Raw genomic sequence first — 57,671 nt, 5'->3', positions numbered from 1 at the left:
CCGATTGTTGTGCTGGAGATTTACTCATGACTTCCTCTAACGCGGATTTCCGATATAGTGGAGGGATAGTAGCAAAGGAGGAGCCCCAAGATGCAACACAATCCCCTGCCTGAGCCGTTGCAGCAGTTTGTGGACAACGTGACCGCACTGCTGGACAGCGAACACAATGGACATGTCGTACACCTCAAAACCGGCGACGCCATGCGCGCCCTGATCGCGGAAGACAGCTGGCTAGACCCCGCCTACGCCCAACCGCACCCGCAGTATTACCAGCAATACCTGTTGTACGCCGACCCGCAAGACCGCTTTTCGGTGGTCAGTTTCGTCTGGGGGCCGGGGCAGCAGACGCCCATCCACGACCACACCGTGTGGGGCGTGATCGGCATGCTGCGCGGGGCGGAAGTCGCGCAAAATTACGAAATTGCCGCCAATGGCGTCCCCCGCCCATTGGATGAAGAAGTCCGGCTTGAACCCGGCGCAGTCGAATTCGTTTCCCCCACGATCGGCGATGTGCATCAGGTCAGGAATGCGCTGGATGATCAGGTTTCCATCAGCATTCACGCCTATGGGGCCAATATCGGCAAGGTGAACCGGCATGTGTTTCCGCACGAAGGCGGCCCGGCCAAGGAATTCATCTCAGGGTATTCCAACGGTGCGCAATGAACAGGAGGCGGGAACCGCCATGCAAGCTGCCAGCCACGCCACACGGGACTACGCTTACGTCCGCGCAAAGTTATTGGATCGTGAGGAAATCGCCCTCCTTGATGTGCGCGAAGAAGCGCCCCATGCGGAAGGCCACCCGCTGTTTGCGGCCAACTTCCCGCTAGCCCGCCTTGAGCTGGACGCCTGGGCGAAACTGCCGCGCCGCGATGCGCCCATCGTCACCTTCGACAACGGCGAAGGGCTGGCGGAACAGGCTGCCGAACGTTTGTTGGCGCTGGGTTACAGCGATGTCGCCGTCTTCGCGGGCGGGTTGGCGGCGTGGAAAGCAGCGGGCGGCGAAACCTTTATCGATGTCAACGTGCCCAGCAAGGCGTTCGGCGAGCTGATGGAGGCCGCATGCCATACGCCGTCGTTTTCCGCGCAGGAAGTCAAGGCCATGATCGATGCGGGGGCCGACATGGTGGTTGTGGATGTGCGCCGTTTCGATGAGTTCCAGACCATGAGCATTCCCACCGGCGTCAGCGTGCCCGGCGCGGAAGTGGTGCTGCGCACGCCTGACCTGGCGCCAAACCCATCCACCCGGATCATTGTCAATTGCGCAGGCCGCACCCGCAGCCTGATTGGCGCGCAATCGCTCATCAACGCCGGGTTGCCGAACCCCGTCGCCGCCTTGCGCAATGGCGCGATCGGCTGGTTACTGGCGCAACAACAACTGGAACACGGCCAGTCGCGCAGTTTCGGCACAACGTCTGCGCCATCCGCCGAACTCGCTGGCCGTCGGGCGCGCGCCGTGGCTGACCGTGCGGGTGTTGGGCGCGCCAGGAAGGGGGATTTGTCCGCCTGGGCGGAGCAACAAGCGCGCACCACCTACTGTTTCGACGTGCGCAGTTTCGCCGAATACGAACGCAGCCACTTGCCGGGGTTCCTGCCTGTTCCCGGCGGGCAACTGGTGCAGGAAACCGAAATGTACGCCCCGGTGCGCGGTGCACGCATCGTGCTGGTGGATGACGACGGCGCACGCGCCAATATGACCGCCTCCTGGTTGGCGCAGATGGCGTGGGAAACGTATGTGGTGGATGGGTTGACGGCTGCGGATTTTTCCGCAGCCGGTTATCCGCCGGAATACGTCCGGGCGCGCCAGACAGTCACGCCCATCCGGCGCTACCAGCGCCCTTATGAAGGCGTCGACGCCTCGCCGGAAACCATGCAGGCCTACTTGGATTGGGAGTTCGGCCTGGTCGGGCAGTTGCGCCGGGATGGGACGCACCATTTCCGGCCAATGCCGCCGCCCTAAGCGCAACCGCCCAACCGGCGCTTATTCCTGGGGTTTGAAGCGGCGGTGGCTTTCCTTGGCTTGCTTGTAGAAACGTCCCAGCGCCCGTTCCTGCTGGCGTTTCTCCGCCACCGAACCGCTGTTGTGCGCCTGTTCCGCCAGCAGCTTGCGGTAATTGTCGAGCCGCCGCTGTTCCAACCTACCGCTTTCCAGCGCCCCCCGGACGGCACAGCCGGGTTCGGTCACATGCTGGCAATCATGAAACCGGCATTGCGCCGCCAGTTGCGCGACATCGGCGAAAACCGACTGGACGCCTGCTTCGCAATCAACCATCTGCAATTCCCGCATCCCCGGCGTATCCAGCAGGACGCCGCCGCCCGGCAGCGGATGCAGGCTTCTGGAGGTGGTGGTGTGGCGGCCTTTGCTGTCTTTGGCGCGGATGGGGGCGGTTTCCTGCCCATATTCGCCCGTCAGGCTGTTGGTGAGGGTGGATTTGCCCACGCCGGATGAACCCAGCAAGGCGATGGTCTGGCCGCTGGCGCACCACATCGCCAGCCGCGCAACGTCTTGCGCAGCGGTCGCATTGACCGTCTCCACCGGCAGGCCAGGGTGGTTGTGGTGCAACGCCTCCAGATAGGGCGAGGTGTCCGGGCACAAATCCTTTTTGGTCAATGCGACGACAGCGCCGATGCCCGCTTCAGCGGCCAGGGCCAGGTAGCGTTCGATGCGGTTGAGGTTGAATTCCTCATTGCAGGAACTCACCACCAGCAAGGTGTCGATATTGGCGGCAATCAGTTGCAAGCCGGATTCGCGGCCTGCACTACGGCGCTGGATGAGCGTTTTCCGTTCCAGCAGTTGCAGCGGTTCCAGGTTTTTGTCCAGCAGCAGCCAGTCACCGACGGTTGGATGCTGTTCGGGGGCAACCTGCCGCCACGGATACGTGGCAAGCGCAAGGCGCTGTAGTTGGCCTTGCGTGTCAAAGCCGAGGCATTCGAGCAGGTTGCGCTGCACCGACGCCACCCGGAAAGGCAAGGTCGATTCAAACGTTTCCAGGGTCAGTTGTGCTTGAAAAAAGTGGCTCCATCCCAAAGCGTGGAGGGAAGTGATAGACATGATGGTGATTCCCAATAAGCAATACGGAAGCGCTTGCGTCCGGATTCAGGCGCAAGCCATTGGGATTCGGCGGAATCCCGGCGCAGGCCGGGACAAAAGGTCAAAGGCGGGTGCGGATTCCAGCAGGAATGTCGGGCAAGCCTTTAAACTGGCTTTTGTGCGGCCTGTGAAGGGTGGGAAACAATCATTGAAATACCTCCTGCATCGCTGGAATGGGAATGGAGCCAGTATACCACTGCCGAGGCGGGCCAGAAGCGTTCCGGCGGAATTTTTCCCGTCTGGTTGGCGGAGGTCACGCCAGCAGCTCCAGGTGGAAGGTTTGGCCCTGCATCTCGGCCTGCTCCAGTTGTTCGAGGATTTCGTCAAGCTCCTCCGCCAACATTTCCAGGTCGTCAGCATCCAGTTCGAAGCTTTCGGGGTTTTCATCCAGTTGGGCTTGCAAACTGCGGAATGTCTCCAAGCCCGTTTTGGCGTCGCACCAGCGCATCTCGTCCAGCGGATAGGGGCGCTTGCCTTCCGCGTAAAGCGCTTCATCGGCATCGGTGAAATCCGGCTCGTCCTCGTACTCCAGGCCCATTTCGGTGCCGTCGACGAATTCACTGACCGCCAGCACACCAAGCTCAACACATAACCTGTCCAGCGTATCCGTCGCCTTGCAGGTATAGGAAAGGTCCCGTTCTTCGCTTTCAATCACATCGCCATCACGCACATTGAGCCAGTAAGTCATCCCCATGATCGATCCCCAATAAAAGTTGAATTGTTGGTCATTACTGCAAAAAACTGCATCACATTGCAGCACGGGGAATGTTGGCACGCTAGTTCCCGAATGACAATTGCAGTTGGGTTAAACCAAACTGGAAACTCGCGCGCACACCCAGGCCACGACGCGGAACCTACCCACTCCTGAGCGCCCCTTCGGGAATGCCATAGGTTATGAACGTGAATGTGAAGTGGGCAGGCGCAACAAAAATGCTATACTGAGGCTAAATAAAACAACGTGGTTGCGAAAGTATTATGCAAGTAGAACCGTTACCCTCACCAGCAAAGCAGCAGATTGCTGACCATTTGCTTCATCGCCTGCATGAATTGCAGAACTGTCACCAACACATTCCTCCTGAGCTAATCGCCCCACTGGCCGCCGAGCTGGGCTTCCCCATCAGCAAGGTGGAGGAGGTCATTGATTTCTACAGCTTTTTCCACCGCGCCCCGCGTGGGCAATTCAATATATTGTTCAGCAATTGCACCAGCTGCGGTGATTTGTCACTCATGGAACAGCTGTGCGGCTTGCTGAACGTCACACCGGGCATTACCCGTGCAGATGGCATGGTCAGCATTGACCAGACTTCGTGCGTGGGCATGTGTGACCATGGTGCATCTGCGCTAGTGAATGGCATCCCATTGGTCAGCCTGAGCGCCGCACAGTTGCCCGCCTTGGCGCAAGCCATCAATGCAGGCGCGCCACTCGCTTCCTGGCCTGCGGATTGGTTTGCGGTGCAAGACCATATCCGTCAGGCAGGCTTGCTGCTGAACGACGACTTGCCCGCAGGCGCTGGGTTACGTGCCGCCCTGCAAACAGGCGAAGCGCCCTTTCTGGCTGAAATCAAGCAATCCGGTTTGCGTGGGCGGGGCGGTGCCGGTTTCCCCACCGCGCTGAAATGGCAGTTGTGCCGCGACGCCGCCGCACCGGAGCATTACGTGGTGTGCAATGCCGACGAAGGCGAACCCGGCACCTTCAAAGACCGCGTGCTGCTGACCCGCTATGCACAACAAGTGTTTGAAGGCATGGCCTTGTGCGCCTGGGTCATCAAGGCGCGGCAGGGATTCCTCTACCTGCGTGGCGAATACCGTTACCTCGTGCCGCAGTTGGAAGCCACTTTGGCCGAGATGCGAGCCGCCAATCAGTTGGGTGAAAACATCCTCAACCAGCCCGGTTTCAACTTCGACATCAGCATTGTGCTGGGGGCTGGCGCGTATATCTGCGGCGAAGAATCCGCCCTGCTGGAATCGCTGGAAGAAAAACGCGGCGTCACACGGGTGCGCCCGCCGTTCCCCGTCACCCACGGCTATCAAGGGCAACCAACGGTGGTGGACAATGTGGAAACCCTGCTGGTCGCCACCCACCTTGCGGTACAGGGCGGGCAATGGTTCCGCGACCACGGCACGGAGCCGTCCGCTGGCACCAAAATCCTCAGCGTCAGTGGCGATTGCACCGCCCCCGGCATCTACGAATTCCCATTTGGCATCACCTTGCAAACCCTGCTGGAAGCTTGTGGCGGGCAGGATGCGCACGCCGTGCAAGTCGGCGGGCCTTCCGGCACGCTGGTGAACCGGGCAGAATTCGGGCGCAAGCTGGCGTTTGAAGACCTGGCAACCGGCGGCTCCATCATGATCTACGGTGCCGAGCGCGATTTGCTGGCGGTGGTGCGCAATTTCACCCATTTCTTCGCCCATGAAAGCTGCGGCTTCTGCACCCCTTGCCGGGTGGGCACGCCCTTGTTGCGCACCTACCTCGACAAGATCGCCTCCGTGCATGGCACGCCTTACGACCGTGAGGAAATGGTGCGGCTGGGCAAACTGGTGAAACGGCGTTCGCATTGCGGCTTGGGGCAAACCGCCGCCAACCCGCTGCTGGATTTGCTGGCGAAATTCCCGGAAGTCTGCGAGGAACGCTTGCTGCATCAGGATTATGAGCCGTTCTTCAATCTGGACGCCGCCCTAGCCACTACCCGCAAGTTGACCCACCGCGACGATGCGGAGGCGCATTTGTCATGAACAACACTTTCTTGATTGACGGGCAGGAAATCAGTTTCACGCCCGGCCAAACCATCATGGACGCCGCGCTCGCCGCCGGCATCTACATTCCGCACCTGTGCCACAAACCAGGCTTGACCCCGCATGGCAGTTGCAAGCTGTGTTCGGTGGAAGTGGACGGGCGCAATGCATCCGCCTGCACCCTGCCCGCCGCTGCTGGCATGAAAGTCGACAACAATACCCCCGCCTTACAGGAAGTGCGCAAGACGCTGCTGCAAATGCTGTTTGTGGAAGGCAACCACCTGTGCCCCACCTGTAGCAAAACCGGCGACTGCACCTTGCAGGCCCTCGGCTACCATTTCGGGATGCTGGATGGGCATTTCCCACCGTTTTACCCCCGGCGCGAAGTGGATGCCTCCCACCCGGACATCCTGCTGGACCGTGACCGTTGCGTGCTGTGTGAATTGTGTGTGCGTGCCAGCCGCGACCTGGATGGCAAAAACGTCTTTGCCGTCGGTGGGCGTGGCGTCAATACCCAGATCATTGTCAACACCCCCAGCGGCAAACTGGGTGACAGCACGCTGACGCTGGATGACGCAGCGGCGCATATCTGCCCGGTTGGGGCGATCCTGCCGAAAAACCACGGTTACGAAGTGCCGATTGGGCGGCGCAGGTTTGACCTGCATTCGGCTGCCGAATCCGATGTCGCCCACGTTGGCCTGCAAAAAACGGAGCATCACGATGAGTAAGATCCGTATCGCCACCACCTCGCTGGCAGGCTGTTTCGGTTGCCACATGTCATTCCTGGACATGGATGAGCGGCTGGTCGGCTTGCTGGAACACGTCGAGTTTGACCGCTCCCCGCTCACCGACATCAAGCACTGCCACCCGTGCGACATTGGCCTGGTGGAAGGCGGGCTGTGCAATGCCGAAAATGTGCATGTCCTGCGGGAATTCCGCCAGCAATGCAAAATCCTGATTGCGGTCGGGGCTTGCGCCATCAACGGCGGCGTCCCCGCCATGCGCAACCATTACACCGTGCAGGAATGCCTGGAAGAAGCCTACCTGGACGGGATGGGCGTGGATAACCCGATGATCCCGTCTGACCCCGAATTGCCGCTGTTGCTGTCCAAGGTGCACCCCTTGCACGAAGTGGTGCGGGTGGATTATTACCTGCCGGGTTGCCCGCCACCGGGCGATGCGTTTTTTGCCATCCTGAGCGACTTGTTGGCGGGGAAAGAGCCAGCCTTGCCGAAAGCCATGTTGCATTACGATTGAGGGTCTGGAGATGGAAGCACAAACCAACAACCTGCGCCGCATTGCCATTGACCCGGTTTCACGGGTGGAAGGGCACGGCAAGATCACCCTGCTGCTGGACGCGGACAACCACGTCCAGGAAGCGCGCTTGCACATTGTCGAATTTCGCGGCTTTGAGAAATTCATCCAGGGCCGCCCCTACACCGAAGTGCCGTATTTTGTGCAACGCTTGTGCGGCATCTGCCCGGTTTCACACCATCTGGCAGCGGCGAAAGCGGTTGACCAGATCGTCGGCGTGGATGAACTGACCCCGACCGCCACCAAGCTGCGCCGCCTGCTGCATTTCGGTCAGGTGTTGCAATCGCACGCGCTGCACTTTTTCCACCTGTCGTCCCCTGATTTCCTGTTCGGTTTCGGCTCTGACCTCGCTCACCGCAATATCGTCGGCGTGCTGGAAGATTACCCCGACATCGGCCTGAAAGGGGTGAAACTGCGCAAATACGGCCAGCAGGTGATTGCCGCCATTGCAGGCAAGCGTATCCACGGTGCGGCCGCCATTCCCGGCGGCATGAACAAAGCCCTGGACGAGGACGAACGCCAAGCCCTGCTGGTGGATATTGCCGACATTATTGCCTGGTCGCAGGATGCGGTGACGCTGAATGAGTCCATCCACCTGCAACACCCGGAAAACCACGCGTTCGCCACCCTACAGACCAACTACTTGGGCATGATCGGGGCACAAGGCGAGCTGGAGCTGTATCACGGTGGCCTGCGCGCCCGACGGGCGGACGGCAGCGACATCTTCGACCAGTTTGATTACCGCAACTACGGCTTGATGATCCGCGAAGAAGTGCGCAACTGGTCATACATGAAATTCCCCTACTTCACCGCCATCGACAAGGAAAACGGCTGGTACCGGGTAGGGCCGCTGGCGCGGGTCAACCTGTGCGACAGCATTGCAACCCCATTGGCGGAAGCCGCCCGGGTGCGTTTCCGTGCGTTTGGCGGCGGCGCGTATGTGCATGACACGCTGGCGTTCCACTGGGCGCGGATGATCGAAATGCTGCACTGCGCCGAAGCGATCCAGGAACTGCTCAATGACCCGGACATTACCGGCACAGATTTGCTGGTGACGGGTGAAAAACGCCCGCAAGGCATCGGCGTCATCGAAGCCCCACGCGGCACCTTGTTCCACCATTATCAGGTCAACGAGCAAGGCTTGATCGAAAAGGCCAACCTGATTGTGTCCACCACCAGCAATAACCAGGCCATGAATGAATCGGTGCGCTCGGTGGCCGACCACTACCTCGACGGGCAGGAAGAAATCACCGAAGGCTTGCTCAACCATCTGGAAGTGGCGGTGCGGGCGTATGACCCGTGCCTGTCGTGCGCCACCCATGCCCTCGGCAAGATGCCATTGCAGGTGGAGCTGTACGGCCACGACGGGCAATTGCTCAGTCACTTGACGAAAAACAGCGACGGCAGCTACGGGTGCGGGCTTGACTGAAGTTGCGCCGCTCCTGCTGTTCGGTTACGGCAATCCGGGGCGGGGCGATGATGCGCTGGGCATATTGGCGGCAGAAGCGGTTGCCGCCCTGCAATTGCCTGGGGTGGAATGCCTCACCGACATGCAGTTGCAGGTGGAGCACATCACCGATTTGCTAGGGCGCAGGCGCATCCTGTTCGTAGATGCGGATGTCAGTTGCGCCGCCCCGTATGCGCTGGAAGACCTCAACGCGCAACAGGATGGCAGTTACACCAGCCATGCACAGACACCCGCCGCCTTGCTGCATACCTTCCGGCAGGTGTATGGCAGGGATGCCCCGCCCGCCCAGGTATTGCGGATTCGCGGCTACCACTTTGCATTAGGCGAAGGCTTAAGCGCACAGGCGGCGCAAAACCTGGAAGCCGCCATTGCGTTGGCGGGGCAATGGCTCCGGGAAGCTGATCTGCCCATCACCCTACGCCAAAACAATGGGGCATCAGCGCCCATTATTTAGCCGTCGCCTCAATTTGTAAGGTTTCCGTCGTTTTGGCGGTGACTTTACTAATGCTCCAAACGCCTGCATTGAATGTCCCCGCGCTGGGCGTGGCTTTGACGAAGGTCAGGTTAGACGGCAGGTTGTCGGCGACCTCCACATTGGTTGCGTCCACATCGCTTTCATTCTCCAGGGTCAGGGTGTACACCACCGTATCGCCAGGGCGCACCGTGGTTTTGTCGACGGTCTTGCCCAGCTTCAGGTCGGTGCTTGGCTCAATGAAACCAAAGTCCACCGCATGGAAATTCCCGCCCGCATCCAATGTCGTGACACTCGAAACCGCATTGTTGCCCGCAAGGCTGCCGTCCGAGTTGCGTTCGGCGTCACTGCCCTGCGATGAGGCGGTGAGCGACAAGCTGGCCAAGGCGGACTGTTTGCTGGCACCCGCCACCTGGCGGATAGCGACTTGGTATTGCGTGTTGGGCAACAGGCTTTTCAAGCCGTACTTGTGGCTGGCGCTGCTGGCGCGCCCACCCTGCATGTCGGTGCTGATGAAGCCCCCTGTGGCACCGCCGGTGTCGTTCACCGCGTTGTTGCCGCTAGTTGGGTAGCCACGCGGGTCGCTGGAAAAGACGTAATAGCCTTCCGCATCGGTCACAGTGGTCGCCAATGGGGTGGCCGTGTTGACATCCGCGCCCTGGGCGAACAGCTCCACCTTGACTCCGGCAACCGGCGGCTCGCCCGGGTCTTGGACGCCATTGGCATTGGTGTCCTTCCAGACGCGGTTGCCAATCTCAATCGGGGGCGCATCGCACAGCACTTCCAAATCCCCCAACGCGGCATTCTTGCCACTTACTGGACGGTCATCAGTATTGCCCCCGTCAATACTCCCAACACCATGATAAAAACCATAGGCACGGCTGCGTCGCCCGGCAGTCGCGGTGCTCGCCCCCAGGCCGACATCCAGCCAGGCAACACCCGCTTCGTACAAATTAAAAGGGTCAGCCACCGTGTGGGCAGCATCCAAAAAGCCCGGCACTTGCGCCGCGCCGCCAAAACTGGCTCCGTAAGCATTGCCGTCAGCGGTGGATTCCTGATAGAAGTAGCGCCCCGTGCTCCCTTGGAAGCCCTTGCCATCATTGGCACCCGCCGTGGTGACCCCGCCACACGAACCATTGTTTTCCCGCACCCAGGTATGGGTGGCGGCATTCTGCAAACAGGCCCGATAGACGATCCCGTATCCGGGGGTTTTTTGCGTATCCACATTATGTGCAATGTCACGCTCAAAAATCGCACGGGTGGCCAGGGTCATATTGCCCTTGGCGTCAAACACGATGTCGGTGATGGCGAAAATGTTGGAGCCGTAGCCATCCACATCGGAGCTATGCCCGGTGATTTGGTTGGGGTCGAATTGCCGCGTGGCCAAATCAAAGCGGAATACGCCATGTGCGGCATTGCCATAGCCGGTATAACAACTGCTGCCCACATACAAGCTTCCCTGATATTCGCCCAAGCCAAACACCAGATAATGGGGGGCGGGCAAATAACACCCGGCAGGCACCGGGATGTCATAACTGTTGATGGCCCCTGCATCCGCAGCGGTCAGGGGCGTGTCGCGCAGCGGCAGGATATAGAGTTTGCGGTTCGCCATATTGACCGTGAACAGGGATTTGCCATCATTGGACACATCCAGGTCGCCAAACCCCACCCTGCTAACCGCATTGGAAATTTCCCCATTTTGGTTGTCGCGGGTGGCGTCGCCCGAGGCCACATAAGTCCCCTTGGGGTGCACGCCATCGCTGCCATCAGAAATTTGCGCATACCCAGGGTTGGCGGCGGAGAAGCTGCCGGTCAGATAAGGGTTGTCCCCCGAGGTTGGGGGAGTGGCGGGGAAAATCTGGTTCAGGTCGGCATAAATGCTGGTGCTGGGGTGGGCAGGGTCGCCCATGTTGATGCGGTAAATTGCCCCTGTGCCGCCAGGGCCAAAGCCTGTCCACGCTTTCATATACGCGGCGGCAAACAGGCTTTTGGAAGCCGGATGCCAGCCCAAGCCAAAGACGCTGCCCACATCCTGCGCCAACGCCAGGTCGCTGATCACCGGGTCATTGGCATCCAAACTGGGGGAAGCGCTGCCTGTGGGGGACGTGTTTGGCAAACCAGCGGCACCGCTGTTGTAGGGGAAGGCGAATATGTTGGGCACATCGTGGTTCCCCGCATAGGGCGGGTTCAAGGTCTGCTGCCCATACGCAAAGCGGTCGGTGGCCAAGTCCGGGTTGTTTTGGCAGTAACTGGTGGTTTCCTGCACGGCAAAGTTGGCTCCGGTGGCGGTGGGGCTGACGAACTGCGTCTGCACATTGCCCGCCCCGCTTTGCGCCCCTACGCTGTAACCCGCAGGCAAAGTGACCGTCTGCAACAGGCAATTGTCCGCGCCTGCGGTGGCCCCTGCCGTGCTTAAGGTGAATTGCCCATTCGCATCGGTGGTGGCGGGGCCAAACGTGCTGGTGCCACTGCTGGTCACGCATTCAGCCCGGACTTGCGCGCCCGCAACGCCCCGGTCAACCGCCACGTCGATGTCCATCGTGTCCGCAAAATTGCGCATCTTGGCCGTGGAATCCAACTGGCCATTCAAGTTGTAATCAAGGAATACCGTACCCGAAATGTCTGCAAACGCCGCCGGACTGCTGAACAAACCTAGCCACAGAAGCCTACCCACACGCCCCGAACTTATTTTCATTGTGTAACCCAATTATGAGGAATTATGCCGCCTTATATTTATATTCAATAATGTTGGCTGAATTGGACATTAATTGGTATCGGGCAAGGTCACCTGCCATTGAAATAATACGCGGGGTTGGCTGATGCCAAAATAACGCAACGGGGACACTGTGCCGTTTGCCGTGGAGCTTATGGGCGCGGTGGTATAGCCAGCCCGGCTAGCCAAATACCCGATCTCCTTTTAACCAACGATCTTTAAGCGTCGCATCATCAAACACTAACTGAAGCGCCACAACCAACATTGGCAAATGACTTTGCAGCTGCTCCACCTCCAATCCTTTCCGCAGCCCACTGTAGACGCCATTAAAAACACCATGAACCGAACCGTTAGCGGGCACTCCCCGTTCACGGACAGGCTTATGGGCCAATTTGGCGGCACGTTCGCAACGCTTAAGGTCTAAGGAGTTATAGGCGCGGCACATCAAAGGGCGCACCTCATAGATACTGCACATACCTTGAGCATTTAACAGGGGGCAAGCAATCCTTGCTTTATAGTAAGTGTTTTGTCCCAGATTTTGGGCTTTGGCGGCGGCTGACTGGAGCCGCTTTCGCAGGGATCTTTGACGGTCGTCAGGCCAGTGGTTTTTGATATAGGTTTCGATAGTGAAAACCTCTGGTGGCGTCACATTGACTTGCTCGTAGCAGCAATAGTGACAGCCGGATTTACAAATCGGTACAGACCACCCGATTTTGTCAGGGTCTTCAAGCACGGTTGGGGATATTCCGGCAAGTGTTTTATCGCCCAACCTTATTGCTGCGGCAAACAGTTGTTCCGGCGTTTCAGGCTGTTTCCCGGCTGCCAGTATGTTTTGGGCAATTGAACGCATGGATGACAAGACCTTGGCCTGCAACATCTCCAGGGAATCGTTTCTGGTAACTTGAATCTCCATTCGGCCTCTCACTTAAGCTGGTTTTCCAGCTATAGTGAAAAAGCCAGGGTGAAAAGTAAAGAATGCGGCAAATCCGGCCTGCTTACAGCAACACTCCTGACATGATGCTGTCAGGAGGCGGAGCGTACACTACAAAAACTATCCAACAACACCCAATGAGAAACACCATGAAACCCAATCCCGTCGGCCAGTCCGAAAGCCAGGAATACGCAGGCGGCATGCAAATGCTGGTCTTCCCGATGATGCGGGTTACATGCCAAGGAGCAGCGCGATGACGACTGAAACCACCTGCGAGCGTTTGCTGATGACCTAACCGCCGTATAACCACCAAAGGACACACACCATGAAAATCAACGTAGAAACCACTGTCGCCGCACCCATCGGGGAGGTCTGGCGTGCTTACACCACCCCGGCGGACATCATGCAATGGAACGCCGCCTCCGATGACTGGCACACCACTGCCGCCAGCGTCGATTTGCGCGAAGGCGGTGAATTTTCCTCCCGCATGGAAGCCAAGGATGGCAGCTTCGGTTTCGACTTTGCCGGAACCTACACCAAAATCGTTCCCCACCAACTGATTGAATACGCTTTCGGCGACCGCACCGCCCAGGTTACATTTGCCGACAGCCCGGAAGGCGTCAACGTCAGCGTGACATTTGATGCCGAAACCACCCATTCCATCGAACAGCAACGCGAAGGCTGGCAGGCCATTCTCAATAACTTCAAGCGCCATGTAGAAGCGGAGGTATGACCGTATGAATCCCGCAAAAAACACCATTTGCCTCTGGTTCGATGGCGGCGCGGAAGCAGCAGCGCAGTTTTATGCCGAGACATTTCCCGACTCCAGTGTCGATGGGGTGTACCGCGCTCCCGGCGATTTCCCGTCAGGCAAGCAAGGCGACGTGCTGACAGTCCAGTTTACTGTGTTGGGAATTCCATGTTTGGGGCTGAATGGCGGCCCAATCTTCAAACACAGCGAAGCATTCTCGTTTCAGGTTGCCACTGAAGACCAGGCAGAAACGGATCGCTACTGGAACGCCATTGTCAGCAATGGCGGGCAGGAAAGCGCCTGCGGCTGGTGCAAGGATCAGTGGGGCATTTCCTGGCAAATTACCCCTGTCGCGCTGACACGGGCCATTGCTGATGCCGATCCCGCCATCGCCAAACGCGCTTTTGACGCGATGATGCGGATGACAAAGATCGACATCGCGGCAATCGAAGCGGCCTGCCGGGGTTAGCGCATCGGCACAAGAACATGGATAGGTAAGCTGGGCATCCGCAATCCGACAACGCTTACAGCAACACTCCTGACATGATGCTGTCAGGAGGCGGGGCGTACACTACAAAAACTATCCCACAACACCCAAGGAGAGACACCATGAAACCCAATCCCGTCGGCTGGTTCGAAATTTATGTGCAAGACATGGCGCGCGCCCAAGCATTTTACGAAAGCGTGTTCCAAACCACCCTTGACCAGCTTCCCCCATCCGCCAGTTCCGAAGGCCAGGAATACGCAGGCGGCATGCAAATGCTGCTCTTCCCTATGACGCAGGATAACTACGGCGCAGCAGGCGCTCTGGTGCAGATGGACGGCGTGCCTTCCGGCGGCAACAGCACGCTGGTGTATTTCAGCTGTGAAGACTGTGCGGTGGAAGCGGCCCGAGCAGCGGACAGCGGTGGCCGCATTTTCAAGGAAAAATTCCCGATCGGCGAACACGGCCATATCGCACTGGTGTTCGACACCGAAGGCAATATGATCGGCCTTCATTCCATGAAATAGGTATTCGATTCATGCGCCGCGCCGACCGTTTGTTTCAGCTTGTGCAAGTCCTGCGGAACAAGCGTTTCGTCACGGCGCGTGAACTGGCCGAACGGCTGGAAGTTTCCGAGCGCACCATTTACCGCGACATCCAGGACTTGAGCCTGTCCGGCGTGCCGGTGGAAGGCGAAGCGGGCGTGGGTTACCACCTGCGCTATTCGCTCGACATTCCGCCGCTGATGTTCACCGCCGCCGAAATCGAAGCATTGCTGGTGGGCGCCCGCATGCTGAAAGCCTGGGGCGGCAGCGAACTGGGCAGCAGCGCGCAATCCGTCCTCGACAAAGTCCACGCCGTGATTCCCGCCGAATTGCGCCGCCATCTGGAAGACAGCCGCCTGTTCGCCCTGCGCTTTGGCCCGCGTGAAGACATCGAAACCACGCTGGATGCCTGCCGCCACGCCATTGCCAAGCAGCGCTATTTGCGCCTGCACTACCAGCGCGCCAACCATGAAGACAGCCAGCGCGAAGTCAAACCGCTGGGCTTGTTTTTTTGGGGAAACGTATGGACGCTGACGGCGTGGTGCGAACTGCGCAACGACTTCCGCACCTTCCGCCTCGACCGCATCCGCCAGTTGGAGACGCTGGAGAAAACCTTCGAGGAATCGCCAGGGCAGACGCTGGTGGATTTCGTGACACTGATGCGTTCACAGCATGAAGCGTTCCCGGAGGGTTCCAACCCTGCCGGTTAAAGCTGGCCGAGCGGGGTTTGCCGAAACAGGATGCCGCCGATATAACGGGCACCATCCTTGGTTAAATGCCCGCCGTCAAAGGAAACCAGTTGCAGGTTGTCGGTGAATATCTGGCAACTGGAGGGGGATTCGCACACTTGCTGTTGCAGGTCGATGAAAACATTCCCATCCAGGCCGGTTTTCATGATGCCGTTGATTTTTTCCTGTTCGGCGTCCGGTTTGTTGCGCACATTGCGCAGTTCTTCCTCCGTCATGCGCAAATAATTTCTGACCGCAACCTTGCCGAAACTCTTGCGCCCGATCACAAACAGCTTTTGTTGCGGCGTCAACTTCAGGTGGCTGATGGTGGTGGGCAGTTCCTGCGCCGCCCAAGCTTTCCAGTTGGCGGCGAGGATGACGATGTCCGCTTCGGCGATTTGCGCCTGCGCTTTTTCCAGGCTGTCGGCTTCCGCACAAAAGGCCTGGTCCTGCACCGCGAGGAAGGTGGCGGCGTTTGCGCCCAACACCGGCTGGCAACGGGTGGGGATGTCCCGTGTGCTGATCTGGTAGCCTTGCCAGTGTCCGCTTTCAAACACCATGTTCACGAAATCCTGCGCGTGGCTGTCGCCCAGGATCAGCACTTTTTTCCCCGCATTCGCCTGGAACGGCTTTTTCATCAGCGACAGGAAGCGCTCACGGACATATTGGCCGCTCGCCTCATGGTCGGCAGCCTGCAACAGGGCGTTGCGCACGGTGGAATCCGCCCAGCATGGGCTGAAAACGAACGCCCCAAGCAGCAGCGGGATTGACAGGAAGGGAGGGGAAAATTGCCGGAAGCGGCGGAAACGGTGGGTAGTGTTCATCGTCCTATATTTTGTGGGCCTCCCCCTTGGCGGGGAAGGCGCATGAAGGGGTGGGTCACGCCGGATGGGAATGCATCGGCAAATGGCCGCCATCCATCAGGGTGGGGTACAAGTGCACAATTTCATCATCAATCCGCCGGATCATCAAGCCAAACAATTCCCGCGTATCGTCAACGAATGAGGAATGGTCCCTGATGCGCAGTTCCTTGCCCTTGCACCAGCGCTTCTGGTACTGGTTGATGATGCGTTTGATTTCGCTGGAGCCGGACAGGAATTTCCTGCCGATATTGCGCACATCATTGTCGCTGTCCACCAACAAGGCCTGATACAGCTCACGTTCCTCCACTTCCAAGTGCTCGCGCACCATGTTCATGTAGCGGAAAAACAGCTCACAGGACACTTCCGTATCGCAAATTGAGCGTTCGTTGATCAGGTATGTCAGGACATTGGAAAGTTCGGTGATTCTATGGTTTTGCTCGTTAAGTTCCATGTATGAAATCATGGGGCTGCCTCCTGTGGTCACTCATCCTAGCGGTCATATCTTACTAATAATAGGGACATTTAGAATAACCAAATAGAGGTGGTCACACCACTGTTATTTAAGGGTTAATGCTAGGTTGGTCGAGGGATGGCCTTGACACCGCCAAACCCAATGCTTTCACCACGGGTTTGGCGCTGGCTTGCGTGGCGGGGCATCAGGATCAGGCGCGCTGGTGACCCGCACCGATCAGCTCGATCTGGTAGCCGTCCGGGTCTTCGAGGAAGGCAATGATGGTGGTCCCCGCATTCATTGGCCCGGCTTCGCGGATGATTTTGCCGCCCGCCGCCCGCATGTTTTCGCAAGCGGCGTACACATCGGGCACTTCCAGCGCGATATGGCCAAAGGCTGTGCCCAGTTCATAGGTGTCCACGCCCCAGTTGTAGGTCAGCTCCAGCACGGTATTGTCAGATTCGTCGCCATAGCCAATGAAAGCGAGGGTGAACTCGCCCGCCGGATAGTCTTTGCGGCGCAGCAGCCGCATGCCCAGCACCTTGGTGTAGAACTCAATGGAACGTTCCAAGTCGCCGACGCGCAGCATGGTGTGAAGGATTCGCATGGTGATGCTCCTGTATGTGGGATCAGCCCATTCTGCCCGTATCCGTTGGCGGCGGCAATTTCATCCATAGCCTGCCCGGCCACAGCGGACACCCTGACTTGGCGCAACCATCCTAGCGCAGGCGGAACTTGCCGATGCGGTAACGGATTTTCTCGCGGGTGGTTTTCAGCATCCGCGCCACTTCCATGACATTGCCCTGATAACGCTGCAACATGGCGCAGATAATGGCGCTGTCCATGTCGTCCAGCCCCATGCTGCCATCCAGCGGAAACGTGAGGGTGTCCGCCGAGCCAATGGCGGGCGCGGGCGGCACAGATTGGATGGCAGGTTCTTCAGCGGCGAAAGGCGGCGGCGCAACCGTCCTCCCGCCATCCGGTGCATGAATCGCCTGCAATTGCAGCAATTCCTCCGGCAACTGGCTGCTGGAAGACAACATCACGCAGCGCTCCAGCACATTGCGCAACTCGCGCACATTGCCCGGCCACGGGTAGCTTTCCAGCATCCGCCAGCCGCTCTCCGACACCTGGGTGACATGCTTGCCCGATTTCTGGTTGAACTCGGCCATGAACGTCACCGCCAGTTCGCGCAGGTCGGCGACCCGTTCCGCCAGGGTCGGCATCCGCAGCTCGAACACGCTCAGGCGGTGGAACAGGTCGGCGCGGAAATTGCCCTGGCGGACTTCATCCTGCAACTTGCGGTTGGTGGCGGCGATCACCTGGATGTCGACGCTGATTTCATGTTCGCTCCCCAGACGGCGAATCTTGTGGTCTTCCAGCACCTTGAGCAGCTTGGCCTGCAAATCCAGCGGCATTTCGCCGATTTCATCCAGGAACAAGGTGCCACGGTGCGCCTGTTCGACCAGCCCGCGATGACGCCCTTTGGCCCCGGTGAACGCGCCCGCCTCGTGGCCGAACAACTCCGACTCCAGCAGCTCCTTGGGCAGGGCGGCGCAATTCAGCTCCACCAGCGGTTCCCTGGCGCGGGAGCCGTTGTAATGCAGGATGCGCGCCGCCAGACCTTTGCCAGTGCCGGTCGCGCCGCTGAGGATCAGGGCGCTAAACGGCACTTGGCTGAGTTTGCGCAGCATGTCGCGGGTCTGCGCCGTCACCGGGCTGTCGCCGATCAGCGTGTCCGGCGTGTAGCGCTGGCTAGCGCCCTGGGAGCCAGCCAGCAGGCGGCGTTGGGCCAGGGCGCTGCGCTGGGCGCTGTGGAGCGTCATGTCCAGCTTGCGCAGCGGGCAGGGCTTAATGAGAAAATCGAAGGCACCGAGGCGTAAAGCGCGCACCGAATCGGGCACGTCACCATAGCCGGTCAGGAACACCCATTCGCAGCCGTTAAGGCGGCCTGCGTGCTCCTCCAGCAGGTTGAGGCTGTTGCCGTCCGGCAGATTGAGGTCGGACAGCACCAGCAGCGGGTCGATGCTGCGGTTGTTCAATTGGCTGCGGGCGTCGGCGCAGGTTTTCACCCAGATGACCTCGAAACCCTGTTTGCGGTAATGGCGCTGGAGTTCGCCACCCAGCAACTGTTCGTCTTCGATGATCAATAAAGTATCAGCCATGGGAATTCACCTTGCAGCGCAGTTTGAGGGTGACGCAGGCGCCATGCGGTTCGCGGTTGCGCAGTTCAACGCTGCCGTCGTGGTTGCGGGCGAACCGCTCCACCATCGACAGGCCGAGGCCGGTGCCGTCACGGCGGTAAGTCCTGAAGGAGCGGATGCCGTCCTTAAGGATGGCGGGCGGGAAACCGGGGCCATCGTCACAGACATTCAGGGTAATGCCTGCCGCGTCCATCTTGCCGTTCAGGGCAATGCTGCCGGGGCGGTCGGCCAGCGCCTGGCGCGCATTCAGGATCAGGTTGAGCAGCGCCTGCCGCAGTTGGCTGTCCGGCAGGCGGCAAATGATGCCGGGTGGAATGTCCTGCTCCAGACGGATGTTCTCGGGCACCTGATAACGCACCAGCACCAGCAGCTCACGCACAATGTTGGCCAGATCGGTTTCCTGCAATGGCTCCGGTTCGTGATGCGCCTGCACCAGCAAGTTGTTGAGCAATTGCACGATGCGCCCGGTTTCCTTCACCACCATGCCGACGCGCCCGTGATAGGGTTCGGCGTCGCCAGCTTCCTCCATGTCTTCCTGAAGGTTAAGGCAGGCCACCTCGATTCCGGCCAGCGGATTGCGTAATTCGTGGGCAATGCGCCCCATCATTTCGCCCAACGCCGCCAGCTTCCCGGTATTGGCCAAATTGACTTGTTGCTCCATCAGGTTGCGGGTGGCGGCTTGCACCTGTTCTTCCAACCAATGGTTGCGTTGCTGGTGTTCGGCTTCGAGCTCGGCCAACCGCCCCACCATCTGGTTATAGTTGGCAATCAGCGGCTGGAACATCGGGTCAATCTGCGCCGGGCGGATAGTCCGGTATTCCTTGCGCCCCAACGCCTCCATCAGGTAGCCCATCTGTTGCAGCGGGGAATAAATGCGCCGCCGCATCAACACCAGCAGGATAATGGCGCTGGCGGGCAGCACCAGCAGCACCGCACCCACCAGTTCCAACTGGACTTTGGCGTCATGCAGGCTATTGTGGGTCAGGTTCTGCTGCACGGTTTCCTCGTCCACAAACACCGTGCGCAAGATTTGCTGGATGGCGGGCAAGCTGTCGCCTGGGTCGACGCCTTGTTCGTCCAACATCCGCTGCGCCTGCTGCACATTGCCCGGCGTGGAAGGTGCCAGATAATTGTGCTGGTTGAGCAGGCGTTGCAGGGAATCGTGCAAGTTTTTCCAGTCATCCGGGGCCAGCGGGCTGTTTTCCCCCTGCCCCAGATGGTCGGCCAGCACGGTCTCCACCCGCGTCAGGTTGCGTTGCAGGCGTTCAATGTAGGTGACGTGCTGATCCAGCGGCAGGATGCGTTCATACGCCAGCCACGCCAGCGCCAGTTGCACGGTCAGGGAAACCAGCAGCAAGCCGCCCAGCAGGGCGACCGGAATCCATAAAGGCTTGAGGTTGTGCGTCAATTTACGCCAGTTGAGCATACATGGCCCCACGAAATCAGCGACGGTTAAAATAGGCCGTTGCCCGGCAAGAATTGGTTAATATTAACCATAATAGCTCAATACAACCACCCCGCCTCCTGCCTGATTTTTTGCATCATTATTATTTCCCTTATTAAACAGTTAGTTATTCGTTTGCGATGAATTGGCTCGCCAGTTGCAAAGGCAACAGCAAACCTGTTGATTTTCAAGGAGCCATGACAATGAAAAACTTTCTGCCCAAACAACTCAGGATGATGCTGAATGCCCTGGAAGCCCAGCATTTCAGGGAATACATGAGTTTTGACGACAAACAGGCGGCGCTGGAAACACTGCTGGCGGACAACGGGCCTGATGGACAACCGCAGCCGCACAACACCGCCATTCCGCTGACCAACGCCAGCCCGGCAGGTGGCTCATGTTGAAAAGCGCCGTGAACAGACCGGCGGGCGGCGCTTCATTCCCAATGCCTGCCGCGTGGTTGCCAAACGCCCTACAATGGCTTTTCAAGATGGGCAAAAGCGATTGGCGCGCCGATTTCATCGCGGGCCTGACCGGCGCGATCATCGGCATGCCGCAGGGAGTGGCTTTCGCCATGATCGCCGGGATGCCGCCGGAATACGGCCTTTATGCAGGCATGGTCCCGGCGATTGTCGCGGCCTTCTTCGGCTCTTCCCGGCATCTGGTGTCAGGCCCGACCACCACCTCTTCCGTGGTGCTGTTTTCCGCCCTGTCCCTGCACGCCGCGCCGGGCACTCCGGCCTATGTCACCCTGGCGCTGACCCTGACTTTCATGATCGGGGTGTTGAAACTGGTGCTGGGGCTGGCGCGGCTGGGCTCATTGACCAATTTCATCTCCCAGTCCGTCATTGTCGGCTTTACCGCCGGGGCCGCCATCCTGATCGCGGTCAAGCAGATCAAACACTTTTTTGGGGTGGACATGGACAGCGCGGGCAATTTTGCGACGGTCATCTACCATTTCGCCCAACATATAAGGGAAATCAACCCATACGCCACCCTGGTCGCGGTCAGCACCATGCTGGCGGGCATTGCGGGTAAAAAGTGGCTGCCGCGTTTCCCCTACATGGTGACGGCCATCCTCGGCGGCTCACTGGTGAGCGTCGCCCTGAACGCCTGGCTGGGCGCTGAAGCCACCCACATCCAGGTGGTCGGCGCGCTGCCATCCAGTTTCCCTCCCCTGTCGCTCCCTGACCTGAGCCTGGAAAATATCCGGGCGCTGGCACCGGCTTCGCTGGCGGTCACCTTGCTGTCCCTGACGGAGGCGGTGTCCATCGGCAGGGCGATTGCAGCCCGCAGCGGCTACAACATCAACAGCAACCAGGAATTCATCGGCCAGGGCTTGTCCAACATCATCGGGTCGTTCTTTTCCGGCTATGGCTCCACCGGCTCCTTCAACCGCACGGCGGTCAACTTCGAGGCGGGTGCGCGCACCCCGATGGCGGCTGTTTTCGCTGGTGTATTGCTGATGTTCGCAACCGTGCTGGCGGCACCCGCCACCGCCTATCTGCCGAAGGCGGCGATGGGCGGCATGTTGTTCCTGGTGGCGTGGGGGCTGTTCGGCTGGCAGCAAATCCGCGAAATCCTGCACTTCTCCCGCCGTGAAACCGCCGTCATGGCCGTGTCGTTCCTGAGTGCGCTGTTCCTGGATTTGGAATTCGCCATTTTTGTCGGCCTGATCCTGGCGCTGATGCTGTACCTGGAAAGGGTGTCCAAACCCAAACTGGTCACGTTGACCCCCGATAAAAACCTGCCCAACCATTCCTTCTCCGCCAACCCCGAGCTGCCGCAGTGCCCGCAGTTACGGATGGTGCGTGTCGATGGTTCACTGTTTTTCGGCTCCGTCAATTACTTGCGGGAATCCTTCGACAAAATTCGCCGCCGCCATCCCGACCAGAAACACCTGGCGCTGTTGTGCGACGGCATCAATTTTGCCGACCTGCAAGGCGGGAAAGCATTGTACGAGGAAGCCAAACGGCGTGAGAAGAATGGCGGCAGCCTCTATCTGATCAACGTGAAAGACGGCTTGTGGGAACCGTTGCAAGCTTGCAGCTGCTTGGATGACGCTGAATCGCGCAAGGTGTTCCAGTCCAAGAAAGCCGCCATCCACGCCATTTACCAGAAACTGGACAAATCGGTGTGTGCCACCTGCAACAAGCGGATTTTCGAGGAATGCAAGGGGCAAGCGTAGGCATGTAAGCACTGGCTAATATTAACCAACCAAGGCGATGGTGGTTAATATTAGCCATGCGTTGGTTGTATAAAACTAGGGCCTATTCGGAGGGTTCACCACACCACAATATTTATCCAATGAAAACAATCATATAAAAACAACAAGCAAGTTGGCGCAGTTATTGCCTTGGCAAACGCCGTTATCAGATTTTCAAGGAGTACGGCATGAAAAATCCTTTGCCAACGCCACGCAGGCTCATGCTGAACACATTCAAAAACGGGGGGAGGTAAGGCATCCATGGGCAGTTTGTTGTTCTCCCTGCTAGATGACTGGAAAATGCGCTTCACCCCCTTCAAGGGTTGGATCGGCGAACTCAAAGACCCCGCCACCCTGCGGGCCGATGCGATGGCGGGCCTGACCGTCGCGTTGATTTCCATTCCGCAGGCCATGGCGTATGCGCAACTGGGCGGGCTGCCGCCGTATATCGGTTTGTACGCTTCGTTCCTGCCGGTTGTGCTCGCCGCGCTGTTCGGGTCTTCGCGCCAATTGAGCACCGGGCCGGTCGCCATGGCCTCGCTGATGTCAGCGACCGCCATCCAGCCCTACGCGGCACAGGGTGTGGATGCAATCATCGCCTATTCCGCCATGCTGGCCCTCATGATCGGGGTGTTCCGCTTGACCCTGGGGCTGCTGCGCCTGGGCGTGGTGGTTGATTTCCTGTCCCATCCGGTGGTGCTGGGCTTCACCAACGCCGGGGCGCTGATCATCGCCACCTCACAGACGCCGAAAATCTTCGGCCTGGATGTCAAGGCAGACCAGTTCCCGCATTATTACCAGTTCCTGTGGCATACGCTGATCTCCCTGCCGCAAGCCCATCTCCAGACCTTCGCCATGGGCGCATTCGCACTGGCGTCGCTGTTCGCCCTGAAAAAATACGCGCCGAAACTGCCTGGCATCCTGATTACCGTGGTCATCACCACGGTGGTGTCGTGGGCCGCCAATTATCCTTCCCTCGGCGGCGGCGTGGTCGGTGCCATCCCCAGCGGCCTGCCGAGGTTCGTCATCCCGCAAGTGGACCTCAGCTTCCATAACCTCAGCTCGCTGATGGTGTCAGCCGTCGTTATCGGCCTGATGGGGCTGGTGGAGGCGATTTCCATCGCCAAGGCGATCGCCTCCCAGACCCGGCAAGCTTGGTCAGTCAACCAGGAACTGGTCGGGCAAGGGTTGGCAAACATCACCTCCGGCCTGTTCCAAGGGTATGTGGTGTCCGGCTCGTTCTCGCGTTCGGCAGTGAATTTCTCCTCCGGCGCGCGCACCGGCTTCGCCTCCATCATCACCGGCGGGCTGGTGGCCATCACCTTGTTGTTCCTGACTGACCTGCTGTTTTATCTGCCGCAGGCGACGCTGGGCGCAGTCATCATCATGGCGGTGCTGAACCTGATCACGGTCGCGCCGATCAAGCGCGCCTGGCGGGTGGAGCGGCATGACGGCCTCGCCGCCATTGTCACCTTCGCCGCCACTCTCACCTTCGCTCCGCATCTGGAAGTCGGCATCCTCTCCGGCATCCTGCTGTCGCTGGGCCTGTTCCTGTACCGCACCATGCGCCCGCGTTTCGTCGAAGTGGCCCGCCATGCGGACGGCACCATGCGCGACGTCAATATGCATGGCTTAGAAATCAGCGACACTGTGGCGGTCTTCCGCTTCGACGGCGACCTGTATTTCGCCAATACCGGCTACCTGGAAGGCAAACTGCTTAACAATATCGCCAGCAAGCCCAAACTCAAGGTGTTGGTGCTGGACATGGGCGGCGTCAGTCACGTTGACGCCACCGGCGACGCCATGCTGGAAAAAATGGTTGACCGCCTGCGGGCGACCGGCGTCGAGTTCTATCTCGCCCGCACCAAGCAGACGGTTTATCAGGCGTTCCAGCGTTCCGGGCTGGCCGACCATATCGGCAGGGAGCATTTCTTCCTGGAACGCAAACATGCGGTCAAACACGCCAAGGATAAACTGGGCGACGCCGTGGACATCGATCCATTCCTGACACACAGCGCCGCCTGAACCCGTAAAAAATCCCCCCGCAGCGCCGTTGCGGGGGGATTTGCGTTTTGGTATCCACCCACAAACATTGTATTATCCTGCAACAAACTTTCCTCCCAATCATCATCTGTCAGGGGAACCATGGATCCTTTAACCTTGTTGCTGCTCCTGCCGGTGGCGGGCGCGGTGCTTGTGGCTCTGTTGCCTGACGGCAGGCCGCTGCTGATCCGTTATGCGGCGATCACAGCGGCGGCGCTGACGCTGGCGTATGCGGCGTTCCTGACCACGCGCTTTTCATTTGCCGAGGCAGGCGTCCAGTTCTATATCCAGCATGTCTGGAACAGCCAGTTGGGGACTTCCTTCGCCCTGGGGATTGACGGCTTGTCCTTCCCCCTGGTGCTGCTCACCGCCGTGCTGGTGCTGATGGCGTTGCTGGCCTCGCACATGGTGACGCACCATATCAAGGGCTATTACCTGCTGATGCTGCTGCTGGAAAGCGCGACCATGGGGGTCTTCGTGGCGCAGGACTGGGGGCTGTTCTACGTTTTCTGGGAACTGGTGCTGATCCCGCTGTTTTTCCTGATCGACCGCTGGGGCGGCAAAAACCGCCAGACCGCCGCGCTGAATTTCGTGCTGTACACCATGGGCGGCTCCATTTTCATGCTGCTGGCATTGCTGGTGCTGTTTGACGCCACCCCCGCCCACGCTTTCAACTTTACCGCCATGGCAGAAGGGGCGCGGCATATCGGCCATGCCGAGCAACTGCTGATCTTCGCCGGGCTGCTGGTCGGTTTCGGGGTGAAAATGCCGCTCTTTCCCCTGCATGGTTGGTTGCCGCTGGCGCATGTGGAGGCACCCAGCCCGGTCAGCATCCTGTTGTCCGGCATCTTGCTGAAAATGGGCTCCTACGGCCTGCTGCGGGCGATCAGCATCCTGCCGGAAGCGGCGCAGGCGCTACAGGGGACGCTGTTTGCGCTGGGCGTGACCGGCCTGCTGTACGGCGGCCTGCTGGCATGGCGGCAGAGCGACATGAAAAAAATGATCGCCTATTCCTCCGTCAGCCACATGGGGGTGGTGCTGATCGGCATTTCCACCCTGAACCTGTACGGCATGACTGGCGCGCTCTACCAAATGGTGGCGCACGGTCTGGTGGCGGGGGCAACCTTCATGCTGATCGGCCTGCTGTACGAGCGCACCCATACCCGCGACATCAATGATTACGGCTCGCTGATCAAGGTCACGCCACGTTTCGCCTTCCTCATCATCCTGGCGTTTGTCGGCGGGGTGGGGCTGCCGGGCACGGCGGGTTTTGTGGCGGAACTGCATGTGCTGATCGGCGGCTTCAACGCCTGGGGCTGGGCCATCGTGCTGCTGTCACTGGGGGTGCTGGTCAGCGCCACCTACAGCATCCGCACCGTCAAACACCTGTATACCGGCCCAATCCGGCTGGACATGCAGCAGGTGGAAGACCTGCGCCCGCTCGAAATGGCGGCGGCGGGTGGCCTGATCCTGGCCACCCTGTTGCTGGGGCTTTACCCAGCGGCGCTGCTGCACCTGATGGAAGCGTCAGTGCAGAATTTCATCCAGGCGTTCGCCCCGGATAGCGCCGCCCAACTTTCCGGAGGAATCATGCAATGAGTGACCCTGACCAGCTCCATGCCGAACAGCGCGAATGCCTGCGCCAGGCCATCGCCGGGCTGGACGCCGTCCTGCCGATACAGGCGCCGTTGCAGGATTTCGTCCATTTCAACCCGCTGATGAATTACGAACACCTGCCGTTCGCCGAAGCCCTGCGGCTGGCCCATGCGCACAGCGGCTCGCTGGGCTACCTGCCCGCCAGCGAATACCGGCGGTTTTTCCGCGCCGGGCGCATCACCCAGCATGACATTTTCACCGTGCTGGCGGACGAACCGGACAAATTCGCCGACCGCGCCCTGTACCTGACGGCGCTGGCCCATGACATCAAGGCGATCAGCTTCCAGCAGATGCGCTGGCAAGTGGAGGAAAACCACGCGCTGGAGCGCTTTCAGGCCGATGTGCCTTTCGAGCGCCGCGAACAGTTGCTGGAAGCCGCCAGACAGGACGAAGCGACCGCCATCCGCAACCTGTGGGAAACCTGCCTGGCGAAACTGGAGCTGAGTTACGACCTGCCACATCCGGAAGCCCTGCTCAACCTGCGGCTGGCCGACATCAACGAAGTCTGGGAACGCATCCGCCAGCAAGGGCAAGCGGGTCAGGAGATGGAAAACGCGGAAAGCTTCATCCAGGCCGAGAGCCGCCGCCTGCTGCACAGCCTGCTGGATCAGGTCGGCGCAACCTTGACCCTGCGCGGCCTGCTGCTGAAGCTCACCAACACCGATGTCATGGAGCAGATGCTGCCGCTGCTGGAGCGTTATCTGGCCAGCTGGCTGGATCAGGGCGTCGCTGCGCTGCATCCGCCGGTGATGGCGGAGAACGAGGGCTTCTACCATTACTGGCGCGAAGCCGTGCAGCACGACCCCACCCCGTGGCTGACCGGCATGGAGGACTGGAGCGATTACATCGGCTCCCTACAGGACGACCCGCTGGAAACCATCCACCAGGAAATGATCCGCATCGGCATCGACAAACAGCACTGGGGCGGCTACCTGCAAGCGCTGGCGCTGGAACTGCCGGGCTGGTCGGGCATGTTCAACTGGCGCGCGCGCAACCCGCATTACCTCAGCTTGCCGCGCCCGGCCAGCATGGAGGACTACCTCGCCGTGCGGCTGGTGCTGGAGCACCTGTTCTGCCGCCAGATCGCCAGCAGCCAGTGGCAGGTCAACGCCACCCTGCATACCATCCGTGGCTATTTCCACCACAATCAGGATGAATTCTTCGTCCGCTACCATGTGTGGAACGCCGCCTTGCCGGAATACCTGCAACAACTCGCCCTGCAATTCCTCGACAGCCTGGAAGATGTCCAGCCACAGGAATGGCGGCAGCTCGCCCACCAGATCCTCACCTGGAACCTGGCACCGGAAACCGTCATCCCGGTGGGGGCAGACATTTACCGCAAGGCTTGGCGGCTGTTCCACCTCGCCCAGCACCTCGGCATGGACGCCGCAGCTTTCGCCACCCTGGAACGTGCGCAAATCGACCGCCAGTTGGCGATCCTGCAAGAACTCGACGACCCCAACACCAGCGGCTACCTGTGGCTGCGGGCGTATGAACACCATTATCAGGAAGCCATCTTCAGCGCCCTGCTGAACCGCCACGCCGACAGCGACACCCGCGCCCTGTCCGCGCCCCCGGCGGCGCAACTGATCTTCTGCATGGACGACCGCGAGGAAAGCATCCGCCGCCACCTGGAAGAGCTCGCCCCCAAACTTGAAACTTTCGGCGCGGCAGGCGTGTTCGGCCTGCCCAGCAACTGGTGGGCGTTGGATGCCGACCAGCCGCTCAAGCTGGCCCAGCCGGTGGTGACCGCCGTGCATGAATTCCGCGAAACACCCGCTGATGGCCAGCAGCAGCGGATGGCTGCGCACCAGCGGCGACAGCGCCGCCTGCGTTGGCTGCAACGCCTGAAAAACCACCAGATGCGCCACAGCGTGATTGGCGCGGCGCTCGCCCTGCCGCTGCTGGCCCCTTTCGGCCTGCTGGAAATGGCCGGTCGCAGTCTGGCCCCTTCGGCCTATCAGCGCTTCCTCACCAGAATGCGCCGCACGTTCAACACGCCGCCCCAAACCCGCGTGGCTTACACCGCCGCCGAAGTCCTGCCGCATCCTGACAAGGAACACAACCAGCTTGGCCTGAGTCTGGAAGAAAAAGTCGCCAAGGTCGCCGCCTTCCTCAAACTGACCGGGTTTACCGGCGGCTTTGCGCCCCTGGTCGTGCTGATGGCGCACCGTTCCCACCACATCAACAACCCGCACATCCTCGGCTACGGCTGCGGAGCGTGCAGCGGCCGGTTCGGCGGGCCGAATGCGCGCGCGTTCGCGGGCAGCGCCAATGAGCAGGAAGTGCGCGCCCAACTGGCGGCGCAGCACGGCATCTACATTCCGGACGGCTGCTGGTTCATCGCCAGTGAACATGACACCACCAGCGACAGCATCGACTGGTTCGACCTCGACCTGTTGCCCGCCGAACATCACACGCTGTTCCAGCGGGTGCGGGAGGCGACTGAACAGGCGGCGCGGCAATCAGCGCACGAACGCTGCCGCAAATTCGCCTCCGCCCACCGCCGCCTGACGCCCAGGCAGGCCAAACAGCATGTGGAAGGACGCGCCGCCTCCCCCGACCAGGCACGGGCAGAACTGGGGCACCAAGGTTGCGCGGTGGCCTTCATCGGGCGGCGTAGCCTGAGCAAGGATCTGTTCTGGGACCGGCGCTCGTTCCTGATTTCCTACGACCCCTACGCTGACCCGGACGGCAAGCTGTTGGAGGCGCAGTTGCAAGGCAACGGCGTGGTCGGGGTCGGCATCGCCATGGATTACTACTTTTCGCGCATGCAAAGCGGCTATTTCGGCTCTGGCAGCAAGGTCACCCACAACCTGACCGGGTTGTTCGGGGTGATGGAAGGCGGCTCCAGCGACCTGCGCACCGGCCTTGCCCAGCAAATGGTGGAACTGCACGAACCGATGCGCCTGCTGGTGGTGGCGGAAGCGGAAACCGACACGCTGGCAGCGGTTTACCAGCGGCATGATTACCTGCGCCGCTTGCTGGACAATGGTTGGGTGCTGCTGGCAGCGAAGCCGCCAGACCGTAACGAAATCCATCTGTTCCAGCCTGGCCGGGGGTTCGTGCAATGGCGCGGTGCCGTGAACCCGTTGCCGTTGGCGGCGCGGTCACTCGATTGGTACGGCGGGCACCATGACCATTTGCCGCCCGCCTGGATTACGCCTGCGCCGGAGGTGAACCATGCCTGACCTGCTCCTGTTGCTGATTCCTGGCTTACCGCTGCTGGCAGCCGTTGTCATTGCCCTGCTGACACTGGCCGGGGTTATCCGGGGCGATGACGGCGAACGTTTCACCGCCCGCCTGTCACTGGCGGCGCTGCTCCTCAGCCTGGCGCTGACGCTGGCGGCGGACGCCAATTACCTGCTCCAGCACGCCGCCGCCCGGCATGTCATCCTGTTGCCCTGGCTGCAAAGCGGCGCGTACAGCGCCAACCTCAGCCTGACCCTCGATGCCTTGAGCCTGAGCATGGCCACGCTGGTGGGCGTGATCTGCCTGCTGGTGACGCGGTTTTCGGTCAACTACCTGCACCGGGAAAGCGGATTCCAGCGCTTTTTCCTGGTGCTGATGCTGTTCACCACGGCGATGCAGCTGATTGCGCTGGCGGGCAGCGCGATGCTGACGTTTACGGGTTGGGAATTGGCGGGGGTCAGCTCTTACCTGCTGATCAGTTACAACTGGCGCAACCGCACGGCGACCCTCAACGCCACCCGTGCCTTCGTCACCAACCGGATCGGCGACGCAGGCTTCCTGCTGGGCATGTTCATGGCCTTCACCCTGTTCCACAACACCGAATGGGATGTGATCCTGGCCCCGCAACCGCTGGCTTCCAGCCTGCTGGTCGGGGTGATGGCGATGGGCTTTATGGCGGCGGCGCTGGTGAAATCGGCGCAATTCCCGTTTTCCGCCTGGATCACGCGCGCACTGGAAGGGCCGACCCCCTCCAGCGCGGTGTTCTATGGCTCCATCATGGCGCATGCGGGCGTTTACCTGTTGCTGCGCATCCATCCCTTGCTGGAGCAAGCCCCAGTCCTGCAATACCTGCTGGTGGCGGCGGGGTCGCTGACCATTGTGTACGGCTGGCTGGGCGGGATGGCGCAAACCGACATCAAGACCTCGCTGATGTTTTCCACCCTGGCGCAAACCGGCCTGATGCTGCTGGAAATCGCCCTGGGCTGGTATGCGCTGGCGTTGGCCCATTTGCTGCTGCACGCCGTGTGGCGCGCTTACCAGTTCCTGTTTTCCCCTTCGTTCGCCGTACAGGTCGGCTGGCGTGCCGCCCCCGCCGCCCCCGGCTGGCTGCGCCAACAGCGCTGGCTGCATAACGCAGCCCTGCAACGTTTCTGGCTAGACCCGCTCGCCGACTGGTTGCTGGTGAAGCCGACCATGGCGCTGTCACAGGAAGCGCATGTGTTCGACGGGCAAATCCTGGACAAACTCAGCGGCACGCCTTCCCACCACAGCGACATCGCCACCTTGGCGGATATGCAGGCCCTGCAACAAGGCAGGCTGCGGCTGGAAAGCTCAATCGGGCGCGGTTCCGGCCTGCTGGGCAAGCTGATGCAGTGGGTCGCGGAACAGTTGGAATGGTTGGAAGAGCGCCTGTTGCTGCAACAAAAAGGCGGCAGGGCCGCCGCTGTGTTGGGCTTGCTTGGCCGTTATCTGGACAGGATCGAGCGCTTGTTGAACCAGCCCCGTTACCTGGTATTGCTGGTGGTGGTTACCCTGGTGGTGATTTTTTAGGAGTCCGACATGACATTCAGCGAAATTCCGGCAAGCTCGCCCCTGCTGGGGGTCTTGCAACTGCTGCCGTTGCTGACCGGGCTGGTGCTGATCCGGGTGCGCGGGGAAGCGGCTGTCGCACTGGCCAGCATCGTTTCGCTGGCGCAGCTGTTCCTGACCGTGAACCTGTACCTGCAATTCGACCTCCACCAGCCTGCCGGGGTGATGCAGTTCGCGGAAAGCTTTCCACTGTTGGGGGCTTTCCATTACCACGCGGCGGTGGATGGCGTCAGCGTCATGTTCGTGCTGCTGACGGTGGTGATCAACCTGCTGAACGTGGCCTTCACCCTGGTGCGGCGGTTGCACCAAACCTCGTTGCTGGCGGTGATGATGGTCACCCAGTCGGTCATTATCAGCATGTTCGTCACGGTGGATCTGCTGTGGTTCACTATCATGTCGCTGCTGGAAACCTTGTTGGTCGGCTACATGATCAAGTGCTGGCCCACCTCCCACGATGTGCAGCCGACGCTGGCGCGTTACCTGCAATTCATGGCGGTGGGGCTGGGGCTGACCTTGTTTGGCACGCTGCTGCTGGGCTGGAACTACGCGGATGCGCACGGCGGGCAATGGAGCTTCAGCCTCTATGAGCTGGCCGAAATGGGTTTCGGGCAACACAGCACGGTGGCGACCCTGGTGTTTTTCTCGCTGTTTTACGGGCTGGGGATACGCACGCCGTTGTTTCCGTTGCATGGCTGGCTGCCGAGTTTCATGCAGCATGGCAATGTCGCATCGGCACCGATCTACCTGCTGGGGCTGAAAGTGGGCGTTTACGGCCTGTTGCGGTTCGTGTTCCCGATCGTGCCGCATGCGGTGTGGGAATGGCATACGATCGCCACCATCTTCGCCGCCACAGGGGTGTTTTACGCCGCATTCCTGGCGATGCGCCAACAAACTTTGCGGGAGCTGCTGGCGTTCGCGGTGATCAGCCACACCGGCATCCTCACCATCGGCCTGTTCAGCCTGCATGCCATGGCCTTGCAAGGCGCTGTCCTGCTGGCGCTGAATTTCGGGCTGGCGATCACCGGCCTGCTGCTGATGACCGGCATGGTGTGGCAGCGCACCCGCACCACCCGCCTGAGCAAGCTGGGCGGCCTGCTGGATTACATCCCCATCGTGGGGCTGGCGTTTCTGGTGGCGGGCTTGGCGATTGTGGGCATGCCGGGGACGCCAGGGTTCGATGCGGTGCATTTTGTGCTGGAAGGCTCCATCAAGCGTTTCGGCGCGCTCGTCACGGTGGCGGCGGCGCTGGGCAACCTGGTGGCGGCGGGCTTCCTGTTGCGGGCGTTCCAACGGGCGTTCCTGGCGGAGCCGGGCATGGACACCAGCCGCTGGGACAAAAACCCCGCATACCCGGCGGAACAGGTGATGGCGGTCATCGTTATCCTGGTCACGGTGGTGGTGGGCTTCTATTCCGCGCCCTGGATTGAACTGATCCGTGAGCCGGTCAATGGCCTGAGCGGGTTGTTTGCGGAATATGCCGGGGACGTTGACGGAGGAGGCCACTGATGAGCAACCTGACTGGCATGGACTTCCCATGGTTGAGCCTGCTGCTGTTGATGCTGCCGCTGGGCGCGGTGCTGACGGCGTTGTTTCCGGGCAAGGAGGCGCGCTGGGCGGCGTTGACGACCGCCATCCTGGCGCTGGCGCTGGCGCTGGTGGTGACGGTCGGCTTCAATCCGCGCGACCCCGGTTTCCAGTTTGTGGAGACGACACCCTGGATGCCGGATCTGGGCGTCGCCTACCGGCTGGGGATCGATGGCCTGTCGGTGCTGTTCCTGCCGTTCACCGCCTTGCTGTTCATCGGCGTGATCCTGGCGTCGTGGAATGCGATCCGCACCTTGCCGCGCCTGTATTTCGCGCTGCTGCTGGTGCTGGAATGCGCCATGATGGGCATCTTCACCGCGCTGGACACCATCCTGTTCTTCCTGTTCTGGGAGCTGACCCTGGCGCCGCTGTTTTTCCTCATCAGCCTGTGGGGCAGCGGGGCCAACCGGCGTTACGCCGGGGTGAAATACAGCCTGTTCATGCTGGCGGGCGGGTTGCCATTGCTGGTCGGGTTTGTGGTGCTGGCGATCCACCATCCAGGCGGGCTAAGTTTTTCCTACGTTGAGCTGTTGCAGGATAGCCGGGACTACGGTGTGCAGGTGACGGTGTTTTTCCTGCTGCTGGTAGGTTTCGGGGTGAAAACGCCCCTGTTCCCGCTGCATACCTGGCTGCCGGTGGTGGCCCAGGAAGGCCCGGCGACAACGGCGGCGCTCCTGACCGGCCTGAAAGTCGGCGCTTATGGCTTGCTGCGTTTCGCCCTGCCGCTGGCACCGGAGGCGGCACAAGATTTCCGCTGGGTGCTGGTGGGGCTGGGCATGATCGGCGTGCTGTATGGCGCGGTGACGGCCCTGAGCCAGACCAGCTTGCGGCGGATGCTGGCGTTTTCCTCCCTCAGCCACGTCGGGCTGGTGGTGCTGGGGATTGCGGCGTTGAGCCAGCAGGGAATCCAGGGCGCGGTGTTCCAGTTGCTGAATTTCACACTGGTGGCGGGGGGGCTGTTCCTGATCACTGGCTTCCTGCACCAGCGCATCGGCTCGACTGAAATCCTCAGCTTGGGCGGGGTGGCGAAGTCCATGCCATTGCTGGCGGCGCTGTTCTTTTTCCTGGGGCTGGCGAGTATCGGCATGCCCACCACCAGCGGTTTCCCGGCGGAATTCCTGCTGATTGTCAGTGTGCTGGAAACCCATACCGGCGCAGGGCTGGTGGTGCTGTTCGTGGTGATTTTGAGCGCGGCGTATTTCCTCAGTTTCTACCGCAAGGCGTTTCTCGGCGAGGCGCGCCACGACATTATCCGTGACGCCCCTGACCTGAAGCGGCGGGAAATGGGCATCCTGCTGCTGATCGTGATACTGGTGCTGGCGTTCGGCTTCTATCCGCAGGGGATACTGGATATGACCGAAACCAGCAGCCAGTATTGGGTAAGCCTGATGCAGCCGGTGAAAGCGTCACCGTGAATTGCGCACCAGACGGACATACTTGCCGCCAACTTTGAGGTTCTGAAACGCACGGCCCTTGCTGAAATCCAGGCTCCAGGCCAGCGGGTCGGCTTGGTTGCCTGACCACAAACCTGCGGCGGGGGTGCGGGGGAACACCTGTAAGTTGACGCTCGGCTCCTGGCAGCTGGTTTCCACAATGCTTTCCAATTCATCAAGCGTCGGCAAACGCCAGTCGGAATAACCGGCAAACCTGCCGGTGTTGGCGTGCTGCGCATAGCTGGCGGCCAATTCCCAAGGTGCCAAGCTAGGATGGCCAAAACAATTGCCGCCTTCCTGCCCTTCCAGGCATTTTTTCCACATTAATCCAGTGTGGGTATCCGTCACGACGCCATTTGCATGATCGACGAAACGCTGGGATGGGGTCGTTAGCGCCAGATTGATATTACAGTTTTGCGCCATAGCCCAATCAGCGCAGACGAGCAGGCCACTGCTCAGGGTGAGAGCGAAAAACACCTTCTTTTTCATAGTTTTTACCACGCAAGTCATTGCAAGATTTTTTTGCCGGTTTTGACGAAAAACCAGACTTTTTTAGCTGTCAGTTTCTGAGACGCATCATCAATCAACCAGGTTCATCTTATATTAAATTAATTTATCATAATATCTGTATGCTGGAAGTAACACGAATACGTTACGCCCAAGCAGGTAAACTGCCGTATTTGCCCCCACTATTCCGCCATTTATTGAGATCCTTTGCAAAATCAATCACTGACAAGCAACCCAATTGACAGCACAGTCTTGGCTCGAAACAGCAGGCGCGGGAAGAATGCAGATAGAAATGACAAGTGCAAACCCCTTCAAATGGTCATTTATCATTCACTTTCAACTCAAAGTTAAATATAATTCAATACTTTTTAATTGATTTTTCTTCGTCATGCTTTGCATGATGTAATGATTATCATCAGCCATAATAAAGTATCAAAAGGTAACAAAGGAAATTCCCATGGGTATGATCATTTCCACACTTGCGCATTGGCTTGAGCATTCCGGAATCGGCAATGCGCAAGGCGTATTCGTTACAGGAACGGATACTGGCGTGGGCAAAACCCGGATCGGCGTCCAATTGATCCAAATCCTGCGCGTGTTGGGACGTGAGGTCATCCCGCGCAAGCCAGTGGAATCAGGCTGGGCGGAAGACATCAGCCAAACGGACGCGTGGCAACTGGCCAACGCTGCCGGATTGCCGGTAGGCGTCAGCGGCTCGATACCGGTGCTCGACAGCGTGTGCCCAAACCATTTTAAGGCAGCCCTTTCCCCACCCCGAGCCGCAGCCCTAGAGGGCAAAACCCTGAAAATGCTGGATATAGCCGCAACTTGTCCGATCAAACTGAAAGACAACCAATACCTGTATGTGGAAGGCGCTGGTGGTTTCTATTCCCCCATCACGCATGACGGGCTCAACGCAGATTTGGCGCAAACCCTAGGGTTGCCCGTCGTGGTGGTGGCGGAAGACAAACTGGGCTGCCTCAACCACACGCTGCTGGTGGCTGACGCCGTCAGGCAGAAAGGGCTGCGGCTGGCTGGGGTCATCCTCAACACACGCCATCCTACGCCGGAGGGAATGGACAATCTCAGCGACCTGCGCGCCCACCTGAATGCACCCACCCTGAGGTACCCTTTCCACTAGGCGACTTCGGGCAAAGCGGTGGCAGAAACAGCGCTGGCGTTTTGTTCGCTGGAGCCGAAATTGATCTGCCATTCGAGGTCGTTGCGTGACCCGGCATATTCCAGCGCCACCTGCTTGCTGACATGCCCATTGGTGTAAAGCTTGTAAAGCGCCTGATCGAAGGTCTGCATGCCATCAGAAGTCCCTTTGGCGATAATGTCTTTTAGCTCGCCGAACTGCCCTTTGCGGATCAGCTCCGTCACGTAAGGGGTGTTGATCAGGACTTCAGCCGCCAGATGCAGGCCATCCTCCTCATCAGGAATCAGCCGCTGGGCAACAATACCGCGCAGGTTCAATGACAAATCCATCAGCACCCGTCCCTTGTTCTCATTGGGGAACAGATACAGGATGCGCTCCAGCGCCTGGATGACATTGGTGGCGTGCAGGGTGGACAGCACCAGATGGCCGGTGTCGGCGAAACCCAGCACCGCCTCCATGGTTTCGGTGTCGCGCACCTCCCCAATCATGATCATGTCAGGCGCTTCACGCATGGCCTCCCGCATGGCGTTGGCGTAACTCAGGGTGTCAAACCCGACCTCGCGCTGGCCGATGATGGATTGCCCATGCCGGAACATGTATTCAATCGGGTCTTCAATGGTCAGGATATGCCCGCAATGGCGTTCGTTGCGATACTGGATCAGCGAAGCCATCGAGGTGGATTTGCCGGAGCCGGTGGAGCCAACAAACAGCAGTAACCCTTCCTTGCTGGACACCAGTTTTTTCAACACTTCCGGCAGCTTGAGCTCTTCTGGTGAACGGATATCGGAGCGGATGTGGCGGATGACCATGGACACCTCGCCGCGCTGGAAATAGAAATTCATCCGGAAACGGCCAATCCCCTGCAACGAAAACCCCTTGTTGAGCTCACGGTCGGCAAAGAAGGATTCGATTTCCGTTGCGGAGAGGATTTCCTCCGCCAATTGACGGATATTGCCCGGCTTCATCGGCTCACGGCTGATCCGTTTCAGCTTGCCCCGGATCTTGATGGCGGCGTGTGCCCCGGTCGTCAGATACAAGTCGGAGGCATGTTGTTTGACCATCATGTGCAGCAGCGGCGTGATGCGCAGGTCGGCTTCGGTGATTGTCACAGTCATCAGCGCCCAGTCTCCATTGGTTCAATCGCCATATTGTCCAGCCCCTTGAAGAAATCGTTTTCTTTGGCGAAACGGCTCTCCAGTTTGAGGCGCAAGCGCAGGTCATTTTGCGAGTCGGCATGGCGCAAGCCTTCCTGCACCGTGATCTGGCGAGTCTCGATCAAATCGAACAAGGCCTGGTCGAACGTCCGCATGCCCTGTTCGCGCGACTTGGAAGTCAGCACCTTCATGCCCGGCACATCCCCCTTGAGGATCAGGTCGGCCATCAGCGGCGTGTTGATCATCACTTCCACCGCAGGCAGACGCCCGTCCCCTTTGGCCTTTCGCACCAGCCGCTGGGACACCACCGCTTTCAGGTTCAGCGACAAATCCATCAACAACTGGGGACGGCGTTCTTCCGGGAAAAAGTTGATGATGCGGTCGAGCGCCTGGTTGGAGCTGTTGGCGTGCAAGGTGGAAAGGCACAGATGGCCAGTTTCGGCATAGGCGACGGCGTAATCCATGGTTTCGCGGTCACGGATTTCCCCCAGCAGGATCACGTCGGGCGCCTGCCGCAAGGTATTTTTCATGGCGACATCGTAACTGGACGTGTCCACGCCGATTTCACGCTGGGTGATCAGGCAGCCCTTGTGCTGGTGGACGAATTCGATCGGGTCTTCGATCGTGACGATATGGCCTTTTGAATTGTCGTTCCGATAATCGAGCATCGACGCCAGCGTGGTGGATTTGCCGGAGCCGGTCGCGCCCACCATGATCACCAGCCCGCGCTTGGTCATGACGATGTCGCGCAACACCGGCGGCAGCCCCAAATCCTTGAGGCCAGGAATGTGGCTGGGGATATGGCGCAGCACCATGCCGGAACAGCCACGCTGGGTGAAGGCGTTGACACGGAAACGCGCCTTGCCCGGCAGGCTGATGGAAAAGTTGCATTCCATCTCCTCCTCAAACTGCTTGAGCTGACGGTCATTCATGATGGCGCGCACCAGCATGCGGGCGCTCTGTTCATTGAGCGGCTGCCCTGCCAGCGGCGTCAGTTCGCTGTTGATCTTGGCGGAAGGGGCCGCATCCGCCGTGATATACAGGTCGGATGCATTCTTTTCCAGCATGGCGGCCAGCAGTTTGTGCACGTAGCTGACGGCGGAATCACGATCCATGGTTAGCTCCTGTCATTCCCTTCCACCCTTGCGGGGGGAGGGCTGGGGATGGGGGGTTATCATATGGCGTCAGGGTTATCGGCCTTGCGGCGGGCGGTTTCACGGTCCACCTGCCCCTTCATCACCAGGTTTTTCAGCGACTGGTCGAGGGTCTGCATGCCATCCCCCTGCCCGGTCTGGATGGAGGAACGCATTTGCGCAATCTTGTTTTCGCGGATCAGGTTGCGGATGGCGCGGGTGCCGATGAGGATTTCGTGCGCCGCCACCCGGCCACCGCCCTTCTTCTTCAGCAGGGTCTGGGAAATGACGGCTTGCAGGGATTCGGACAGCATCGCCCGCACCATTTCCTTTTCCGCCGCCGGGAACACGTCGACGATACGGTCGATGGTCTTGGGCGCGGAGGTGGTGTGCAGGGTGCCGAACACCAGATGGCCGGTTTCCGCTGCGGTCAACGCCAGCCGGATGGTTTCCAGGTCACGCATTTCCCCCACCAGGATGGTGTCCGGGTCTTCACGCAGGGCGGAGCGCAAGGCCGCCTCAAACCCTCGGGTGTCACGGTGGACTTCACGCTGGTTGACCAGGCTTTTCTTGCTTTCGTGGACGAATTCGATCGGGTCTTCGATGGTGAGGATATGCCCGTAATCGGTGTCGTTCTTATAGTCGATCATCGCCGCCAACGTGGTCGACTTGCCGGAGCCGGTCGGCCCGGTCACCAGCACCAGCCCGCGCGGATTTTCGGAAATCTTGCGGAAAATGGGCGGCGCATTCAACTGATCCAGTGTCAGCACCTTGCTGGGGATGGTGCGGAACACCGCGCCCGCGCCCCGGTTCTGGTTGAAGGCATTCACACGGAAACGCGCCACGCCGGGAATTTCAAACGAAAAATCGCATTCCCAATATTCCTCATAGGATTTGCGCTGATGGTCGTTCATGATGTCGTAGACCAGCGCATGCACCTGTTTGTGGTCCAGCACCGGCAGGTTGATCTTGCGCATTTCACCATCGACACGGATCATGGGTGGCATCCCGCCCGACAGATGCAGGTCGGAAGCATTATTCTTGACGCCAAAGGCAAGCAGTTGGGTAATGTCCATTTTTGTTATTATGCAGTGACAGCTGTTATTTAAATTAAGGGAAAAAGTAACACAAGCCATGACGATCCGTGACAATCTCCAGACAATCGGCGAGCGCATCCGGGCCGCAGAACAACGGTTCGGGCGCGTGTCCGGCAGTGTGCGCCTGCTGGCAGTCAGCAAGAAACATCCCGCCGCCGCCATCCGGGAAGCACTGGCTGGCGGCCACACCCTGTTCGGCGAAAGCTACGCCCAGGAACTGGCGGAAAAAGCCGCCGAACTGGTGGGCAACGGCATCGAATGGCATTTCATCGGCCCGATCCAGTCCAACAAAACCCACCTGATCGCCACCACCGCCCGCTGGGTGCATTCACTCGACCGCCTCAAGGTCGCCCAACGCCTCAGCGGGCAAAAACCTGCCGACGCACCCGACATCAATGTCTGCCTGCAAGTAAACATCAGCGCGGAAGCCAGCAAGTCCGGCGTGCTGCCCAACGCCTTGCCGGAATTGGCGGCGCAGGTCATGGGGTTGCCCGGCCTGAAGCTGCGTGGGCTGATGGCAATCCCCGCCCCCGGTGGCGATTTCGACCATCAGCGCGCGGCATTTGCCCAGGTGCGGGCATTGCAGGAAAACTTGGTTGCACAGGGATTCGCCCTGGACACGCTGTCAATGGGCATGACTGACGATATGGAGGCGGCAATAGCGGAAGGTGCCACACTGGTGCGGATCGGCACGGCGATTTTCGGCCAGCGGGAATAAGCCGCACCGCCGAACTCCGGGCTTTTATTCGTCCGCTTTCAATTTATTCCAATACAACTGGTAAAGGTCAAACGCCTCACGCCCGACATCCATCCGAAATTCCGTACTGGATGGCAGCCCAGCGGGGGGGAAAATCACCGGGTTGTTGCGCAAGCTTGCATCCAGCAATGACTTGCCTTTCAGGTTGGCCGTGGCGTAGCCAAGATCCTTGACGCACCGCGCCGCCACCTCCGGGCGCATCATGTAATTGATGAACTTATGGGCATTGTCCACATTGTCAGCCCGCGCCGGGATGACAAAACTGTCGATCCAGAAACTGGCCCCATCCGCCGGGTAGATATACTGGAATGCAGGATTTTTTTCCTGGAGCACCGCCATCTCGCCGTTCCAGGTAATCCCCAGCTCAACCTTGTCGGACAGGAAATCCGGGCGTGGGTCGCTGGTGATGACTTTGACGTTCGGCATCAGCTTATGCAACTTATCATAAGCATCCTTAATTTCTTCCGGGTCAGTGGTGTTGATGGAATGCCCCGTCACCTTCAGCGCTATCGCAAACACCTCCCCCATATCGTCGGTCAGCAACAGCTTGCCGCGCCATTGGTTGTCCCATAAATCTTCCCATTTCTTGATCGTTGACACCTTCACTTTAGCCGTGTTGACGCCGATGCCCGTACTGCCCCACAGATAAGGGATGCTGAATTTATTTTCAGGATCATAAGACCGGTTCAGCAAATCCGGATCCAGGTATTTGAGATTGTCCAGTTTGTCTTTCTGCAACGGTTGCAACAAACCTTCGTCACCCATCCTGCCCACGAGATTGACGGACGGGACCAAAACATCGTACCCCCGCCCTTTCAACAACTTCAGGCGGGCGTACATGACCTCATTATTATCGAAGGTGGAGTACTGGACCTTGACCCCGGTTTCACGGGTGAAATCCTCCAACACACCATCGGGGATATAATTTTCCCAGTTGTAAACGATGACTTTTTCCACCACCGTCGGGTCATCCTCCCCAAAGGCGGGGCTAATGGCGACAGCAACACCGGCAATCAGGCCGACAACAAAAACTTTGGGCAACATTTCAGTCCTGCATGCTCGTGCACAAGCGGTTGGCCTTAAGGGGGCGTATGGGTATCGGCAGTTTCCCCCGCCGCCTTGCCAGCAGCAGGCCCTTTGACTTCTTCACGAATGTCCCGCACCAGTGCTTTACCCTTGTCAAATTCACGCTTGAAAAAAGCCTGTGCCTTGGAAGCGTCAAAATTACCGATGGTGCCGCCCGCCTCAAAATGCATGATGAAGGTTTGCCCCACTGCATACGTGACGGCCCCCGCGCTGACACTCAAACTGGCGCTGCCGAGCAAGGTGCCAACGCCTGGAATCAATTTGGCGAAGCTGCTCAAACCGACCACCCCCAGCACCGGCAACGACCCGCCAATCAACGAGGTGACCAAGGAACGGCTGTCCGTGTCGTCGAACGGCAAGTCATAGTGCTCGCTCAAACTGCGCAACATGTTTATTTGCGCGGTGACCAATGCAGCGATGTCGAAGAGCGGGACAGGCACCAACCCCAGTGCCATACTGGCGATAATGTGGTTCTTGACGATATTATTGGCACCGATATTCCTTGCTTCAGCATCCGCCTGGGCTATTTCATCCTCAGCTTCAACATCCCCCTGAACAGTTGGCTCCAGCTTGTTTTCATCCGTCATCGGCCACCTTCCCTTATGTCCGTTAGATAACTCGCCCGCGATTCTAGCACGTTTGTTAATCACTAATTTCCCTTAACCAAGGACTTAACAAAACTTAACAATTCAGCCCCGTCATTTGACAGCTGTCGGCTTGACTTAATTTTTAACAGGCATCGATAATGATCCAACTGAACCAATTCATGCAAAGGAGTCCAGGAATGGGAACTGAAGTGGCAACAGGCTCAAGCGGCACACTGGCCGCAATAGGCAGCTCTCTGGCCAATGTCGGCACCGCAACCAAAGCTTTCGTGCTCGCCCATCCGATGGGGATGGCCGCCGTCGGCGGCGCGCTGCTGGGCATTGGCGCGTACTACGCCCTCGGCAAAGCGTTCAAAAAGACTGAAGCCCCCGTCCAGACTGCTCCCGCCGCCGCCTGACCGATGGCTTTGCCAGATTAAGACTCCCGCTTGTGGGATCGCACAGGCGGGAGTTTTATTGTGGAAGCGTTGATGCTGATCATTTGCCCCAACTGCATCAACCAGAGTGTTGCCTAAACTAAGCATTGGTACCCTAGGTGGAAAACAGTGACGCTCAAAGCGCCAGCGCTATGCTCAAGCAATGGGTGCGGCGCAAAACCCCTGTCCTGATCGTATTGCTCCTGATTGCGGCGCTGGTTGTCGTCTTTTTCTGGTCCAAGATCGTCATCACCATTGAACCAGGTGAAGCAGGCATCCTATTCCGCCGTTTCAGCGGTACGGAAATTGACAAGGTTTATGATGAAGGCCTGCACATTTTCAGCCCGCTGGACACCGTTTACATTTACGAAGTGCGCAAACAGGTCGCGTTCCACGATTTTGACGTCATCACCAACAAGGGCCTGACTGTCCACCTCTCCCTTGCCGTCCGTTACCGCCCTGAATACGAATTGCTGGGGATCCTGCACCAACGCATTGGCCCGGACTACCTGGAGCGGGTCATCCTGCCCCAGATCGAATCCGTCATGCGCAAGCAGCTGGGCGAATACACGGCAGAACAAATTTACACCAATGAAGCCGGGCTGCTGACCAAGGCCATCCTTGCCGCCACCGATGAGGTAGGCCGCAACTATGTGGAAGTGGAAGACATCATCATCCGCAGCATCACGCTCCCGCCCCAGATCGTCAAGGCCATCGAAGACAAACTGCGGCAGGAAGAATTCATGAAATCCTATGAATTCCGCATCCAAACCGCCAAAAAAGAAGCAGACCGCCTGAAAATCGAAGCCGAAGGCGTGAAAACCCACCATCAGATTGTCAACGAATCGCTCTCGGAATCCATCTTGCGCTACCAAGGCATCCAGGCCACCGAAGCGCTGGCCTCCTCCCCCAACGCCAAAGTGGTCGTGGTTGGCGGCGGCAAAGACGGCCTGCCGCTCATCCTGAACACCGACCAGGCGCTCTCCCCAGCGCCCGCCCCAGCGGCTCCATCCGCCACGGCGGCGGAGGGTGCAGCGGACACCAGCGGCAGCGATGGCAAGGAAGCGCAGCCATCCGCCGCAACACCGGAAGCTGCGGCTGAAACCAGCGCCCCAACCAGCCCGGACAGCGGCTCAAGCGATGCGCCGCCACCCCCGGAACCTGCCGCGCCCACGCCCGCCGGAGCGGATAAAACGCCATGAGGAGCCTGCCTGCGCCACGCCTGTTATTGCTCCTGCTCCTCCTGCCCATTGCCGTCATGTTGGGCGGATGCAGCCCGGATTTTGAAGGCATGGCCGAACGGCGGCTGGCTTACGCCCGGCAAAACAAAGGGGACATCGAAATCGTCGCCATCCAGGATGCGGCGAAAAGCGCCTACCTGAACGGGGTGATGCTGGCGGCGGCGGAAATCAACCAGCGCCAAGGCAAACTGCTCGGGCGCAACCTCAATATCAGGATCGAGCAGGATGGCGACACCTTTGAAGACATCAAGCCAACCATCCGCCGCATTGTCGCCAACCCCAGGACTGTCGCCGTGCTAGGGCACCGCCGCTCTAAAATTGCGCTGCCTGCCTCCGTGATCTACGAGCGCAGCCAGGTCGTGTTCATGCCCTCTTTTGCCACCACCCAGGTGCTGACCAACCACAATTTCCAGTATGTGTACCGGATGGCGCCCAACACCGAAATCATGGCCGAACAACTGGCCAGCGCCGCCAAAACCCTTGGCTACCAAAAAATGGTCATGCTGTACTCACGGGAAGACCTGAACCGCGAACTGGCGTTTTTGTTTGAAGACAAGGCCATCAAACAGGGCATCCGGCTGGTCAAGCGCTCTTCCTTTTTCGACAAGGACACCAACTACCGGCCCATCATTTCCCAATTCAACAGTGAGAAATTTGACGCCATCTTCATCACCGCCGCCAGCGACGCCGCTGGGCGCATGGCGCTTCAGCTCAGGGAAATGGGCATCCGGCAACCCATTCTTGGCGATGATTCGATGAACCGCGCCAGTTACACCGACGCAGCCGGGGACGCGGCTGACGGCACCATCATCCCGTCCCTGTACAAAGCCGACGACAGCAGCGCACTCAACCAGCAGTTTATCCGCCAATACCAGAAAAAATATGAAACTGACCCGGATTACAACGCCGCGCAAGGTTACGACTCCCTCATGCTGCTGGCCGCCGCCATTGAGCGGGCAGGCTCCACAACCCCCCCCTTACTTAGCTCCGCATTGCACTACATGCCCGCCTGGGTGGGCCTGACCGGCATCCATGCTTACGACCAGGCGGGGGAATTGCGCGGCAAAAAATATTTCTTCCAGGCACGGCAGGAAGGCAAATGGTACGCCCTGCCCGCCCTGCAAATCCCCTACCTGCTGGAACGCTTCAGCAAGGAACAGCAGGAAAAATATGGTGCGCAACGGACGGTGACGGATTTCAGGAAAATTTTCACCGAACCCATGCATGATGATGACAATAAGATTTACCTGCTGGATCTGGCGCAGGAAATCCTGCAATTCAAGCGCATCGGCATCATTTACGAAAATACCGCAGATGGGCGCAAAGCGGCTGGTTACGAACTGCTGCAAGGCTTGGCAAAGCGCAAACAGACCGAAATTGTCGGCTGCACAGTCGCGTTTTCCGCCTTGAACAAACGGGAAACCGAACAGGCCATGATCGACTGCTACGGCAGGTTGTCGCTGAAAGTGGATGCGATGCTGATCCCCCCCTATTACAGCATCGACGCCAAATTGCTCCAGCGCCTCAACCAAAGCCTGGCCTTCTTCAAAATACCCTCCATCTCCCTGGATGAACACAACACTGACCCCAATATCTGCCTTGTCCTCGGCAAGCGTTCTGACATCGACGTGCAGGGCAAAGGCGGCACCCAAGCTTACAACGGCCTGTTGAATGGGCTGAAGGTGCACGAATTCGCCGAACGCATGAAAAACCTGCCGGAAGTTTCCGTCAACCTCGTCAACCTACAACGTTACGGGCTGTCCGACACCCCCATCCTGCTGCTTTCCCCCAACGCCTTCATCTACCCTGATGAAACCGCGATTGTTGAAAACAGAAGGGGAGCGCCATGAAACCGGTGGGCCGCGCCGCCACGCTGGCGCTACTGTTTACCCTGCTGGGCCACACCCAAGCACGGGCTGACGAAACCAGCACCACCCGCCTGTTCATCGGCATTGAAAAAAACCGTGCGCCCTACACTTACCTGGACAAGCAGCAACAAGCCACCGGCATCCTGATCACCGCCGTCAACGCTGTCTGCAAAAAAATCAAGGCGACCTGTGAATTTGCCGCAAACGATTTCGACACCTTGCTGCAAAATGTGCAAACCCAGCAATTGCATGGCTTGGTTGTGATTGACGCCCTTGTCCTGCCGGATACCGACCACATCAAACTCAGCCCGCCGCTGTGTAAAATCACGCCCGTCTTTATTCAAGCGGAGGCTTCGCAGCACCGGAGCAAGCAGGAAGATTTCGCCCATACGACGATTGGCGTACAAGAAAGCTCCCTGCTTTACCTATACCTGCTGGACGACTACAGCAGCATTGCCCGGCTGAAGCCTTACCCCTTGCTGGAAAGCGGCGTGTTTGACCTCGTTTATGGCCGCATTGACGCCATCTTCACGGACGCAGCCTATTTCAGGGCGCGGGTAGAAAACACGCCATTCGGCCATGCGGACGCTGACCTCCGGCTGGTTGAAACGCCCGCTGATGGGGTCGAACTGCCGCCCACCACCATGCGGCTAGCCGTGCGGGAGCAGGATACGGAACTGCTGTCGCAACTGGAAAAAGCCATCCCGGCTGACCCGCCCGCTTGCGCCGACCTGCTGGACAAACCGCCACCGTCACCTGCGCCTCCCCCCCAAACGGACGCACCGAAACCGGAGAATTGAGGACACCATGCACATGATTTCCACCCGGCGTTTTCCCTTGGCCCTTCCCATCCTGCTGATCCTGCTCCTGTTGCCGATGTGGGGCGGCGGCCTTGCTTATGCGGCGGAAAAAAGCGGGCAAGCGGACGATGCAAAACCGTCGACTGAAAAAACGGAACCCTCGAAGCAAGACCAAGACGCGGACAAAACCCCAACACCGGACAAGGGTGCCAAAGACAAGGGCTCCACCGGGGATGATGCGCCAAAGGGCGGCAGTGGCAACGCCAAAGCCCAGGCCCAGTCACAAATTGAAAACAGCATGGCGAACATCGAGGTCATCCAACAGACGCTGGAATCCTTACGCAAGGAAATCGAAAACAGCAAGGAAAGCGCCGACATCAACCGCAGCGGCATGCAAACCGTCAAAGATGGCCTGGATCTGATCAACAACAAACTGAAAGACGTGACCACTGGGCTAGACCAAAACCGTGGCATCGTCAGCGCCAACACGGCCAACATTGAGCAATTGAAACAGGACATGCTGCCCCTGACGCGGGACACGCGCGCCAACATCGCCGAACTGAACTCGCAAAAGTCCCTGATTGAGGACAACTCCATCCGCCTGTATGAAATCCTGATCCAGCTCAACACGCTGGAAGAAAAATTAAAAGCCCTTAAAGACGCGCTGGTGAGCGCAAAAAATTCTGGCAAGGGCGATGAACTCAAGCTCGCCGTCAACGCCGACCTCAATCGCCTATGGATGCTGCTGTCCATTGTGCTGGTGTTTTTCGCACCGTTGGCATTCGTGCTTTCCGGCCGCAACCGGCAGGAACTGCTGGCGGATGGGACTGAACAGCATCAAGGCATGCTGCTGGCCTGCCTGGGGGTCTTCCTGGGCTATTTCGTGCTGGGCTTCGGCCTGATGTACGGGACTACGTATTCCGGCTGGATTGGCGCCTCCTCCTACCTGCTGGGAAGCGCGCCCAGCGGGGCCAGCGCCCAACCGGTCTACCCCTTCCCCCTCTTTGTGCTGTACCACACCGGCTTCGCCATGCTGTCCGCCTTGATCGTCTACGTCGCTGTCGGCAGCCGCCTTTCCAGCGCCGCGCACATGGTGCTGGCCGTGTTTGTCGGTGCCATCCTCATGCCGGTATTCGGGCATTGGGCATGGTCTGGCTATTTCATCCCCGGCAACAAAGGCTGGCTGGAAGGCATTGGCTTCACGGATCAGGGAGGCTCCACCGTCATCAACTCGGTTTCCGCCTGGTTCGCCTTCGCCCTGGTATGGAAACTGGAGCTCGCAAACCCTTCTTCCCCAACGCAAACGGATAACACGCCTGACGAGCCGGTTTATTCGTCCAGCGCCACGTTGCTGTTGTGGTTGAGCTGGTTTGGTTTCACGACCGCTGCCCTGCCAATTTCCAGCGACCAAATCCCCAGCGTTATGCTGAACACCGGCCTGGCCGCCGCTGCTGGCGGGATGACAGCGTTCCTGCATTATGTGTTCTTCCGGACGGACAAAAGCCGCATCGCCCGTGGCCTGAGCGGCTTCGTCAGCGGCTTGGTGGCGGTCGCCGCCTGCGCCCAAAGCGTCACCTTCATGGAAGCGGCGGTGATCGGTGCCTGCGCTGGCTTGCTGCAAAACATGGCGTTTTCCGTCCTGCGCAAATATTTCCTGAAACAGGCGTGGCAAGTGCGCACCGCCTATCTGGTGGCCATCCACGGCGTGGGCGGGGTATGGGGAACCTTATGCTTCGCCCTGCTGGGCACGGAGGGCAATTTCGACCTGCCCGACCTCGACCAACTGGTCATCCAGGCCGAAGGTGCCGTGGTCGCCATCGGCTATAGCGTCCTCATGACGTATGTGGCGCTGATGCTGCTGAGTTTCCGTAAAAAGCAGCCGCAACCGATGGCATGAGGATGCGCCCCCGCGCCCGCCGCGCGCCTGCGGGCAAAGTTTTGGCCCTTTCCGCAAGCCTGCTGTTCTGCCCGTTGGCAGGGTTGGCGGCACCCCCTGCCAAAATACCGGTCATCCGCATCAACACCAGCGGCCTGTCGCCATTGGCAATCGGGGCGGAAACTGGCCGCCAAGCGAAAGCGCTGTTTCCAGACATTGAGCGCCGTTACGACCGCTATCTGGCGAGCGTGGTTGACCCCACCCGCTTCGCCAGCCTGCGCCGCCAGCAGTTGCCGCAATTGCTGCAACCACTGGACCAGGAATGGCAGGATGCAATGCAAGGCGTGGCCGGAGCCTGGACGTTGGCCGAGGACAGCATCCCCGGTGACGGGCGCTTGTCCAAGGAAGAATACCAAGTGTTGAATTTGCTGCCCGAACTGGGTCTGGCCATGCCAGATGGCGTAGCCTTCAGCGTTTTTGGCAACGCCTCGGCGCTGGATAGCCCGATTTCCGGGCGCAACCTGGAAATGCCGAGCACCCCGGAGCTGCGCAGCCTGCAAGCCGTGACCGTCTATGCCGATGCGGACAATAAAACGCTGGCCACCATCGGTTTCGCGGGCATCCTGGCCGTCACCACGGGCTTCAACGACCGGGGGCTGTTCCTCAGCCTGCTCAACGCCGCGCCAAATTCCCCCTACCGGCAAACCAGGCACTTGCCGAAACAGGCCACCAGCATCGGCTTTGCATTGCGGCAAGCGTTGCAACAGCAAAACAGCGCGGACGCCGCCGCCAACAGGCTCGACGGCAAAACCTACGCCTTTGACCACAGCATCCTGCTGGCAGACCGGCACACCGCGCTGGTGCAGGAATACAACGCCGCCAGCAATGTCGCGGCGCGGCGCGTCTGGAACAGCCCAAGCCGCGATAGCCTGCCATGGGGACGCCCGAACCAGTTGGCAGCGGTGGATTGCCTGATGCTGCCCACCACGCCGGGCGCTTGCAAAGACCCAAAAGACAATGTCCGCTGGCGGCGGCTGCGGGAACTGGCGCGCTTCACACCTGCCCAGCCCGCCGCTGTGGAGTCCGTTTCCACGCTGCTGTCCGATACGGCCAATTACCGTTACGAAATTTTCAGCCCGCAGACCGTGCAATCACTGGTGTTCACGCCTGCCAGCAACACCCTGTACCTGTACGCCGCGCCGGTGAATGGCGGCCCGCCAGCAACACCGGCACATCAGCCTTACCCGCAATTGCTGGGCGCGCCCAAATCCGGGCATAACGTCAACATCAATGCCATCCAACTGACCTGGATTCTGCTGCTGGCCATGCTGGTGCTGACCGTCTGGCTCCGCTATGGCCCCCGCTTGCCCAGGAAGCATGATAATGCTTGAATCACCTGCTACCCGTTGCATGCCGGGCAGGATTGTTAAGAATTGTAAAGTCGGCTTCCGGCGCGCCGTCAGCTTATTTAATATTCATCCATCCTTGCGAGGTAGAGTATGACGCCTTCCAGCGCAGCCAACTGTCCATCTCATACTGTGTGGGTCGCCCCATGCAATTGCTGAAATTTCTCGAACGGGAAACCACCGAGTCCTATCTGCAAGTTTTGCTGATTGCGACCATTTCAGGCATCGCCAACGCCTTGCTGCTGGGCATTGTCAACCACGCCACCGCCGCCGTCGCCAACAATGAAGACCTCACCCAGTATTTCCTGCTGTATATGATCACCTTCGCCCTGTTCCTGTACGGGCAGTGGTATGCGTTCGAACGCGCCATCCTGATCATTGAACAGGCGATCTTCAAGATCAGGACCCGCCTGACCCACAAAGTGCAGCAGGTGGAGCTGGCCTTCATGGAAAAAGTGGGCGGCAACACGCTGTATGGCCGCCTGACGCAAAACGACACCCTCATTTCCCAGGCAGTGCCGCAGATCGTCAGCGCGTTCCAGATGCTCACCCTGATGCTCTTTTCCCTGCTGTACCTGGGTTATATTTCGCCGCTCAGTTTCACCATCACCTTGGGTGCGATGGGGATCGGCGTCCTGTACTTCATTGCGCAGGCACGTTTCATCAAGCAGTCCCTACAGGACGTGAACCAGAAAGAAAAGCTTTACTTCAAGTCCATCTCCCACCTCGTGGAGGGCTTCAAGGAGATCAAGGTCAACTACGCCAAGGGCCAGGATTTGCTGGAGCGGATCGCCAATGTTTCCACCGAAGCGCAACAGATCAAATCCAGCGTGCGCAAAAATGAATCGCGCCTGTGGGGTTTTGGCCGCCTGTTCATTTACATACTGCTGCCGATCGTGGTGTTCATCCTGCCCAGCTTCAGCCATGAACACATCGGCAATATTTTCAAAATATCCGCCACCCTCCTGTTCCTGACCGGCCCTTCCACCGTGCTGGTGAACATGATCCCAATGCTCAACCGCGTCAATCTGGCAATTGCGGATTTGTTCGCGCTGGAAGAGGAGATGGACGCCGCCATCGTCCACGCCCATAGCAGCGAGGACGACGCCACCGGGATGGACTTTGGCGGCTTCCAGACCCTGACCATCGACAATATGCAGTTCGCTTACCCCAGCGCCAATGGTGAATCCTTCACCTCCGGGCCGTTCAACGAGGAAGTCCGGCGCGGGGAATTGCTGTTCATCATTGGTGGCAACGGCAGCGGCAAGTCCACCTTCCTGAAACTGCTGACCGGCCTGTATTACCCCCGGCAAGGCGGCCTGCTGGTGGATGGCACCGCCGTCAGCCATTTGCATTACCCGGCCTACCGCAAACTGTTTGCGATCATCTTCACCGACTTCCACCTGTTCGACAAATTTTACGGCGTGCGCAATATCGACGCGCAGACGGTCAATTACTGGCTGGAAAAAATGCACATGCAGCACAAAGTCCGCTATCAGGACGGCGGCTTCACCAACACCAGCCTGTCGACTGGCCAGCGCAAGCGGCTGGCGTTCATCGCCGCCATGCTGGAAGACAAGCCCATCCTGGTGATCGATGAATTCGCCGCCGACCAAGACCCCCAGTTCCGCCAGTATTTTTACGAGACCCTGCTGGGCGAAGTCCGCGACATGGGCAAGACCATCATCGCCGTCACCCATGACGACCATTACTTCCATGTCGCCGACCGGGTGTGGAAAATGAACGAAGGCCGCATCGAATTGCACACCTCCAAACAAGAGGAATGACGCCATGACACCAGCCCAAGGAATCGCCGCCCCCTTGACCCACGTCGCCGCGCTCCACCTGGCACCTGGCGCAATTGTGCTGGTAGGGGGGCTGCTGGCGGTAAAGCTGCTGGTGTTGAAATCGTGGCACCATCACCGGAAAGGGCGCAAAACCGCCGAAAGCAAACAATCCGAACTGGAGCAGCAACTCAAGGATTTGCAAGGCCAGTACGACTCGCTCCACACCCAACAACAAAACAGCGCCGCCAAAACGCAACCACCACCAGCGGCCCCCTCCGCCACAACCCCCGCAGCCAGCGGCAAACAGGCGCTGTTTGAACAGCTGATCAAGGAAAACATTGCGCTCAGGGAAGCCCTTTAACCGCCACACCACCATTTCGGATGCATACCATGCCTACTCTCTATCACGTCGGTATCGACCTTGGCACCAGCCGTTCCTCCATCACGACCTCCACCGGCAAGCGCGTCAGCGTGGAAACCTGTGTCGGTTACCCGAAAGACGTCATTTCCCGCAAACGCCTGCAAAAGGATTACCTGTTGGGTGCGGCAGCGCTGGACAACCGGCTGGCAGTCAACCTCATCTGGCCGCTGGCGGATGGCGTGATCCGCGACGATGAGCAATCCCTGCAAGCGACCGCCCTGATCCTGCAACACCTGCTGCACATCGGCCTGCCGGAAAAGCAGGCGGGCGATCAGGTATACGCCGCCATCGGCGTGCCCGCACAAGCCAGCATCATCAACAAAAAGGCCCTCATCCAACTGACGGAAAGCTTTATCGACAAGGTGCTGATTGTCAGCGAGCCGTTCGCGGTCGCTTACGCCAGCGAGCGCTTTGATGAATGCCTGATCGTGGATATTGGCGCAGGCACCACGGACTTGTGCCGCATCCATGGTTCCCTGCCAGACCCGGAAGACCAGCTCACCCTGACAACCGCTGGCAATTTCCTCGACGCCGACATTGCCCAAGCCATCCACAAGCAGTATCCCGATGTCCAGCTTTCCCCCAAAATCATCCGCAACATCAAGGAAAAATACGGCTACGTCTCCGCCACCGCCGACCCGGTCAAAGTCAAGCTCAACACCTTGGGCGTCCCACAGGAATACGACATCACCCAATTGCTGCGGGAATGCTGTTTGCGCCTGACCACCCCCATCAGCGCCGCAGTGCAACAACTCGTCGGCAGTTTTGACCCCGATTTCCAAGAGCGCCTGCGCCACAACATTTTGCTGGCGGGCGGCGGCTCCCGCCTGAAAGGGATCGACATCGCCATCGAAAACAGCTTGGAAGCTTACGGTGGCGGACGTGTGGAATGCGTGCAGGACGCGGAATATTGCGGCTGCACCGGCGCGCTCAAAATGTGCATGGAAATGCCCACGGAATACTGGGCGCGGATTTAGGCCGGATTCAAAGCACCTAAATTCGCCACGTTCCGGCGGACATAAACCCTAATGCAGCGGCGTTTAAAAGGCGCAGCATGTGTTGCGCCCGCTAAAATGTTAAGAAGTGTTAACTTCAATGTAAAACACTGCGCCTTTGTGTCAGCATTGGCGGAGGTTTCGCCCAATGATTAAAGCGGACTTTGCGAGGGAGATTATTTAAGTATCCGACAATGAATCGGAATGCTGGTGTGTTCTGTATTAAAAAGGGGTGATAGAAGCTGGATATGGGAATAGATTCCGCCTTACAGTATTTTGTAAATTTTTCTGTTCTTGCTGTTTTTTATATTTTCTCAAAATTGCACGCCGCCTGGGCGCTTTTAAATGATTACGCCGCTTGGCGTGCAGGCGTTCTCGTGATTATCGGCTACTTTATTGCCTGGTCTTTGAGTAAAGACGTCGTTATCCTGATTGCCAGGGTTTCACACTGGTTCAAATTTGGCTTGGCCAATGAAACTGCCAAACTGGCCGGTTTGTTGGTTTTCCGGCTGACGTTCCTGACCAGCATCATCATTGCCGTCAAGTCCGCCGCCTTGCCTGCGACCATCAGCACACTCAGTGTGTCGCTCCTCACCACGCTGCTGATCGTCAGCGTGTTCCTGTTTGCCAACCAGATGGCGCACCTGACTTTGCGCCACTTGGCGAAAACAGACGAAGCCATTGAAAGCAACAGCCTGCTGCAACCCAAGACACTGCCCATTTTTGAATACGTCACCATGATCCTGATGACGATGACGGGCATTTATTCCGTCTTCCAGGTCTGGGGCATTGAGCTGACGGCTTTGCTGGCGTCGTTGGGCGTCGCCGGGCTGGCGATCGGCATGGCGGCCAAGGATACCCTCGCGGATGTGATTGCAGGCATCCTGATCCTGACCGATTCGCCCTTCGTGTTGGGAGACACCATTGATTTCAAAGGTGAAAGCGGCGTAATCACCCATATCGGCCTGCGCAACACCCGCATCAAGACCGCGCAGAATGTCGAAATCATCATTCCCAACAGCAAGATCGGCGCGTCAGAAATCATCAACAAATCCCACCACTTGCGTGACGACCTGCTGATCAGCCTGCCGATCAGGGCCGCCTACGGCGTTGACCCGCAGGTCATCCGGGAGCTGCTGACCGGCGTGGCCCGCAACCACCCGAACGTCATGCAAAATGAAACGGTCAGCGTGGCGCTGGAAGATTTCAACCAGGCGCAGACGACCTTTGTCCTCTCCTGCCGGGTCATCAAGGGCCAATTGCGGCCTGCCACCCTGGCGGCCATGCGCGAAGCGGTCTACCTCGAATTCCTGCGCCACAACATTGAAGTCGCCCTGCCAGATAAAGGGGATGTTTCCATCAAACAATTCCCCTACATCTTCAGCAGCGGGCAACCGCGCGAATACCACCCTTACCAGAATGTCCGGAGTGTCGGCTGATGACGCTAAGAACCTGGGCCATACAACTGCTCGGCTTGCTTGTATTGCTGGCAATCCTGCTGCATGCCCTGCCGAAACTGGCCGCCACCGTCAGCAGCGGGCTGGAATCTTCCGTCAGCCGGACATTGCACGCCAACGGTTTGGGCTGGGCGTCCGTCCAAGCTCACGGGCGGGATATTGTGCTGGGTGGCTCGACCCTTTCCCCAGAAGCGCACCAGCAAGCGGTTGCAACTGCCAAAGCCACCTGGTTTGTGAAAAGCGTGCATGACGGCATCACCCCAGCCCCCGTGCGCCCTTACCGGCTGAATGTGCAAAAGGCCGATGGAAAACTGGCAATCAGCGGCTATTTCCCCAGTGATGCAGACAAACAAACCCTATCGTCAATGATCCAGAAGAGCTTTCCCGGCCTGACGGTCACCAGCGACCTGAAAACAGCTGTAGGGGCACCGGAAGGCTGGCTGGATCTCACCAAAACCTTACTGGCGGAAACCGCCAAACTCGACACGGCCTATATCGGCTTGAATGACCAAACGCTGGAAATCACCGGCAAGGCACCAACCACCGCCGAGGCCGAATCTTTTCAAAAAACCCTGCAAGCATTTAGCAACCAGCATTACCAAATCAACATCGATTTAATCGCTGCCGACCACGCCAAAATCGTTTGCCAACAAAAATTCAATGAGCTGTTGGGCACCGACAAAATCTATTTTGAAACCGGCAAAGCCATTATCGAGCATAAAAGCGACCCGCTATTGCAAAAACTGACGGACACCGCCATTTTCTGCGCCCATTCAAAAATCATTATTGTCGGGCACACCGATGATATTGGCAGCGACCAGGATAATCAGGCACTCAGCTATCACCGCGCCCAAGCCGTCAAAGGCGCCTTATTCACGCTGGGGGGCATACCCATGGAACGCCTGGAAGCCATTGGCAAAGGGGACACCGAGCCTGTCGGCCCCAATGATACGGAAGCAGGCCGCGCCCAAAACCGGCGCATCGAATTTATTGTGGAGGACATGAAATAATGCTGGATTTTGCGTTGGAGTATGAACTCGCCATCCTTGCCGCCATGGTTGCGCTGGTCGCTTGGCTGATGGGAAGAAGCGTCTGCAAATCCCATGAACACCAAATCCGCTCCGACCTAAACAGACAGCAGCGGGAAAACGAACGGCTTGAAGCCACCATTGCCCGGCTCGACAAAGATTTGCATGACGCCTACGACGCGGCCAAGACAGAACAACAAAAGTTTCTGGATATCCGCAACCAGCGGGAACTGGAATCGCTGGCGCATGAAAACCTGAAGAAAAGCCACACGCAGAATTTGCAGGAATTGCAACGCCTGGAATCTTCACAAATCCAATTGGCGGAACTCAACAAACACCATAATGAGCAAACCGCAGAATACCTTGGCCTGCAAAACACCTTACACCAAACACAAGCGCAACTTCAGGAAAGCCACAACCTAAGCAAACAACAAAAACATGAATTGGAGCGCTTCCGCCAGGATAATGAACGCTTGGCCACCGATTATGACGGCCAAGTCAGGACTATCACCCACCTGCAAAACACGCTGGCGAAAACCGAAGACAACCTGCGGGAGCAAACCAAAACCATCCAGGATCTCCAGCACCAACTGGCCATGGAAAAAACCCGCAACCAGCAATTGGCGACAGTTTATGACGAGCAGGCAAGCCACAACGCCACGCTACAAAAATCACTGAAAGAAGCCCAGCAGCTACTGGAAGAAACCCGGCTCGGCCATGAAAAACTGCAACGCGGACTCAAACAAGCCCAACAAGAAAATGATGTGTTGAAGGCCAGGGTGACGTCTTACGAAATCTTATCAACTATCAGGTAACAGCAATGGCAAACACCGATGACGATCAAAACCAGGGATTCAGCAAGCTGCAACTGAAGTTGCAGGATCAGCGGGATATTATTGAAGGCCTGGAGCAAACCAAACAGCGGCTGCAAGACGCCAACAAAGAGCAAGGCAAAACGCTGGACAACCTGTCCAAGGAACATGCCACACTCAAACAAGCCCACCAGGATTTGCTGCTAAAGCTGCAAACCCGGGAGCATCAGGTCAGTAACCTGGAACACGACAAGGAAAACTTCAGGCGGCAAGAAGAAAACCACCTCCGGGAAATCACCGCGCTCAAGGACACCAACGCCCAAAGCCAACAGCAATTGCAAACGCTGGCGCTGGAGTTAAACGGCAAAAAGCACGAAATCGCCACGCTCGAACGGGAAAAGGAAGGCTTGCAGCAAGCCGCCGCCACCCTGCAAGACAAAATCGAACAACTCAAAACCCAGCAGAACGGCGAAAAACAGCAACGCCACGAGCTGGAATTGGAAATCAAAACCCAGCAAACCGCCGCCGCCAACCTTGAAAAAGACAAACTCCAATTGGCACGGCGGCTTGAAGCCCAGACAGAAAAACTGGAAACCTTCCACGCCCTGCAATTGGAGCTGAAGGATTATCAAAACAAGCTCGAAAATCTCGGCAAAGAAAACCAACGGCTAGAAGACGCTTATCAACAACAGAAACAGGAAAAAGCCCTACAAGAGCAATTGGCGAACACCCTTAAACAGGAATTGGCGGTGCTCAACGATGTCAAACAGCAGCGCGCCGAATTGCAGGAACACGTTGAAGGGCTGGAAAGCGAATGCAAACAGCTGACCGAAGCCAACGCCCATTTGACGGCGGAACTCGCCAAACAAAAAGCGGCCATCGACAGCCTGAACAGTGCACAAATACAGGACAAATGGCAGCGGGAAGAATTGCAACAGGAAGGCCAAAGCCAGAAAAAGCGCATTGCGGAACTGGAAGCCAAAAACACCGAATTGCAGGGTTTTTGCGATTCCCAAAAGCAACAGATCAACGCACTGAATGAAGCCCAGCTCCAAGAACGGAAAAAACAGCAGGATCTGGGTTTCGAAATGCAGGACAAAGCCAACAGCATCCTGCGGCTGGAAAAAGCGCAAGCCGCCCTCCAACAGGAAAACCAGCAACAGGCCGCCACCATCAGTGAACTGACGCAGGTCAGGCAGCAAAAAGAGCTGTTGCAGGCCGCGCTGGAACAACAGAAAGCCAGTGCGCTTGCCTTGCAAGAAGAAAAGCAGCATTTGGAAAAGCTGGTCAGCACCCAGCGCCAAGAACTGGATGTGCTCAACAAAACCCGGGCCGAACGCGATGGCTTGGCAGAAGACTTGCGTTACCGCAATAAAACCCTGGACACGCTGGAGCAGGAAAAAACCGGCCTGCAAGAATGCATCCAAACCCAAAAGCAGGAAATCGCCACCCTGACCATCGCCAAAGAACAGGGTGAAAAACTGCAACGGCAACTGGAAGACGTTCAAGCCCAGGTTGGAAAACTGGAGCGGAACCTGCAAGACTCCCAACAGCAAAATGACTTATTGGGCAAAGACCGGGATGAATTGCAGCAAAACTACGCCGAATTGAAACGCAGCTCCAGCGACAATGTGCAAAAGCTGGCGCAACTGGGCGCTGAAAACATGTATCTGAAAGACAATTTCAATAAGCTGGTGGACGACAACAATGACTTGGTGGATCGCCTGCGCGCCATTTCCAGCGTGGTGATTGCGGTTGGCACGGAACAGCCGCCGGTTTACAGCAAATATAAACCTACCGCCCTTTTGGATTCATCCAGCGTGGTTTCCTGAAGCACAACGCCTTGAGAATGCCTGACAACAGGGCAGGCATTCTCAACAGGGGCCGAATGGATGGCTGCGTTGAAGAAAAACATAAAAAAGCGGCACCTGATGAATTTACCCTGATCTGCCATCAGGGCAAATGCAATACATAGCCTTTTCCTCGGACAGTACGAATATACGCCGGTTTTGATGGCCTACTTTCAAGCTTGTTACGTAGCCTATGGATGTGGACATCAATGCTGCGGCCCAGTGGATTAAATTCATTGCCGCGTAGCTGAAACATAAAATCATCCCGGTAGGGCTTTCAAGGTGAGTTTTTGCCCTTCCGTTGGCTGAGCAACCTTGCGGTT

General features: G+C 58.6%; 51 protein-coding genes (1 of these 51 running past the window's edge). 34 read left to right on the top strand and 17 right to left on the bottom strand.

What is annotated here, in order from left to right:
- Positions 1–28, bottom strand: the 5' portion of a protein-coding gene (locus tag VSS37_RS10140) for a methionine gamma-lyase (RefSeq protein WP_324694880.1). Its footprint begins 1,172 nt before the window's first position; the window shows 28 of its 1,200 coding nt (coding positions 1–28); it begins with the start codon at positions 26–28; its stop codon lies beyond the left edge, outside the window.
- Between the two features lie 62 nt (positions 29–90).
- Here VSS37_RS10140 and VSS37_RS10135 point away from each other — a divergent pair, with 62 nt between their 5' ends.
- Positions 91–663 (top strand): cysteine dioxygenase family protein, encoded by a 573-nt coding sequence (locus VSS37_RS10135; RefSeq protein ID WP_324694878.1) that lies wholly within the window; start codon positions 91–93, stop codon positions 661–663.
- Complete coding sequence (locus VSS37_RS10130) at positions 653–1,957, top strand: rhodanese-like domain-containing protein (RefSeq protein WP_324694876.1); 1,305 nt, start codon at positions 653–655, stop codon at positions 1,955–1,957. Before VSS37_RS10135 ends, VSS37_RS10130 begins: the two co-directional genes overlap by 11 nt.
- Before the next feature lie 21 nt (positions 1,958–1,978).
- Here the strand turns inward: VSS37_RS10130 and rsgA are convergent, their stop codons facing one another.
- Together rsgA and VSS37_RS10120 are read right to left on the bottom strand one after the other, a co-directional pair.
- The gene (gene rsgA / locus VSS37_RS10125; protein WP_324694875.1) at positions 1,979–3,049 is read right to left on the bottom strand and encodes a ribosome small subunit-dependent GTPase A; all 1,071 of its coding nucleotides are present in this window, start codon (positions 3,047–3,049) and stop codon (positions 1,979–1,981) included.
- Between the two features lie 292 nt (positions 3,050–3,341).
- Positions 3,342–3,782 (bottom strand): hypothetical protein, encoded by a 441-nt coding sequence (locus VSS37_RS10120; RefSeq protein WP_324694874.1) that lies wholly within the window; start codon positions 3,780–3,782, stop codon positions 3,342–3,344.
- A 281-nt stretch (positions 3,783–4,063) separates the two neighbouring features.
- On the opposite strand from VSS37_RS10120, the gene VSS37_RS10115 reads away from it, so the two are divergent.
- From VSS37_RS10115 to VSS37_RS10095, 5 genes are read left to right on the top strand one after another with little or no spacing between them, the layout of a single operon-like run.
- On the top strand, positions 4,064–5,821 hold the full coding sequence (locus VSS37_RS10115; RefSeq protein ID WP_324694872.1) for an NADH-ubiquinone oxidoreductase-F iron-sulfur binding region domain-containing protein: 1,758 nt from the start codon (positions 4,064–4,066) through the stop codon (positions 5,819–5,821).
- Positions 5,818–6,549 (top strand): 2Fe-2S iron-sulfur cluster-binding protein, encoded by a 732-nt coding sequence (locus VSS37_RS10110; protein ID WP_324694870.1) that lies wholly within the window; start codon positions 5,818–5,820, stop codon positions 6,547–6,549. Before VSS37_RS10115 ends, VSS37_RS10110 begins: the two co-directional genes overlap by 4 nt.
- Positions 6,542–7,078 (top strand): NADH-quinone oxidoreductase subunit B family protein, encoded by a 537-nt coding sequence (locus tag VSS37_RS10105; protein ID WP_324694868.1) that lies wholly within the window; start codon positions 6,542–6,544, stop codon positions 7,076–7,078. The genes VSS37_RS10110 and VSS37_RS10105 overlap by 8 nt, the downstream gene beginning before the upstream one ends.
- Positions 7,079–7,088: 10 nt before the next feature.
- A complete protein-coding gene (locus VSS37_RS10100) occupies positions 7,089–8,564 on the top strand; it encodes a Ni/Fe hydrogenase subunit alpha (RefSeq protein ID WP_324694867.1) in 1,476 nt (491 codons plus the stop codon).
- On the top strand, positions 8,557–9,057 hold the full coding sequence (locus tag VSS37_RS10095) for a hydrogenase maturation protease (RefSeq protein ID WP_324694865.1): 501 nt from the start codon (positions 8,557–8,559) through the stop codon (positions 9,055–9,057). Before VSS37_RS10100 ends, VSS37_RS10095 begins: the two co-directional genes overlap by 8 nt.
- Here VSS37_RS10095 and VSS37_RS10090 read toward each other — a convergent pair.
- A complete protein-coding gene (locus VSS37_RS10090; RefSeq protein WP_324694864.1) occupies positions 9,050–11,770 on the bottom strand; it encodes an SdrD B-like domain-containing protein in 2,721 nt (906 codons plus the stop codon). The two genes, VSS37_RS10095 and VSS37_RS10090, sit on opposite strands and share 8 nt — an antisense overlap.
- A 199-nt stretch (positions 11,771–11,969) precedes the next feature.
- The gene (locus VSS37_RS10085) at positions 11,970–12,701 is read right to left on the bottom strand and encodes a YkgJ family cysteine cluster protein (protein WP_324694863.1); all 732 of its coding nucleotides are present in this window, start codon (positions 12,699–12,701) and stop codon (positions 11,970–11,972) included.
- Between the two features lie 343 nt (positions 12,702–13,044).
- On the opposite strand from VSS37_RS10085, the gene VSS37_RS10080 reads away from it, so the two are divergent.
- The 4 genes from VSS37_RS10080 (at position 13,045) to VSS37_RS10065 (ending at position 15,209) form a co-directional block, all read left to right on the top strand.
- Entirely contained in the window at positions 13,045–13,452 is a 408-nt protein-coding gene (locus VSS37_RS10080) for an SRPBCC family protein (RefSeq protein ID WP_324694861.1), read from the top strand.
- A gap of 4 nt (positions 13,453–13,456) precedes the next feature.
- Positions 13,457–13,939 carry a VOC family protein gene (locus VSS37_RS10075; protein ID WP_324694859.1) on the top strand — a complete coding sequence of 161 codons (483 nt, stop codon included), beginning with the start codon at positions 13,457–13,459 and terminating at the stop codon, positions 13,937–13,939.
- A gap of 140 nt (positions 13,940–14,079) precedes the next feature.
- On the top strand, positions 14,080–14,481 hold the full coding sequence (locus VSS37_RS10070) for a VOC family protein (RefSeq protein WP_324694857.1): 402 nt from the start codon (positions 14,080–14,082) through the stop codon (positions 14,479–14,481).
- A gap of 11 nt (positions 14,482–14,492) precedes the next feature.
- Positions 14,493–15,209 carry a helix-turn-helix transcriptional regulator gene (locus VSS37_RS10065; RefSeq protein WP_324694855.1) on the top strand — a complete coding sequence of 239 codons (717 nt, stop codon included), beginning with the start codon at positions 14,493–14,495 and terminating at the stop codon, positions 15,207–15,209.
- On the opposite strand, the gene VSS37_RS10060 is transcribed toward VSS37_RS10065, so the two are convergent.
- The 5 genes from VSS37_RS10060 to VSS37_RS10040 all read right to left on the bottom strand — a co-directional run bounded on the left by VSS37_RS10060 (position 15,206) and on the right by VSS37_RS10040 (position 20,171).
- The gene (locus tag VSS37_RS10060) at positions 15,206–16,051 is read right to left on the bottom strand and encodes an SGNH hydrolase domain-containing protein (RefSeq protein WP_324694853.1); all 846 of its coding nucleotides are present in this window, start codon (positions 16,049–16,051) and stop codon (positions 15,206–15,208) included. The two genes, VSS37_RS10065 and VSS37_RS10060, sit on opposite strands and share 4 nt — an antisense overlap.
- Positions 16,052–16,106: 55 nt before the next feature.
- Complete coding sequence (locus VSS37_RS10055; protein WP_324694851.1) at positions 16,107–16,553, bottom strand: hypothetical protein; 447 nt, start codon at positions 16,551–16,553, stop codon at positions 16,107–16,109.
- Between the two features lie 199 nt (positions 16,554–16,752).
- Positions 16,753–17,148 carry a lactoylglutathione lyase gene (gloA, locus tag VSS37_RS10050; RefSeq protein ID WP_324694849.1) on the bottom strand — a complete coding sequence of 132 codons (396 nt, stop codon included), beginning with the start codon at positions 17,146–17,148 and terminating at the stop codon, positions 16,753–16,755.
- A 112-nt stretch (positions 17,149–17,260) separates the two neighbouring features.
- On the bottom strand, positions 17,261–18,706 hold the full coding sequence (locus tag VSS37_RS10045) for a sigma-54-dependent transcriptional regulator (protein WP_324694847.1): 1,446 nt from the start codon (positions 18,704–18,706) through the stop codon (positions 17,261–17,263).
- A complete protein-coding gene (locus tag VSS37_RS10040) occupies positions 18,699–20,171 on the bottom strand; it encodes a sensor histidine kinase (RefSeq protein WP_324694846.1) in 1,473 nt (490 codons plus the stop codon). The genes VSS37_RS10045 and VSS37_RS10040 overlap by 8 nt, the downstream gene beginning before the upstream one ends.
- A gap of 221 nt (positions 20,172–20,392) precedes the next feature.
- On the opposite strand from VSS37_RS10040, the gene VSS37_RS10035 reads away from it, so the two are divergent.
- From VSS37_RS10035 to VSS37_RS10000, 8 genes are all read left to right on the top strand, one after another.
- Entirely contained in the window at positions 20,393–20,593 is a 201-nt protein-coding gene (locus tag VSS37_RS10035) for a hypothetical protein (protein WP_324694845.1), read from the top strand.
- The gene (locus VSS37_RS10030) at positions 20,587–22,377 is read left to right on the top strand and encodes a SulP family inorganic anion transporter (protein WP_324694844.1); all 1,791 of its coding nucleotides are present in this window, start codon (positions 20,587–20,589) and stop codon (positions 22,375–22,377) included. The genes VSS37_RS10035 and VSS37_RS10030 overlap by 7 nt, the downstream gene beginning before the upstream one ends.
- A gap of 279 nt (positions 22,378–22,656) precedes the next feature.
- Positions 22,657–24,420 (top strand): SulP family inorganic anion transporter, encoded by a 1,764-nt coding sequence (locus VSS37_RS10025; protein WP_324694843.1) that lies wholly within the window; start codon positions 22,657–22,659, stop codon positions 24,418–24,420.
- A 120-nt stretch (positions 24,421–24,540) separates the two neighbouring features.
- Entirely contained in the window at positions 24,541–26,037 is a 1,497-nt protein-coding gene (locus VSS37_RS10020; RefSeq protein ID WP_324694842.1) for a complex I subunit 4 family protein, read from the top strand.
- Positions 26,034–29,285, top strand: a complete 3,252-nt coding sequence (locus VSS37_RS10015) for a putative inorganic carbon transporter subunit DabA (RefSeq protein ID WP_324694841.1) — start codon at positions 26,034–26,036, stop codon at positions 29,283–29,285. The genes VSS37_RS10020 and VSS37_RS10015 overlap by 4 nt, the downstream gene beginning before the upstream one ends.
- Positions 29,278–30,837, top strand: coding sequence for a proton-conducting transporter transmembrane domain-containing protein (locus VSS37_RS10010; protein ID WP_324694838.1), 1,560 nt, complete (start codon positions 29,278–29,280; stop codon positions 30,835–30,837). Before VSS37_RS10015 ends, VSS37_RS10010 begins: the two co-directional genes overlap by 8 nt.
- Positions 30,838–30,846: 9 nt before the next feature.
- Positions 30,847–32,382, top strand: a complete 1,536-nt coding sequence (locus VSS37_RS10005) for a complex I subunit 4 family protein (protein WP_324694837.1) — start codon at positions 30,847–30,849, stop codon at positions 32,380–32,382.
- Positions 32,382–33,875: a complex I subunit 4 family protein gene (locus VSS37_RS10000; RefSeq protein ID WP_324694836.1), complete on the top strand. Its 1,494-nt coding sequence runs from the start codon at positions 32,382–32,384 to the stop codon at positions 33,873–33,875. Before VSS37_RS10005 ends, VSS37_RS10000 begins: the two co-directional genes overlap by 1 nt.
- Here VSS37_RS10000 and VSS37_RS09995 read toward each other — a convergent pair.
- Entirely contained in the window at positions 33,867–34,382 is a 516-nt protein-coding gene (locus tag VSS37_RS09995; RefSeq protein ID WP_324694834.1) for an Lcl C-terminal domain-containing protein, read from the bottom strand. The genes VSS37_RS10000 and VSS37_RS09995 overlap by 9 nt on opposite strands.
- A 475-nt stretch (positions 34,383–34,857) precedes the next feature.
- On the opposite strand from VSS37_RS09995, the gene bioD reads away from it, so the two are divergent.
- Positions 34,858–35,541, top strand: coding sequence for a dethiobiotin synthase (gene bioD / locus VSS37_RS09990; RefSeq protein ID WP_324694832.1), 684 nt, complete (start codon positions 34,858–34,860; stop codon positions 35,539–35,541).
- On the opposite strand, the gene VSS37_RS09985 is transcribed toward bioD, so the two are convergent.
- Genes VSS37_RS09985 through VSS37_RS09975 form a run of 3 tightly spaced genes read right to left on the bottom strand, consistent with a single transcriptional unit; the run spans position 35,538 to position 38,922 of the window.
- A complete protein-coding gene (locus tag VSS37_RS09985; protein ID WP_324694831.1) occupies positions 35,538–36,674 on the bottom strand; it encodes a PilT/PilU family type 4a pilus ATPase in 1,137 nt (378 codons plus the stop codon). The genes bioD and VSS37_RS09985 overlap by 4 nt on opposite strands.
- The gene (locus VSS37_RS09980) at positions 36,674–37,828 is read right to left on the bottom strand and encodes a PilT/PilU family type 4a pilus ATPase (RefSeq protein ID WP_324694829.1); all 1,155 of its coding nucleotides are present in this window, start codon (positions 37,826–37,828) and stop codon (positions 36,674–36,676) included. The genes VSS37_RS09985 and VSS37_RS09980 overlap by 1 nt, the downstream gene beginning before the upstream one ends.
- Before the next feature lie 59 nt (positions 37,829–37,887).
- On the bottom strand, positions 37,888–38,922 hold the full coding sequence (locus VSS37_RS09975) for a type IV pilus twitching motility protein PilT (protein WP_324694827.1): 1,035 nt from the start codon (positions 38,920–38,922) through the stop codon (positions 37,888–37,890).
- A 58-nt stretch (positions 38,923–38,980) separates the two neighbouring features.
- Here VSS37_RS09975 and VSS37_RS09970 point away from each other — a divergent pair, with 58 nt between their 5' ends.
- A complete protein-coding gene (locus VSS37_RS09970; protein ID WP_324694825.1) occupies positions 38,981–39,661 on the top strand; it encodes a YggS family pyridoxal phosphate-dependent enzyme in 681 nt (226 codons plus the stop codon).
- A gap of 24 nt (positions 39,662–39,685) precedes the next feature.
- Here the strand turns inward: VSS37_RS09970 and VSS37_RS09965 are convergent, their stop codons facing one another.
- The gene (locus tag VSS37_RS09965) at positions 39,686–40,744 is read right to left on the bottom strand and encodes an ABC transporter substrate-binding protein (RefSeq protein WP_324694824.1); all 1,059 of its coding nucleotides are present in this window, start codon (positions 40,742–40,744) and stop codon (positions 39,686–39,688) included.
- 35 nt (positions 40,745–40,779) lie between these two features.
- Positions 40,780–41,373, bottom strand: a complete 594-nt coding sequence (locus VSS37_RS09960; protein WP_324694823.1) for a YcjF family protein — start codon at positions 41,371–41,373, stop codon at positions 40,780–40,782.
- A gap of 197 nt (positions 41,374–41,570) precedes the next feature.
- Between VSS37_RS09960 and VSS37_RS09955 the strand changes: the two genes are divergently transcribed.
- The 13 genes from VSS37_RS09955 (at position 41,571) to VSS37_RS09895 (ending at position 57,330) form a co-directional block, all read left to right on the top strand.
- Positions 41,571–41,789, top strand: a complete 219-nt coding sequence (locus tag VSS37_RS09955; protein WP_324694821.1) for a hypothetical protein — start codon at positions 41,571–41,573, stop codon at positions 41,787–41,789.
- 137 nt (positions 41,790–41,926) lie between these two features.
- Entirely contained in the window at positions 41,927–43,009 is a 1,083-nt protein-coding gene (locus tag VSS37_RS09950) for a prohibitin family protein (protein WP_324694819.1), read from the top strand.
- Entirely contained in the window at positions 43,006–44,898 is a 1,893-nt protein-coding gene (locus VSS37_RS09945) for an ABC transporter substrate-binding protein (protein WP_324694816.1), read from the top strand. The genes VSS37_RS09950 and VSS37_RS09945 overlap by 4 nt, the downstream gene beginning before the upstream one ends.
- A complete protein-coding gene (locus VSS37_RS09940; RefSeq protein WP_324694813.1) occupies positions 44,895–45,716 on the top strand; it encodes a transporter substrate-binding domain-containing protein in 822 nt (273 codons plus the stop codon). The genes VSS37_RS09945 and VSS37_RS09940 overlap by 4 nt, the downstream gene beginning before the upstream one ends.
- Positions 45,717–45,723: 7 nt before the next feature.
- Complete coding sequence (locus VSS37_RS09935; RefSeq protein ID WP_324694811.1) at positions 45,724–47,613, top strand: hypothetical protein; 1,890 nt, start codon at positions 45,724–45,726, stop codon at positions 47,611–47,613.
- Complete coding sequence (locus VSS37_RS09930; RefSeq protein ID WP_324694809.1) at positions 47,610–48,983, top strand: C45 family autoproteolytic acyltransferase/hydrolase; 1,374 nt, start codon at positions 47,610–47,612, stop codon at positions 48,981–48,983. The genes VSS37_RS09935 and VSS37_RS09930 overlap by 4 nt, the downstream gene beginning before the upstream one ends.
- Before the next feature lie 161 nt (positions 48,984–49,144).
- Entirely contained in the window at positions 49,145–50,785 is a 1,641-nt protein-coding gene (locus VSS37_RS09925) for a cyclic peptide export ABC transporter (protein WP_324694808.1), read from the top strand.
- 4 nt (positions 50,786–50,789) lie between these two features.
- Positions 50,790–51,146 (top strand): hypothetical protein, encoded by a 357-nt coding sequence (locus VSS37_RS09920; RefSeq protein ID WP_324694806.1) that lies wholly within the window; start codon positions 50,790–50,792, stop codon positions 51,144–51,146.
- A 29-nt stretch (positions 51,147–51,175) separates the two neighbouring features.
- On the top strand, positions 51,176–52,183 hold the full coding sequence (locus tag VSS37_RS09915) for a rod shape-determining protein (protein ID WP_324694804.1): 1,008 nt from the start codon (positions 51,176–51,178) through the stop codon (positions 52,181–52,183).
- A gap of 395 nt (positions 52,184–52,578) precedes the next feature.
- A complete protein-coding gene (locus tag VSS37_RS09910) occupies positions 52,579–53,640 on the top strand; it encodes a mechanosensitive ion channel family protein (RefSeq protein ID WP_324694801.1) in 1,062 nt (353 codons plus the stop codon).
- Positions 53,640–54,668 (top strand): OmpA family protein, encoded by a 1,029-nt coding sequence (locus VSS37_RS09905; protein ID WP_324694799.1) that lies wholly within the window; start codon positions 53,640–53,642, stop codon positions 54,666–54,668. Before VSS37_RS09910 ends, VSS37_RS09905 begins: the two co-directional genes overlap by 1 nt.
- A complete protein-coding gene (locus VSS37_RS09900) occupies positions 54,668–55,501 on the top strand; it encodes a coiled-coil domain-containing protein (protein WP_324694797.1) in 834 nt (277 codons plus the stop codon). Before VSS37_RS09905 ends, VSS37_RS09900 begins: the two co-directional genes overlap by 1 nt.
- A 5-nt stretch (positions 55,502–55,506) precedes the next feature.
- On the top strand, positions 55,507–57,330 hold the full coding sequence (locus VSS37_RS09895) for a coiled-coil domain-containing protein (protein ID WP_324694795.1): 1,824 nt from the start codon (positions 55,507–55,509) through the stop codon (positions 57,328–57,330).
- Positions 57,331–57,451: 121 nt separating this feature from the next.
- Here VSS37_RS09895 and VSS37_RS21840 read toward each other — a convergent pair whose 3' ends face one another.
- Entirely contained in the window at positions 57,452–57,604 is a 153-nt protein-coding gene (locus VSS37_RS21840; RefSeq protein WP_375339138.1) for a winged helix-turn-helix domain-containing protein, read from the bottom strand.
- Between the last annotated feature and the right edge of the window lie 67 nt (positions 57,605–57,671).

Origin of the sequence: Candidatus Thiothrix phosphatis (genome assembly GCF_035668035.1) — a bacterium.
GTDB lineage: Bacteria > Pseudomonadota > Gammaproteobacteria > Thiotrichales > Thiotrichaceae > Thiothrix > Thiothrix phosphatis.
The sequence above is the reverse complement of the archived record's forward strand: the minus strand, read 5'-3'. Positions and strand labels throughout refer to the sequence as shown.

Excerpts from the sequence above, each read along its gene's own strand:
- VSS37_RS09940 (WP_324694813.1), top strand. The coding sequence starts at position 44,895 with ATGAAACCGGTGGGCCGCGCCGCCACGCTGGCGCTACTGTTTACCCTG.
- VSS37_RS10055 (WP_324694851.1), bottom strand. The coding sequence starts at position 16,553 with ATGATTTCATACATGGAACTTAACGAGCAAAACCATAGAATCACCGAA.
- gloA (WP_324694849.1), bottom strand. The coding sequence starts at position 17,148 with ATGCGAATCCTTCACACCATGCTGCGCGTCGGCGACTTGGAACGTTCC.
- VSS37_RS09960 (WP_324694823.1), bottom strand. The coding sequence starts at position 41,373 with ATGACGGATGAAAACAAGCTGGAGCCAACTGTTCAGGGGGATGTTGAA.
- VSS37_RS10015 (WP_324694841.1), top strand. The coding sequence starts at position 26,034 with ATGAGTGACCCTGACCAGCTCCATGCCGAACAGCGCGAATGCCTGCGC.
- VSS37_RS10025 (WP_324694843.1), top strand. The coding sequence starts at position 22,657 with ATGGGCAGTTTGTTGTTCTCCCTGCTAGATGACTGGAAAATGCGCTTC.
- VSS37_RS09995 (WP_324694834.1), bottom strand. The coding sequence starts at position 34,382 with ATGAAAAAGAAGGTGTTTTTCGCTCTCACCCTGAGCAGTGGCCTGCTC.
- VSS37_RS10080 (WP_324694861.1), top strand. The coding sequence starts at position 13,045 with ATGAAAATCAACGTAGAAACCACTGTCGCCGCACCCATCGGGGAGGTC.
- rsgA (WP_324694875.1), bottom strand. The coding sequence starts at position 3,049 with ATGTCTATCACTTCCCTCCACGCTTTGGGATGGAGCCACTTTTTTCAA.
- VSS37_RS09935 (WP_324694811.1), top strand. The coding sequence starts at position 45,724 with ATGCACATGATTTCCACCCGGCGTTTTCCCTTGGCCCTTCCCATCCTG.
- VSS37_RS10090 (WP_324694864.1), bottom strand. The coding sequence starts at position 11,770 with ATGAAAATAAGTTCGGGGCGTGTGGGTAGGCTTCTGTGGCTAGGTTTG.
- VSS37_RS10045 (WP_324694847.1), bottom strand. The coding sequence starts at position 18,706 with ATGGCTGATACTTTATTGATCATCGAAGACGAACAGTTGCTGGGTGGC.
- VSS37_RS09915 (WP_324694804.1), top strand. The coding sequence starts at position 51,176 with ATGCCTACTCTCTATCACGTCGGTATCGACCTTGGCACCAGCCGTTCC.
- VSS37_RS10085 (WP_324694863.1), bottom strand. The coding sequence starts at position 12,701 with ATGGAGATTCAAGTTACCAGAAACGATTCCCTGGAGATGTTGCAGGCC.
- VSS37_RS09945 (WP_324694816.1), top strand. The coding sequence starts at position 43,006 with ATGAGGAGCCTGCCTGCGCCACGCCTGTTATTGCTCCTGCTCCTCCTG.
- VSS37_RS10110 (WP_324694870.1), top strand. The coding sequence starts at position 5,818 with ATGAACAACACTTTCTTGATTGACGGGCAGGAAATCAGTTTCACGCCC.
- VSS37_RS09895 (WP_324694795.1), top strand. The coding sequence starts at position 55,507 with ATGGCAAACACCGATGACGATCAAAACCAGGGATTCAGCAAGCTGCAA.
- VSS37_RS09985 (WP_324694831.1), bottom strand. The coding sequence starts at position 36,674 with ATGACTGTGACAATCACCGAAGCCGACCTGCGCATCACGCCGCTGCTG.
- VSS37_RS10060 (WP_324694853.1), bottom strand. The coding sequence starts at position 16,051 with ATGAACACTACCCACCGTTTCCGCCGCTTCCGGCAATTTTCCCCTCCC.
- VSS37_RS09965 (WP_324694824.1), bottom strand. The coding sequence starts at position 40,744 with ATGTTGCCCAAAGTTTTTGTTGTCGGCCTGATTGCCGGTGTTGCTGTC.
- VSS37_RS09920 (WP_324694806.1), top strand. The coding sequence starts at position 50,790 with ATGACACCAGCCCAAGGAATCGCCGCCCCCTTGACCCACGTCGCCGCG.
- VSS37_RS10120 (WP_324694874.1), bottom strand. The coding sequence starts at position 3,782 with ATGGGGATGACTTACTGGCTCAATGTGCGTGATGGCGATGTGATTGAA.
- VSS37_RS10075 (WP_324694859.1), top strand. The coding sequence starts at position 13,457 with ATGAATCCCGCAAAAAACACCATTTGCCTCTGGTTCGATGGCGGCGCG.
- VSS37_RS10020 (WP_324694842.1), top strand. The coding sequence starts at position 24,541 with ATGGATCCTTTAACCTTGTTGCTGCTCCTGCCGGTGGCGGGCGCGGTG.
- VSS37_RS10005 (WP_324694837.1), top strand. The coding sequence starts at position 30,847 with ATGACATTCAGCGAAATTCCGGCAAGCTCGCCCCTGCTGGGGGTCTTG.
- VSS37_RS10135 (WP_324694878.1), top strand. The coding sequence starts at position 91 with ATGCAACACAATCCCCTGCCTGAGCCGTTGCAGCAGTTTGTGGACAAC.
- VSS37_RS10040 (WP_324694846.1), bottom strand. The coding sequence starts at position 20,171 with ATGCTCAACTGGCGTAAATTGACGCACAACCTCAAGCCTTTATGGATT.
- VSS37_RS10100 (WP_324694867.1), top strand. The coding sequence starts at position 7,089 with ATGGAAGCACAAACCAACAACCTGCGCCGCATTGCCATTGACCCGGTT.
- VSS37_RS10030 (WP_324694844.1), top strand. The coding sequence starts at position 20,587 with ATGTTGAAAAGCGCCGTGAACAGACCGGCGGGCGGCGCTTCATTCCCA.
- VSS37_RS10105 (WP_324694868.1), top strand. The coding sequence starts at position 6,542 with ATGAGTAAGATCCGTATCGCCACCACCTCGCTGGCAGGCTGTTTCGGT.
- VSS37_RS09955 (WP_324694821.1), top strand. The coding sequence starts at position 41,571 with ATGGGAACTGAAGTGGCAACAGGCTCAAGCGGCACACTGGCCGCAATA.
- bioD (WP_324694832.1), top strand. The coding sequence starts at position 34,858 with ATGGGTATGATCATTTCCACACTTGCGCATTGGCTTGAGCATTCCGGA.
- VSS37_RS09930 (WP_324694809.1), top strand. The coding sequence starts at position 47,610 with ATGAGGATGCGCCCCCGCGCCCGCCGCGCGCCTGCGGGCAAAGTTTTG.
- VSS37_RS09925 (WP_324694808.1), top strand. The coding sequence starts at position 49,145 with ATGCAATTGCTGAAATTTCTCGAACGGGAAACCACCGAGTCCTATCTG.
- VSS37_RS10010 (WP_324694838.1), top strand. The coding sequence starts at position 29,278 with ATGCCTGACCTGCTCCTGTTGCTGATTCCTGGCTTACCGCTGCTGGCA.
- VSS37_RS10035 (WP_324694845.1), top strand. The coding sequence starts at position 20,393 with ATGAAAAACTTTCTGCCCAAACAACTCAGGATGATGCTGAATGCCCTG.
- VSS37_RS10070 (WP_324694857.1), top strand. The coding sequence starts at position 14,080 with ATGAAACCCAATCCCGTCGGCTGGTTCGAAATTTATGTGCAAGACATG.
- VSS37_RS09905 (WP_324694799.1), top strand. The coding sequence starts at position 53,640 with ATGACGCTAAGAACCTGGGCCATACAACTGCTCGGCTTGCTTGTATTG.
- VSS37_RS09980 (WP_324694829.1), bottom strand. The coding sequence starts at position 37,828 with ATGGATCGTGATTCCGCCGTCAGCTACGTGCACAAACTGCTGGCCGCC.
- VSS37_RS09975 (WP_324694827.1), bottom strand. The coding sequence starts at position 38,922 with ATGGACATTACCCAACTGCTTGCCTTTGGCGTCAAGAATAATGCTTCC.
- VSS37_RS10000 (WP_324694836.1), top strand. The coding sequence starts at position 32,382 with ATGAGCAACCTGACTGGCATGGACTTCCCATGGTTGAGCCTGCTGCTG.
- VSS37_RS10065 (WP_324694855.1), top strand. The coding sequence starts at position 14,493 with ATGCGCCGCGCCGACCGTTTGTTTCAGCTTGTGCAAGTCCTGCGGAAC.
- VSS37_RS09900 (WP_324694797.1), top strand. The coding sequence starts at position 54,668 with ATGCTGGATTTTGCGTTGGAGTATGAACTCGCCATCCTTGCCGCCATG.
- VSS37_RS10115 (WP_324694872.1), top strand. The coding sequence starts at position 4,064 with ATGCAAGTAGAACCGTTACCCTCACCAGCAAAGCAGCAGATTGCTGAC.
- VSS37_RS21840 (WP_375339138.1), bottom strand. The coding sequence starts at position 57,604 with ATGTTTCAGCTACGCGGCAATGAATTTAATCCACTGGGCCGCAGCATT.
- VSS37_RS09970 (WP_324694825.1), top strand. The coding sequence starts at position 38,981 with ATGACGATCCGTGACAATCTCCAGACAATCGGCGAGCGCATCCGGGCC.